36 protein-coding genes (1 of these 36 running past the window's edge) are annotated in these 43,676 nt (G+C 64.9%); 19 read left to right on the top strand and 17 right to left on the bottom strand.

Annotation, left to right across the window (positions count from 1 at the left end):
- Positions 1 to 126: 126 nt before the first annotated feature.
- From BN1119_RS02780 to BN1119_RS02765, 4 genes are read right to left on the bottom strand one after another with little or no spacing between them, the layout of a single operon-like run.
- Positions 127 to 819 carry a response regulator gene (locus BN1119_RS02780; protein ID WP_041993528.1) on the bottom strand — a complete coding sequence of 231 codons (693 nt, stop codon included), beginning with the start codon at positions 817 to 819 and terminating at the stop codon, positions 127 to 129.
- A 3-nt stretch (positions 820 to 822) separates the two neighbouring features.
- A complete protein-coding gene (locus tag BN1119_RS02775) occupies positions 823 to 2,391 on the bottom strand; it encodes an ATP-binding protein (RefSeq protein ID WP_041993525.1) in 1,569 nt (522 codons plus the stop codon).
- Between the two features lie 17 nt (positions 2,392 to 2,408).
- A complete protein-coding gene (locus BN1119_RS02770; protein WP_041993522.1) occupies positions 2,409 to 3,959 on the bottom strand; it encodes an NAD-dependent malic enzyme in 1,551 nt (516 codons plus the stop codon).
- A gap of 10 nt (positions 3,960 to 3,969) precedes the next feature.
- Positions 3,970 to 5,271, bottom strand: a complete 1,302-nt coding sequence (locus BN1119_RS02765) for a 2-hydroxycarboxylate transporter family protein (RefSeq protein WP_041993519.1) — start codon at positions 5,269 to 5,271, stop codon at positions 3,970 to 3,972.
- Positions 5,272 to 5,526: 255 nt separating this feature from the next.
- On the opposite strand from BN1119_RS02765, the gene slyA reads away from it, so the two are divergent.
- The 4 genes from slyA (at position 5,527) to BN1119_RS02745 (ending at position 8,692) form a co-directional block, all read left to right on the top strand.
- Complete coding sequence (slyA, locus tag BN1119_RS02760) at positions 5,527 to 6,000, top strand: transcriptional regulator SlyA (protein ID WP_041993844.1); 474 nt, start codon at positions 5,527 to 5,529, stop codon at positions 5,998 to 6,000.
- 3 nt (positions 6,001 to 6,003) lie between these two features.
- Positions 6,004 to 7,059, top strand: coding sequence for an HlyD family secretion protein (locus BN1119_RS02755; RefSeq protein WP_041993517.1), 1,056 nt, complete (start codon positions 6,004 to 6,006; stop codon positions 7,057 to 7,059).
- 19 nt (positions 7,060 to 7,078) lie between these two features.
- On the top strand, positions 7,079 to 8,128 hold the full coding sequence (locus tag BN1119_RS02750) for a DUF2955 domain-containing protein (protein WP_041993515.1): 1,050 nt from the start codon (positions 7,079 to 7,081) through the stop codon (positions 8,126 to 8,128).
- A gap of 207 nt (positions 8,129 to 8,335) precedes the next feature.
- Entirely contained in the window at positions 8,336 to 8,692 is a 357-nt protein-coding gene (locus BN1119_RS02745; protein WP_041993512.1) for an MliC family protein, read from the top strand.
- Between the two features lie 73 nt (positions 8,693 to 8,765).
- Here the strand turns inward: BN1119_RS02745 and BN1119_RS19755 are convergent, their stop codons facing one another.
- From BN1119_RS19755 to BN1119_RS02715, 6 genes are all read right to left on the bottom strand, one after another.
- The gene (locus BN1119_RS19755) at positions 8,766 to 8,936 is read right to left on the bottom strand and encodes a YqaE/Pmp3 family membrane protein (protein WP_041993510.1); all 171 of its coding nucleotides are present in this window, start codon (positions 8,934 to 8,936) and stop codon (positions 8,766 to 8,768) included.
- A 55-nt stretch (positions 8,937 to 8,991) separates the two neighbouring features.
- Complete coding sequence (gene nrdG / locus BN1119_RS02735; protein ID WP_041993507.1) at positions 8,992 to 9,504, bottom strand: anaerobic ribonucleoside-triphosphate reductase-activating protein; 513 nt, start codon at positions 9,502 to 9,504, stop codon at positions 8,992 to 8,994.
- A gap of 157 nt (positions 9,505 to 9,661) precedes the next feature.
- Positions 9,662 to 11,779: an anaerobic ribonucleoside-triphosphate reductase gene (gene nrdD / locus BN1119_RS02730; protein ID WP_041993504.1), complete on the bottom strand. Its 2,118-nt coding sequence runs from the start codon at positions 11,777 to 11,779 to the stop codon at positions 9,662 to 9,664.
- Between the two features lie 469 nt (positions 11,780 to 12,248).
- Positions 12,249 to 14,255 carry an NAD-dependent DNA ligase LigA gene (gene ligA, locus BN1119_RS02725; RefSeq protein WP_041993500.1) on the bottom strand — a complete coding sequence of 669 codons (2,007 nt, stop codon included), beginning with the start codon at positions 14,253 to 14,255 and terminating at the stop codon, positions 12,249 to 12,251.
- Between the two features lie 99 nt (positions 14,256 to 14,354).
- Positions 14,355 to 15,449 (bottom strand): cell division protein ZipA, encoded by a 1,095-nt coding sequence (gene zipA, locus BN1119_RS02720; protein ID WP_041993498.1) that lies wholly within the window; start codon positions 15,447 to 15,449, stop codon positions 14,355 to 14,357.
- Positions 15,450 to 15,464: 15 nt separating this feature from the next.
- Positions 15,465 to 18,836 (bottom strand): AAA family ATPase, encoded by a 3,372-nt coding sequence (locus BN1119_RS02715; RefSeq protein WP_041993496.1) that lies wholly within the window; start codon positions 18,834 to 18,836, stop codon positions 15,465 to 15,467.
- A gap of 107 nt (positions 18,837 to 18,943) precedes the next feature.
- Between BN1119_RS02715 and cysZ the strand changes: the two genes are divergently transcribed.
- Positions 18,944 to 19,708, top strand: coding sequence for a sulfate transporter CysZ (gene cysZ / locus BN1119_RS02710; protein ID WP_041993494.1), 765 nt, complete (start codon positions 18,944 to 18,946; stop codon positions 19,706 to 19,708).
- A 136-nt stretch (positions 19,709 to 19,844) separates the two neighbouring features.
- Positions 19,845 to 20,459, top strand: a complete 615-nt coding sequence (locus BN1119_RS02705) for a trimeric intracellular cation channel family protein (RefSeq protein WP_041993491.1) — start codon at positions 19,845 to 19,847, stop codon at positions 20,457 to 20,459.
- 52 nt (positions 20,460 to 20,511) lie between these two features.
- Here the strand turns inward: BN1119_RS02705 and BN1119_RS02700 are convergent, their stop codons facing one another.
- The 4 genes from BN1119_RS02700 to BN1119_RS02685 all read right to left on the bottom strand — a co-directional run bounded on the left by BN1119_RS02700 (position 20,512) and on the right by BN1119_RS02685 (position 23,850).
- The gene (locus BN1119_RS02700) at positions 20,512 to 20,763 is read right to left on the bottom strand and encodes a lipoprotein (protein WP_041993488.1); all 252 of its coding nucleotides are present in this window, start codon (positions 20,761 to 20,763) and stop codon (positions 20,512 to 20,514) included.
- A 76-nt stretch (positions 20,764 to 20,839) separates the two neighbouring features.
- Positions 20,840 to 21,385 (bottom strand): peptidoglycan L,D-endopeptidase MepK, encoded by a 546-nt coding sequence (locus BN1119_RS02695; protein WP_041993484.1) that lies wholly within the window; start codon positions 21,383 to 21,385, stop codon positions 20,840 to 20,842.
- Positions 21,386 to 21,517: 132 nt separating this feature from the next.
- On the bottom strand, positions 21,518 to 23,002 hold the full coding sequence (locus BN1119_RS02690; protein WP_041993481.1) for a L,D-transpeptidase family protein: 1,485 nt from the start codon (positions 23,000 to 23,002) through the stop codon (positions 21,518 to 21,520).
- A gap of 83 nt (positions 23,003 to 23,085) precedes the next feature.
- The gene (locus BN1119_RS02685; RefSeq protein ID WP_041993478.1) at positions 23,086 to 23,850 is read right to left on the bottom strand and encodes a substrate-binding periplasmic protein; all 765 of its coding nucleotides are present in this window, start codon (positions 23,848 to 23,850) and stop codon (positions 23,086 to 23,088) included.
- 334 nt (positions 23,851 to 24,184) lie between these two features.
- On the opposite strand from BN1119_RS02685, the gene BN1119_RS02680 reads away from it, so the two are divergent.
- The 5 genes from BN1119_RS02680 to BN1119_RS02660 all read left to right on the top strand — a co-directional run bounded on the left by BN1119_RS02680 (position 24,185) and on the right by BN1119_RS02660 (position 29,683).
- Positions 24,185 to 24,745 carry a hypothetical protein gene (locus BN1119_RS02680; RefSeq protein WP_041993476.1) on the top strand — a complete coding sequence of 187 codons (561 nt, stop codon included), beginning with the start codon at positions 24,185 to 24,187 and terminating at the stop codon, positions 24,743 to 24,745.
- Between the two features lie 29 nt (positions 24,746 to 24,774).
- Positions 24,775 to 25,827 carry a glycosyltransferase family 2 protein gene (locus BN1119_RS02675; protein ID WP_041993474.1) on the top strand — a complete coding sequence of 351 codons (1,053 nt, stop codon included), beginning with the start codon at positions 24,775 to 24,777 and terminating at the stop codon, positions 25,825 to 25,827.
- Positions 25,824 to 26,195, top strand: coding sequence for a GtrA family protein (locus BN1119_RS02670; protein WP_041993472.1), 372 nt, complete (start codon positions 25,824 to 25,826; stop codon positions 26,193 to 26,195). The genes BN1119_RS02675 and BN1119_RS02670 overlap by 4 nt, the downstream gene beginning before the upstream one ends.
- The gene (locus BN1119_RS02665) at positions 26,195 to 27,349 is read left to right on the top strand and encodes a membrane protein (RefSeq protein WP_041993470.1); all 1,155 of its coding nucleotides are present in this window, start codon (positions 26,195 to 26,197) and stop codon (positions 27,347 to 27,349) included. Before BN1119_RS02670 ends, BN1119_RS02665 begins: the two co-directional genes overlap by 1 nt.
- 219 nt (positions 27,350 to 27,568) lie before the next feature.
- On the top strand, positions 27,569 to 29,683 hold the full coding sequence (locus BN1119_RS02660; RefSeq protein WP_041993468.1) for an alpha-amylase: 2,115 nt from the start codon (positions 27,569 to 27,571) through the stop codon (positions 29,681 to 29,683).
- A 69-nt stretch (positions 29,684 to 29,752) separates the two neighbouring features.
- Here BN1119_RS02660 and BN1119_RS02655 read toward each other — a convergent pair whose 3' ends face one another.
- Positions 29,753 to 30,382, bottom strand: coding sequence for a glutathione S-transferase N-terminal domain-containing protein (locus BN1119_RS02655; RefSeq protein ID WP_041993466.1), 630 nt, complete (start codon positions 30,380 to 30,382; stop codon positions 29,753 to 29,755).
- A gap of 160 nt (positions 30,383 to 30,542) precedes the next feature.
- Between BN1119_RS02655 and BN1119_RS02650 the strand changes: the two genes are divergently transcribed.
- The 4 genes from BN1119_RS02650 (at position 30,543) to BN1119_RS02635 (ending at position 34,389) form a co-directional block, all read left to right on the top strand.
- A complete protein-coding gene (locus BN1119_RS02650; RefSeq protein ID WP_041993464.1) occupies positions 30,543 to 31,187 on the top strand; it encodes a response regulator in 645 nt (214 codons plus the stop codon).
- Positions 31,188 to 31,486: 299 nt separating this feature from the next.
- Entirely contained in the window at positions 31,487 to 32,074 is a 588-nt protein-coding gene (locus BN1119_RS02645) for a TetR/AcrR family transcriptional regulator (RefSeq protein WP_041993462.1), read from the top strand.
- Positions 32,075 to 32,245: 171 nt separating this feature from the next.
- Positions 32,246 to 33,097, top strand: a complete 852-nt coding sequence (locus BN1119_RS02640) for an alpha/beta hydrolase (RefSeq protein WP_041993459.1) — start codon at positions 32,246 to 32,248, stop codon at positions 33,095 to 33,097.
- A gap of 122 nt (positions 33,098 to 33,219) precedes the next feature.
- Positions 33,220 to 34,389: a patatin-like phospholipase family protein gene (locus BN1119_RS02635; protein ID WP_041993454.1), complete on the top strand. Its 1,170-nt coding sequence runs from the start codon at positions 33,220 to 33,222 to the stop codon at positions 34,387 to 34,389.
- A gap of 93 nt (positions 34,390 to 34,482) precedes the next feature.
- On the opposite strand, the gene BN1119_RS02630 is transcribed toward BN1119_RS02635, so the two are convergent.
- Positions 34,483 to 36,435: a monovalent cation:proton antiporter family protein gene (locus BN1119_RS02630; RefSeq protein WP_041993451.1), complete on the bottom strand. Its 1,953-nt coding sequence runs from the start codon at positions 36,433 to 36,435 to the stop codon at positions 34,483 to 34,485.
- A gap of 128 nt (positions 36,436 to 36,563) precedes the next feature.
- Here BN1119_RS02630 and BN1119_RS02625 point away from each other — a divergent pair, with 128 nt between their 5' ends.
- On the top strand, positions 36,564 to 37,469 hold the full coding sequence (locus BN1119_RS02625; protein WP_041993448.1) for a GGDEF domain-containing protein: 906 nt from the start codon (positions 36,564 to 36,566) through the stop codon (positions 37,467 to 37,469).
- 168 nt (positions 37,470 to 37,637) lie between these two features.
- Here BN1119_RS02625 and tilS read toward each other — a convergent pair whose 3' ends face one another.
- The gene (tilS, locus tag BN1119_RS02620; RefSeq protein ID WP_041993445.1) at positions 37,638 to 38,993 is read right to left on the bottom strand and encodes a tRNA lysidine(34) synthetase TilS; all 1,356 of its coding nucleotides are present in this window, start codon (positions 38,991 to 38,993) and stop codon (positions 37,638 to 37,640) included.
- 130 nt (positions 38,994 to 39,123) lie between these two features.
- On the opposite strand from tilS, the gene BN1119_RS02615 reads away from it, so the two are divergent.
- The 3 genes from BN1119_RS02615 to BN1119_RS02605 all read left to right on the top strand — a co-directional run.
- Entirely contained in the window at positions 39,124 to 41,154 is a 2,031-nt protein-coding gene (locus tag BN1119_RS02615) for a M13 family metallopeptidase (protein WP_041993443.1), read from the top strand.
- Between the two features lie 80 nt (positions 41,155 to 41,234).
- A complete protein-coding gene (locus BN1119_RS02610; protein WP_041993439.1) occupies positions 41,235 to 41,672 on the top strand; it encodes a PliI family lysozyme inhibitor of I-type lysozyme in 438 nt (145 codons plus the stop codon).
- A 346-nt stretch (positions 41,673 to 42,018) separates the two neighbouring features.
- A protein-coding gene (locus tag BN1119_RS02605) for an ABC-F family ATP-binding cassette domain-containing protein (RefSeq protein WP_041993436.1) crosses the window boundary here: on the top strand, positions 42,019 to 43,676 show its 5' portion. The gene runs 76 nt beyond the window's last position; only the first 1,658 of its 1,734 coding nucleotides appear in the window; its start codon is at positions 42,019 to 42,021; the stop codon falls past the right edge of the window.

Below are 43,676 nucleotides of genomic sequence, written 5' to 3'. Positions count from 1 at the left end.
TCGCCCTGTTCGAGCACTCCCGCGCCGCCCTGCTCCCCTTATCGGGCGACCCCAGCTAGGTCAGGCCGGATAGCAAAAGGGGAGCCTGGGCTCCCCTTTTGCTATCCATGCTGTGCTAACGCCACCTCAATTGCCCCGACGCCAGTGGTAGCGCCGTTCGGGGCGGCCCCGCTGACCGTAGTTGAGATCCACGTCCAGCTTGTCTTCGGACTCCAGAAACTCCAGGTAACGGCGCGCCGTGGTGCGGCTCAAGGAGAGGCGCAGCGCCACCGTATCGGTGGAAAACGCCGTGTCCGGCTCGCCGGCCAGCAGTTCCAGCACCTGGCGCAGGGTGATGGCGTCGATGCCCTTGGGGGTATCGCGCACCTCCTTCGGTTGAATGCGCCCCTTGCCCATCAGCTTGTCCAGATCGCTCTGTGCCAGGGAGCCCCGCTCGCAGATGCGCCTGTGCAGGGTAAGGATCTCCTCCAGGCTCTGTTGAACCCGAAACAGCCGCAGCGGCTTGATGATGTAATCCTGCACCCCCAGGTTCAGGGCCTGCTGTATGGTCTCCACGTCGCAGGAGGCGGTCACCATGATGACGTAGGCCTCCCGATTGTGGCTGCGCAGCCGGTTCACCCACTCGAGGCCCGAGCCGTCCGGCAATGAGATGTCTACCAGCAGCAGCTGGGGTTCGGCCGCTCGCATCATGAGATCGGCCTGGGTCAGGCTCTCGGCCCGACCCAGCAGGGAAAATCCGGGGGTGGAGGAGACCAGCTCGGCCAGGATGGCACCGATCCGTTCGTCGTCCTCGATCACCAGGGTGAAAATGGGCGCCATGACTCACACCAATTGGTTTTTATTCAAGTAGATACCGAACAAGGTGGTCTGTTCGGCGGTGCGGCGCCATTCTATCACACCCCCTCGTCTGGCCACCGTCTCCTTGACCAGGAAGAGGCCCACCCCGTGATCCCCGGTCTGACGGCTCACCCCGTAATCGAACAGGTGATCCGCCAGCGCCTCGTCCACCCCCTCGCCGCTGTCTTCCACCTCGATCACCAGGCGGCGGCCGAAGTCGTTGATGGAGATAAGCACCCGCGGCGGACACTGCTTGCGCCTGGCCCAGGCGGCGCGGATGCCGTTGTCCAGCAGGTTGCCGATGAGGGTAATGAGATCCGCCGACACCGCCGCCGGATACTCCCCGAGCGCCGAATCGGGATCGAGCGCCAGGGTCACCCCCAGCTCCCGCGCCCGGCTGAACTTGCCGAGGATGAGGCCGGCCACCGGCTTGTCCTCGATGGCCCGCAGCAGATCCTGCAGCATGGTCTGGCACGCCTCGCTCTCCTGCTGGATCAGCTCCACCGCCTGATCCACGTGGCCCAGCTGCAGCAATCCGGAGAGGCTGCTCAGCTTGTTGGCGAACTCGTGGGTCTGGATGCGCAGCATCTCGGCGTATTGGCGCAGGTGAGTCACCTGCATGCCGAGGCTGCCGGTCAGCTCGGGGCGGCTGAAGATGAGCAGGCGGCCGGGCACCTTGCCCTCCACCGCCTGCCAGCGCCCCACGAACGCCTCCCCGTGCACGGTAAAACCGAACTCGGTCTCCACCTGGGTCACGGCGGGCGCCAGAGGCGGCGAGACCTGTGCCAGTGGCTGGCCCAGCAGGGCATGGCGCCCTGTACCCGGCAGGCGCAGCTGATAAAACGCGGCGCTGTTGAGCATGCGGATGCAGCCCCTGCTGTCCAGGGCTATCACCCCCTCCGGGATATGCTCCAGCACCAGATCCTGCAGCATGAAGCGATGGACGATGGCCTCGGGCTCGAGATCCAGCAGGGTGCGACGCAGCAGATGCTGCACCCAGAGCGCCAGCAGCAGGCCGCAGCCCAGCACGGCCAGGATGGCGCAGGCCAGCAGGGCGACCCGCTCCAGATAGATGCCCTCTACCGTCTGCATCAGGTAGCCCACCACCACGGCGCCCATGGTGCGACCATCCGGGCCGAGCACGGGGGCAAAGCAGCGAATGGCGGGCCCCAGGGTCCCCTCATCCTTGGAGCAGTAGCTGATCCGCTGGTTGAGGGCGGGCCAGATGTCGTCGCCGCGAAACCGGCCGCCGACTCGTTCCGGGGAGGGGTGGCTCAGACGCACCCCATGCTCGTCGGTCACCACCATGTAGGCGGCGTCGGTGCGGCTGCGGATCCCCTCCACATAGTCCCGCAGGCCCGGATCCCGCCCCTGCCTGAGGGCCTGCACCACCCGGGTGTCCGCCGCCAGCACCCGGGCCAGATCGCCGCCGCTCTCCTGCAGGTTGCTCTCCAGCAGGTGGCGGATAAAGAGGGCGAGCAGGCTGCCCAGGATCAGGATCAGCAGCAGTGACAGCCCGAGGGAGAGGGTGACCACTTGGTGACGCAGTTTCATCGATTAGCCTTGCAACATCAGGACGCGGACCAATAGTGCGGACGCCACCAGGTCTGGTCAATGAGGGGCGCGGGATCACCGTCAAAATCCGCCAATCCCTCCTCGCGGGCGGTGAGAGCCACGGCGCGAGCGACCGCGCGGGCCACCTCCCCCACCTGCTCGATGGGAGGCAGCAGGCGCCCGTCGGCAAGGGGATAGGCCCCCACCGCCCGCACCGCCGCCTGCAACATGCCATCACTGATGCGCCGCGCCTTGACCGCGCAGGCGCCAAGACCAATGCCCGGGAAGACATAGACGTTGTTGCACTGGGAGACCACTCGCGCCTCCCCGTCCACGGTGACGGGGGCAAACGGGCTGCCGGTGGCGAGCAGGGCTCGGCCATCTGTGGCCTGCCACACCTGCTCCGGCGTCGCCTCTGCGCTGCGGGTCGGGTTGGAGAGCGGCAGTATCACGGGGCGCTCGCACACCTCCCCCATGGCGCCAAGCACGGCCTCGGTAAAGAGGCCCCCCTGGCCGCTCACCCCGATCAGCACCCCGGGGCGCAGGCGGGCGATGAGTGCGGGCAAGGTATCGCAGGCTTCCGCCGCCGGACGGGCGAAGGGCTGCTGGGTCTGGGTCAGATTGGCCCTGTCCTGGCAGACCAGGCCATCCTGGTCGAACAGCTGTATCCGCTGTGGGCTGCCCGCCAGCTGCGCCAGCATGGCGGCGATGCCACAACCGGCAGATCCCGCCCCGACAATGAGCACAGGGGTGTCGGCCAGGGCAGTGCCCGCCTGCTGCAACCCCGCCAGCACGCAGGCGGAGGCCACCGCCGCCGTGCCCTGGATGTCGTCGTTGAACATGCACAGCTCGTCCCGATAACGGGCCAGCAGATTGGCGGCATGCTTGCCGGCGAAATCCTCGAACTGCAGCACCACCTGGGGCCAGCGTTTGCGAATGGCCGCCACCACCTTGTCCATGAAGTGGTAATAGGGCTCCCCATCCACCCGGTTGGCCTGCCAGCCGAGGTAGGAATCATCCTCCAGCAGATCCGGGTTGTTGGTGCCCACGTCCACGCACAGGGGCAGGGTGCGGGCCGGGTTGATGCCACCGGCAGCGCTGTAGAGCGCCAGCTTGCCGATGCAGATCCCCATGCCGCCGATGCCGAGATCCCCCAGACCCAGCACCCGCTCCCCGTCGGAGATGACGATGACGTCCACCTCCTGCTCCACCGAGGCGAAGATGGCATCCAGATCCTCCCTGTCGTGCCAGGAGAGATAGAGCCCGTGGCTGCGCAGATAGAGATCGCTGTGGCGCTGGCACGCCTCCCCCACCACAGGGGTGTAGATGATGGGCAAGAGCTCGGGCAGGTGGTGGCGCACCAGATCGTAGAACAGCACAGGGTTGTCCTCCTGCAGCTGGCGCAGCAGCAGATGCTGATCGAACGGGCTCTGCATGGCGCTGACCAATCGGTAGATGCGGCGCCGCTGCTGGGCCAGGGACTCCTCCTTGTGGGGCATGCGCCCCATCAGGCCTTGTCGCTTGCGTTCGGCGTAGGGCAGGCTGGTGCCCATCATGATGTCGTTCATGGTCTGTTCCTTATACCAGCAGCGAGATGAGCAGGGTGGCCAGGATCAACATGACGGCGCCCCCGAGACGAGAAGAGATCTGGGCGAACGGCATCAGCTTCATGCGCTGGGCCGCCGACAGCACGGCCACATCCCCCGTGCCCCCCATGTTGGCCATGCACAGACCGCCGGTGATGGCCGCCTCAATGGGATAGAAACCTATCATGCGCCCCACCAGGGCCGCGCCGAGGGCGCCGCCGACCACGGTCACCAGCACCAGCACGAAGTAGCTGACGGAGAAGGCGCTGATGAGCTCAGGGATGCTGGTATAGGCGACCCCGATCCCCACCAGCAGGGAGGGAGTGAGATTGGTAACCACGAACTGGTACCAGTCGGCGGCCGCCTGCTCGTAGCGGCGCGGCAGCAGGCCGCTCACCTTGACGAAGGCCACCGCCAGTATCATGAGGGCGAAGGGATGCATGGGGATGAAGTTGCCGAGCAATGAGCCCAGCACGAACATGCTGGAGCTGATGAAGAGCCCGAGTCCCAGGCTCTCCAGGGTCGGTGCATGGGCCTGTTCTTCGGCCACACCGACACTGCTCTCTTTCACCATCAGCTGGCCGTTGCCGGTCAGGGACGGGAAGCGGCGACCGAGGCGCACCAGCAGGGTGCCCACCAGAATGGCCAGGGTGTTGGCGATGACCACGGCGGGCACCATGCGCGAGAGCAGATCGGCGCTCGACATCTGCAAGGGGCCGGAGAGGATCTCCACCAGGGGCACGGCGCCCGCCCCCATGCCGCCACCCATGATGGGCAGACCGATGAGCAGCACCGCGTTCTTGAAGCCGTACCCCATCAGGGCGCCCACCAGACCGACGCTGAGCAGCGCCACGGCGACCCCACCCAGGATCACCGGCAGGTAACGCATGGCGGCGTTTTTCAGCAGGGCACTGCTCATCCCCAGCACGGAGCCCGTCACCAGGCTGGCGATGAAGAAGTTCAAAAAGCCCCCCTCCTTCATGAAACGGGTGATCACCTGACCCGCTTCGACCGGCAGCACCTGGTATTCGAACAGGGCGGCGCCGCCGAAGATGGCGAGTATGGTGCCGCCTCCCAGGTATTCACGGATGGGGTGGATGCGCTCGCCGAGCTCGCTTAGCAGGGTGCCGAGCACGAACATCAGCGCCAGGGCGCCGACCATGCCGAGCGGCAGTGAGCCGTTCCAGCCGGAGAAGAGAACGCAGGCGGCCAGCCCGAGGAAGATCATCATGGGCATGCCGGCGATCTGTTGGCTGCCCCAGGGGGCGGCTTTCGCAGTAGAGAGGCTTTTCATTGTTATGCTCCAGGGTGTGAGGTGGCGCTACTCTAGTGCCCCGCCCTCCGCCTGTCGGTTAGCCCGGCTGCAAAGGCATATAAAAACATTAAAACCTTAAACGCCACCCCCTCTGCCCGGCCGAGGCCGGACAGGCTGCCGCCCCCCTTGCCCGCCGTGACCCAGCGCCCCGGTAAACAAGATCTCGATCACACTATTTACTTAGCCTGCTAAATAAATATAATACTTAGCAGGCTAAGTAACAGGAGCGAGATGATGGTCAAGGATCTGGAGATGTTGCGCGAGTTGTCCCTGGCGGAACAGTTGTCCCGGCTCAGCCGGTTGTGGCGTACCGTGGCCGATCATGAGCTGGCCCCCCTGGGTCTGACCCATCCCCGCTGGACCGCGCTGTGGAAGCTCTCCCGCCTCGGGGGATCCCTCAGCCAGAAGAGCCTGGCCGATGCCCTGGAAATCGAGCTGCCCTCCCTGATGCGCACCCTGGGTCAGCTGGAGGAGCAGGATCTGATCGCGCGCCACTGCTGCCATCAGGACAAGCGGGCCCGCATCGTGACCCTGACCCCGGCGGGCAAGGCCCTGCTCGATCAGATCGAGGATCGCATCATAGGGGTGCGCCGGGAGCTGCTCGGCGGCATCAGCCAGCAGGAGCTGACCCGGTTCGAGGAGATCATTGCCCGCATCTCGACCAACGCCATCGACAAGCTGACACAACAGAGTGAAGAGAGAGAATAAAAGATGACGCCGGATCAACAATTTGCCCGCTGGATAAAATTTGCCATGCTCGGCTTCGCGGGGGTATTTGCCTACTTCCTGCTGGCCGACATAGAGATGCCCCTCACCCCCCAGGCCATGGCAACCCGGACCGTCACCCGCATCACCCCTCAGGTCAGCGGCAAGATAGTCGAGGTGGCGGTGAGCAATAACCAGACCGTCAAACGGGGGGATCTGCTGTTCGCCCTGGATAGCGAGCCCTTTCGCCTGGCGGTGGAGCAGGCCCAGCTCGCCCTGGATCAGGCCATACAGGACAACCGTCAGCTCGACGCCAGCCTGGACGCCGCCAAGGCGGATCTCAGCGCCAGCCTGACCGATCTCGCGCAAAAAGAGCGCGATGCCCATCGTCTGGAGACGCTGTTTGGCAAGAAACTGGTCTCCGCCCAGCAGCGGGATCAGGCCAACAGCGCCTGGCAGACCGCCCGCGCCAACCTGATGGCAAGCCAGGCGCGCCTGGACCAGATCAGGGTCAACCGCGGTCTGGCAGGCGCCGACAACCTGCGCCTGCGCCAGGCCCGCAACAAGCTGGCCCAGGCCGAGCTCAACCTCGCCTACAGCCAGGTGACGGCGCCCCAGGACGGCATAGTGACCAATATGCAGCTCAAGCAGGGCAGCTTCGCCGCCGCCGGCTCGCCCCTGCTGGCCCTGGTCTCGGACAAGGTGGATCTCATCGCCGATTTTCGCGAGAAGAGCCTGCGCAACGTCACGGCGGGGGCCAGGGCCCTGATCGCCTTCGACGGCAAGCCAGGCCAGATCTTCCAGGCCAAGGTCAGCAGTCTGGATGCCGGGGTCAGCGCCGGTCAGTTCGATGCCAACGGCCTGCTGGCCAGCCCGGTGGAATCGGATCGCTGGGTGCGTGATGCCCAGCGCCTGCGCCTGCACCTGACCCTGGATCAGATGCCCCAGGGCCTGCCCACCGGAGCCCGTGCCACCGTCCAGCTGCTGCCGGACAATGCCCTGACCGCGCTGTTTGCCCGCGGCCAGATCCGGTTGCTGAGCCTGCTGCACTACATCTACTGATGACGACCGGACGCGCATAATGGCAAGCACCCTGATCAATCCCACCCTCTGGCACAGGCCCCTGGCGGCCAACGAGCTGCGCCAATGCCTGCGCATCGCCTTCGGCAGCACCCTGGGCTTTCTGCTCTGCAAGCTGTTTGGCTGGAACTACGGGGTCTTCTTCACCGTGACCCCCATGCTGCTGCTCGGCATGATACCCGTGATGAACGGCCACGCCGCCCGCCAGCTCATCGCCGCCGCCGTGATGTGCGGACTGGAGGTGGGTTTGCTCGGCGGTCTGTTTGGCGCTCATCCCGCCCTGATGACCCCCGTCGCCTTCCTGCTGTTCGTCTATCGCTTCGCCGCCATGTCCCGGGGCAGCCTGTTTCTGTTTGGCGCCAACGGCGTGCTCAGTCTCAGCATCATGCTGCACTTTGCCAGCTACCCGGACACGGACTTGAACGATCTCATCTTCAGCAACCTCTGGGCCAGCGTGCTCTCCGTGCTCATCGCCTACCTGATGACGGCCCTGCTGCCGGACGTGGAGCCCAGACCCAGCCCAGCGAGCCCGCCCAAGGCGCCGCACCGGATGCGTCACGAGGCGCTGCTGGGGGCCGGGGTCGCCACCCTCTCCTTCCTGATATTCCAGATGTTCGACCTGCGCGACTCCATGTCCGCCCAGGCCACCACCCTGCTGGTGCTCTTCCCCATGCACTGGAACGGCGCCCTCGGTTATGCCAGGCGCCGGGCTATGGGCACCCTGCTCGGGGTCAGCTTCGGCATCCTGTGCCAGCTGGTGCTCTATGACTGGTCCGGGCAGCTGATCCTGGTCGCTCCCCTGCTCTGGCTCGGCGCCATGCTGTTCAGCCATGCCCATGTCAAGGAGGGGAGCGGCTCGGGAGTCGGTTTTGGCGCCCTTACCACCCTCGGCATCCTGTTCGGCCAGTATCTGACCCCGGGCAACGATCTGGTGTTCAGCGCCCTCTATCGGGTCAGCAGCATCCTCTTTGCCATCGTGGCCACCCTGCTGGCCTGCTACCTGCTGCACCACCTGCTTAACCGGTTCGAGGCGACCCGCTTCGGCCACTGACTACTGTGATGAGCCCATGGATGAGCTTGCTTTTTGCCCCGATCATCGGGGCTTTTTTTGGCCACAAGCCAGGCCCGGATCGAGGGGGAAACGTCACGACTCGACCAGGGGTTTGCCCCTGCCCCTTGCCTGAGCCGCCCGCTCTGTTAGGCTTTACCCCAAGTGATGGGTTCAGTCGAACCTATACCGCACCATGGAGTCTTCATCGTGATATTTCTGCGCTTTTCTCTGCCGGGCGCCCTGCTGCTCGGCCTCGCGGGCTGTGCCCCGGCTCCCCACTCCCTCACCGTCACAGGTGGCGCCCCAATAGCCTATCAGTGTGCCAACGACCAGAAGGTGCAGGTGAGCTACTACGCCCTCTCTGACGACAGCCTCAACTTCATCAAGCTCGCGCTGCCCAATGGCAAGGATTACACCCTGCCCCAGGTGGTGTCTGCCTCTGGCGCCCGCTATACCGATGAGCACGAGGCCGTCTGGTGGAACAAGGGGAACGAAGGCTTCGTCGAGGTGAGGGGCGAGCAGGGTGAATGGCAGAGCGCCTACACAGACTGCAAGCAGCAATGAGCCCAAGGGCCCACGGACAGCAAAAAGGCCAACCCCCGGGTTGGCCTTTTCGTTGCTTCTGCCCTGTCGTGGCTCAGGCGCGTTTGTCCGTCACCACCAGCCAGAGCGCATGGACCATGCCGGGCAGGCCGCCGAGCAGGGTCAGCACTATGTTGATGAGGAAGTGGAGGCTGAAGCCCACCTGGATAAAGGCGCAGACAGGGGGCAGAAAGATGGCCAGCAGGATCTTGAGCAGATTGTTCATGGCGTTCCTTATGAAAGAGCGATTCGGGTTGGCCTAACCATAAACATCCCTGGCCTCAACTGCAAACCTGACAGGGGATCCGCTCCCCCTGTTGCGCCCGCCAGAGCGCGAGATCGTGAATGATCTGGTTGCTGCTGCCGCGCCAGAGCAGGCCGGGGTCCGCCAGCCCTTTCTCGAACTTGCCGTCCACCAGCACATCCAGTAAGCAAACCAGCTCGCGCTGGGCCGGGCTGAGATCTGCCAGCAGATAGCCGGTCCAGCACCAGATGTCCTTGCCGGGGCACTCGGCCCGCACCCGCCGCACCAGCGCCAGCACATGCGGCACATTGGCGGGGTGAAGCGGATCGCCGCCCGAGAGCGACAGACCTCGCCGCTTGATGCGCGAATCCTTGAGATCCCTGATGACGCGATCGCTCATGGCCTCATCGAACGGCTTGCCGCCGTCGAGGCGCCAGGTGATCTGGTTGTAGCAGCCCGGGCACTGGTGCTCGCAGCCCGAGACGAACAGGGTGGCCCGGGTGCCCGGGCCGTTCACCACATCGACCGGGTAGTACTGGTGGTAGTGCATCTTCTCTCTCTATTTCAGCCCCCTCATCCCCAGCCCTTCTCCCGCAAGGGGAGAAGGGAGCTGATCGTCGCCAACAGCTCCTCGATCGGCCCCCTCTCCCCTAGGAGAGGGGGCCGACTTGCCCCTTGTTAAGGGGAGGCTGGGATCCGCTCTGGACTCACATATGCTTGACCCGGCGCTTCACCTCTTCCTGCTTGCCCGCATTGAAGGGGCGCGCATCCGGGCTGCCGAGGTAGCCGCACACCCGGCGGGTCACCGACACCTTGGCCGGATCGTGGTTGCCGCAGCGCGGGCAGGTAAAGCCCTTGGAAGTGCACTCGAACTCGCCGGTGAAGCCGCAGTCGTAGCACTCGTCTATGGGGGTGTTGGTGCCGTAGTAGGGCACCTTGTCATAGCTGTAGTCCCAGACGTTCTCGAGCGCTTCCAGGTTGTGTTGGATGTTGGGGTACTCGCCATAGCAGATGAAGCCGCCGCTGGCGATGGGTGGATAGGGCGCCTCGAAGTCCAGCTTGTCGTAAGGGTTCACCTGCTTCTCCACGTCCAGGTGGAAGCTGTTGGTGTAGTAGCCCTTGTCGGTCACCCCGGCCACCACGCCGAACTCCTTGGCATCGATGCGGCAGAAGCGGGTGCAGAGGTTCTCGCTCGGGGTGGAGTAGAGGCTGAAACCGTAGCCGGTTTCCTCCTTCCACTCGTCGGTGGCCGCCTTGAGCCGCGCTATGATGGCGATGGCCTTCTGGCGCAGGGTCTCGCTGTCGAACAGATGAGTCTGCGTGCCGAACAGGGCGTTGATGGTCTCGTGCACCCCGATGTAGCCGAGCGAGATGGAGGCGCGGCCATGTTTGAAGATCTCGCTGACGTTGTCGTCCGCCTTGAGGCGCACGCCGCAGGCCCCCTCCATGTAGAGGATGGGGGCGACCCGCGCCTTGACGCCGTCCAGTCGCTTGATGCGATACATGAGCGCCGTCTTGGCCACCCGCAGTGCCGCATCCAGCTTGTCCCAGAAATCCGCCTCGTCGCGGGATTTGAGGGCGATGCGCGGCAGGTTGAGGCTCACCACCCCTATGTTGTTGCGCCCTTCATGAATGAGCTCGCCATTCTCCTCGTAGGCACCGAGGAAGGAGCGGCAGCCCATGGGGGTCTTGAAGGAGCCGGTCACCTTCACCACCTGGTCATGGTTGAGGATGTCCGGATACATCCGCTTGGAGGCACACTCCAGCGCCAGCTGCTTGATGTCGTAGTTGGGATCCCCCTGCTTGTGGTTGAGGCCATCCTTGATGGCGAACACCAGTTTCGGGAAGACGGCGGTCTTCTTGTTCTTGCCAAGGCCGGCGATGCGGTTGCCGAGGATGGCGCGCTGGATGAGGCGCGACTCCCAGCTGTCGCCGAGGCCGAAGCCGAAGGTGACAAACGGCGTCTGGCCGTTGGCGGTGTGCAGGGTGTTGACCTCGTACTCCAGGGACTGGAAGGCGTCGTAGCACTCCTTCTCGGTGCGAGCCATGGCGTAGGCATCCACGTCGCTGATGCCCCACTCCTCGGCCACTTCCCTGTGCTTCTGCCAGCTGATGGTCACATAGGGAGCCAGCACCTCATCGATGCGGTTGATGGTGGTGCCGCCATAGATGTGGCTCGCCACCTGGGCGATGATCTGGGCGGTCACGGCGGTGGCCGTGCTGATGGATTTGGGGGTGTCTATCTCCGCATTGCCCATCTTGAAGCCGTGGGTCAGCATCCCCTGCAGGTCGATCAGCATGCAGTTGAACATGGGGAAGAAGGGGGAGTAGTCGAGATCGTGGAAGTGCAGATCGCCGCTCTCGTGGGCCTGCACCACCTCCCGGGGCAGCATGTGGCTGATGGCGTAGTGCTTGGCGACGATGCCCGCCAGCAGGTCGCGCTGGGTCGGGATCACCTTGGAATCCTTGTTGGCGTTCTCGTTGAGCAGGGCCGCGTTGGTCTGCTCCACCAGGCCACGGATCTCCTGGGCCAGCCGGCCGCGGGCCTCGCGGGCCTGATCCCGGTCGTGACGGTACTCGATGTAGGCGCGGGCGATGGCCTTGTCGTCGGAGGCCATCAGATGGTTCTCGACCCGGTTCTGGATCTCGTGGATGTCCACTTCTCCCCGCCCTTCCAGCTCCTGGCTGACGGCGGCGGCAATGCGCTCGGCAAGCGCCGGGTTGCCCTGATTGACCGCTTCCGCCGCCCGGCTCACCGCCTCGGCGATCAGCTGGCCATTGAATGGTGCGCGACATCCATCACGTTTGATCACAACCGGTTTCATCTCTTATCCCCGCAAAAATGGTCGTATCGGGTCGACCCGATGAGCGATGCCAGCCCACCCGGCTCACGAGGGCGAGGCGGGGCCAGCCGGGCCTCTGACCCTGGCTGGCATCTGGCAGATGCTGGCGTTATCCACAGCTTACAAACACAATATATAGGTGATTTTTTTCTTTAATTCCCTATATGTTGTGGCTATTAGGCCCCAAAGCCGGTTCCGCTTTCTTGATCCAGAACAGGTTTTCCGCCAGCTGCTCAGTTCGAAATCAGACCCAAAAGGGTTCAGACTACATCCAGGCCAGACCCTGCTTGGCCCAGGCGCCGATCCCCCTATCGCGCTTTTTCCAGGCCTTCCCTTGTGCGTCGTGACGGCGCCATCCTGTCACCCCCTGTCGTCATTCCTGCTCCTGCGGCCAGCAGAAACAACAGACCCGGCCTGGGCCGGGTCTGTTGTCATAGTGAAGAGAGGGAGATCAGGACTGGAGCGCCGCCTGCAGCTCTTCTTCGGTCCAGATGGTGATGCCAAGCTCCTGGGCCTTGGCCAGCTTGGAGCCGGCGGCCTCCCCTGCCACCAGCACGTCCGTCTTGGCCGAGACCGAGCCCGCCACCTTGGCCCCCAGCGCCTGCAACGCCGCCTTGGCGTCATTGCGCGAGAGCTGGGTGAGGGTGCCGGTCAGCACGAAGGTCTTGCCGGCGAAGGGTTGCTCCCCTGCCTCCTTCTTCTCGATGGCGGGCCAGTGGATACCGGCCGCCAGCAGGGCGTCCAGCACCTCCATGTTGTGGGGCTGGCGCAGGAAGAAGTAGACGTGCTTGGCCACCACGTCCCCCACGTCCGGCACGGCCAGCAGCTGCTCCACGCTCGCCTCCCGCAGCGCCTCTAGGGTGAGGAAGTGGTTGGCGAGGTTCAGCGCCGTCGCCTCCCCCACCTCGCGGATCCCCAGGGCAAACAGGAAGCGGGGCAGGGTGGTGCTGCGGGCCTTGTCGATGGCCGCCACCAGATTGAGGGCGGATTTGGGCCCCATCCGCTCGAGGCCGGCCAGCTGGATGGCATTGAGGCTGAACAGGTCCGCGGGGGTCTTGATCATCCCCTTGTCCACCAGCTGATCCACTATCTTGTCCCCCAGGCCATCCACGTCCATGGCGCGCCGCGCCGCGAAATGCTTGATGGCGGCGGCGCGCTGGGCCTCGCAGAACAGGCCGCCGGCGCAGCGGGCCACTGCCTCCCCTTCCAGCCGCTCCACCGCCGAGCCGCACACGGGGCACTCGGTCGGGAAGAGGATAGCGCGGGCATCAACTGGGCGCTTCGCCTCCACCACGGCCACTATCTGCGGGATCACGTCCCCCGCCCGGCGCACTATCACGGTGTCGCCGATCATAACGCCGAGACGCTCGATCTCGTCGGCATTGTGCAGGGTGGCGTTGGAGACGGTGACGCCGCCGACGAACACGGGCTTGAGCTTGGCCACCGGGGTGATGGCACCGGTGCGCCCCACCTGGAACTCTACGTTCTCAAGCTCCGTCATCTCCTCCTCGGCCGGAAACTTGTGGGCGGTGGCCCAGCGCGGCGCCCGGGCCACGAAACCCAGCTCCTGTTGCAGCGCTATGTCGTCCACCTTGTAGACCACGCCGTCAATTTCATAGGCCAGCTCGCCGCGGCGGGCCAGGATGTCGTCGTGAAAGGCCTGACAACCGGCCGCCCCTTCCATCAACTTCACCTCTGGGCTGAGCGGCAGCCCCCAGGCCTTGAGCTGATTGAGACGAGCGAAGTGGGAGTCCCCCAGCTCGTCGCCGCCGACCCCCACGCCGTAGGCATAAAAACTCAGGGGACGGCTCGCCGTGATGCGGGAATCGAGCTGGCGCAGGCTGCCGGCGGCGGCGTTGCGCGGGTTGACGAACACCTTCTCCCCGGCGGTCAGGGCTTTCTCGTTCATGGCCGCGAAGCCGGCCCTGGGCATGAAGACCTCGCCGCGCACCTCCAGCCTCGCTGGCCAGCCGCTACCCCGCAGGGAGAGCGGAATGGCCTTGATGGTACGCACGTTCTCGGTGATCTCCTCCCCCGTGGTGCCATCCCCCCGGGTGGCGGCCTGCACCAGCTGACCGTCCACATAGAGCAGGCTCACCGCCAGGCCATCGAGCTTGGGCTCGCAGCAGAAGGTGAAGGTCAGCTCCCGCTTGAGGCGATCCTTCATGCGCTGCTCGAACGCCTGCAGCTCCTCGCCGCTGAACACATTGTCCAGGCTCAGCATGGGGATCTCGTGGCGCACCTGCCTGAAGGCCGAGAGTGGCGCACCGCCGACCCTGGCACTGGGGGACGAGGGGGTCTTCAGCTCGGGGTGCTCGGCCTCGAGGGCGATCAGCTCGCGCATCAGGCGATCGTATTCGGCGTCCGGCACAGTGGGGTTATCCAGCACGTAATACTGGTGGCCGTAGTCATTAAGCAGTTCACACAGCTGGCTGTGGCGGGAGAGGGGCTCGCTCATGAAAAAGTCTCGAAGTGTGATGAAAAATCCAGGCCGGGGCAGAAACAAAAATGCGGCACCTGGGTACCGCACTCTTGCTCTTGCAGACCCCGGGGAGTCTTAGTCGCGGCCCGCCTCGAAGGCGGCCAGCTCGCGGCGATAACGGGCTATGGTCTCGTCGCTCAAGGGGCTGCGCTCCATGTCGGTCAGCATGGCATCCAGATCGCTGGCCAGCTGATCGGCGGCCTGCAACATGTGTTCGAAGGCAAACGCCACATTGCTGCGCAGGGGCAACTGCATGAAGAGGGACACGCCCGGGGTGCTGAACTGCTCCATCCGGTAGGGATTGAAGGTGCCCGGCTTGACCATGTTGATCATGGAGAAGAGCACCTCGCCACGACCATCCAGCCCCTCGTGGCGGTGGAAGATGTCCATCTCGCCAAACTTGAACGCCAGGGATTGCAGGGAGGCAAGCAGGGCGGCCCCTTGCAGCTCCTGACCGGGACGGGCCATCAGGTTGATGACGTAGACATCCTGCCAGATTTTCTCTACCGGGGCGCGTACCGGCTCGGGCTCGTCATAGACGGGGGCCTGAACGGGGGCGACGCGTTCGCTCCGGGTCTCGATCTGGGGTGCTCGTTCGGCGACGGGCTCGGCAGCCTGACGGGGTTGGGCCCGGGGCGCCTCGCCAAAGCTGAGGCCGCTGGTGTAATCGGGCTCGCTCTGGGGCTCATCGTCGAACGGCTGCATGGCAGGTTCGCGCTGGGGACGGGAGCGGTAGACCGGGGTGCGACGATTGACCTGGGCAGGCTTGCGCTGCGGCTCGGGAGGCACTGTCTCCAGCACAGGCTCCTCCATCTCCTCTTCCTCTTCATAGGCGGGAGGGGGGGCGACCGGGCGAGCGACGGGTTTGCGCGGGGCGGGCGGCGGCAGCTCGTCCTCATCCTCGTCATCGAGATACTGGCTGCGCGGGACGGCTTCGCTCTGCAGCTTGGGTTCGGCGCGGCGGCCAGCACTGACCACGCGCACCTGACCGATGCCATCGCTGTCGAAGGCATCGCTGTCACGATCCCGTGTTTTGCTGTCCATCCGGTTCAAGGGTTTCTCCTTGATCGGGGACTGACGATTCTTCCTGTTGCTCCACAACCCGTGAATGAGCAATGCCGCAATGGCAATCCCGCCCAAGGCGACCAAGATGTAACGCAATTCCTGCATTAGCTGCTTCTCTTTCTAGTTTTGCTCAGCCAAAGCGACGGCTTCACCGATATCGACCGATACGATGCGAGAAACCCCGGGCTCTTGCATCGTTACGCCGACCAGTTGTTCGGCCATCTCCATGGAGACCTTGTTATGACTGATATAAATGAACTGTACTGTGCTCGACATCTCTTTGACAAGAGAACAGAAGCGACCGACGTTCACTTCATCGAGCGGAGCATCCACCTCATCCAGCATGCAAAATGGCGCCGGATTGAGTCTGAAGATGGCAAAAACCAGCGCCAGCGCGGTCAAGGCCTTCTCCCCCCCGGAAAGCAGGGCAATGGTAGCATTCTTCTTGCCCGGAGGTCTTGCCATGATGCTCACCCCTGCCTCCAAAAGATCGTCGGAGGTGAGTTCCAGCCAGGCACTCCCGCCCCCAAACACCTTGGGGAACAGGGATTTTAAATCTTCATTGACCTTATCGAAAGTGTCACGGAAGCGTATTTGTGTCTCTTTATCAATTCTTTTAATGGCTTGGCTCAAGGTTTCCAGCGCCTGTTCGAGATCCTGACACTGATCTTCCAGGTACCCGGCCCGGCTCTTCGCCTCTTCATATTCCCCGAGGGCGGCCAGGTTGATGGCCCCCAGCGCCTCCACCTGCCCCTCCAGGGTCTGGATCTCCTGGCGCAGGGCGGTGCGGTTGGCGGCGATCAGCGCCGCCTGATCGAGATCGATCAGGCGCACCCCCAGCTCCTCGAGCTGCTCGTGCAGCCCCTGCCTGCGGGTGAGATTGCGCTCGCGCTCCAGACGCAGCTGGGCCAGCTGCTCTTGCAGGGTCACCATCTGCGCCCGATCCCGGCTGCGGGCCTGCTCCAGCTCGGCCAGCTCCTGATCCAGGCGGGCGATACGCTGATGACAGGCCAGTTGGGCCTCTTCGAGGGCCCGTTGCTCGCCGAGCAGGGGCGACAATTCCTGACTCTCCTGCGGCTGCGGCGCCTTGAGCTGCGCCAATTCCAGCCCGAGTCGGGCCAGTTCCTGCTCTCCCAGGGCGATGAGCTGGCTCAGGTTCTGTTTTTCCAGCAGCAGGCGCTGGCATTGTCCCTGCTGCTGCTCACGGCGCCCCCGTGCCGCCTCCAGATCCTGCTCGGCCCGCTGTGCCTGTTCCTCGAGCAGGCGCCGCTGTGCCTGCTGTGCCTCCCCCTGGGCCAGATGTTCCTGCCACTGGGCATCGGCCAGCTCGTGGGCCTGGGTGAGGGCTTCGCCGCGGCTGGCCTCGGCGGCCTGCTCGGCGTCGAGGCGACTCAGCTCTTCCCCGAGCTGGCCCAGGCGCAGCAGACGCTCCTGACGCTGGCCCTGCTGCTGGCTCCAGGCTTCCCGCAGCTGCTGCCACTGCTGCTCCTGCTCGCGCAGGGCACGCTGGCTCGCCTCAACGGCGCCGTGCAGCTGGGCGCGATCGCCATCGGCTCCCCCCAACTCGGCATTCAGCCGGGCCAGCGCCTGTTCCCCTGCGGCCAGCTCGGTGTGCAACCGCTCACGTTCTCCCAGCAGCGCCAGGGTGCCGAGGGCGCCGCCCTGACCGAGATCGGCCCAGTTGGGGCCAAACCAGTCTCCCGCCGGGGTCAGTACCGACTCACCGGCCAGGAGCGATGGCTGGCGGGCCAGTGCCGCCTGCCTGTCATCGGCCAGCCAGATGACGTTGAGGAAGGCGGGGATGTGCTCCCCCTCCAGCCGGGCCGCCAGGGTGCCTGGCACCGCTGGGTGGGCAGGGCCTATCCAGAGCCCGTCTTGCGCCAGGTTGCACTCATCCCCTGGCTGGGCGGTGAGCCAGCGCCCGAGCACCTTGTCCAGGGCCTGGGCCCACTCGGGGGCGACCTGCAGCCGGTCCGCCAGGGTGGCCCCCGCCATCTGCTCCCCCAAAATCTGATCAAGGGTGGCGAGGCGGGCACCGAGTTCCCGCAGCAGACCGCCCTGGCGATCCCGCTCTCCCTTGAGGGCCTCGTGGCGGGTCACACCGGCCTGCCACTGCGCCTCCAGCGCCTCATGACGGGCCCGGGAGAGCGCCAGCGCCTCCGACAGGGCATCCAGTCGAGGCTGCAGATCCGGCTGCTGGCCGAGGGCATCCCCCTGCGCCTCCTCGAGCTTGAGGCGGGCGAGCCGGGTCCTGGCCTGCAACTCCTGCAGACCCTGTTGCTGGGTGCGGATCTGGTTGAGCTGGGTTTGCAGCTGCCCCTGACGCTGCTGCCACAGCTGTTGCCGGCCCCTGGCCCCCTCGAGGGCCTCGCTCGCCGCCAGTCGTCGAGCCTGCTGTTCGGTGAGCAACTGCTCACACTGCTCGAGGCGGGCCTCTTCCTGCTCGGCGCTCAGGGCAAGGCTTGCCTGGGCCTCATGCTGCTCGGCCAGCCGCCCCTTGAGCCCCTCGATCCGCTCGCTCAGGGCGCCATGGCGAGCCTGCCAGTCGCGGCCCAGCTCGTCTCGGTGCAGTTGCTGCTGCTCAAGCCGGGCGATGGCCTGGCCGCCGAGGAAGAGTTGCTGCTGACGCGCCGTCTGCTCGGCCTGGGCCTCCTGGCGGGCCACCGACAGACCGATGTGACGGCTGTCATCCTGGCTGCGTCTGGCATCGAGGGCGGCGATGGCAAGCTCCACCTTGCCCAGCTCCTCCTTGGCCTGGGCCAGCCGGGTCTCCAGCGCCCACAGCTCGGAGCCGATGAGCTCGGCGCGGGCGGCGCGCGAGCGGCTCTTGAGCCGGGTGTAGCGTTCGGCGGTCTCGGCCTGGGATTTGAGGTGTTCGAGGCGCGACCCCAGCTCGCCGCGAATGTCGCCGAGGCGCTCCAGGTTCTCCTGGGTGTGGCGGATGCGCAGCTCGGTTTCCCGACGCCGCTCCTTGTAGCGGGAGACCCCGGCGGCCTCCTCCATGAACAGCTTGAGATCGGCGGGGCGCGACTCCACCAGCCGGCTGACGGTGCCCTGCTCTATGATGGCGTAGCTGCGCGGGCCCAGGCCCGTGCCGAGGAAGAGGTCGGTGACATCCTTGCGGCGGCACTTCTGGCCGTTGATCTCGTAGTGGTTGGAGCCGTCCCGCAGCACCTCCCGGCGCACCGAGATCTCGCTGAAGCGGCCAAATTCACCGGGCACCCGGTTGTGGGGATTGTCGAACACCAGTTCGACCGAGGCGCGGCCATGGGCGCTGCGGTTGAGGGAGCCGTTGAAGATGACGTCGGTCATGTTCTCGCCGCGCAGATGGCGGGCCGAACTCTCCCCCAGCACCCAGCGCACCGCGTCGATGACGTTGGACTTTCCGCAGCCATTGGGCCCCACTACGGCGGTCATGTCGGCACTGAGCACTATCTTGGTCGGCTCGACAAACGACTTGAAGCCGGCGAGCTTGATCAATTTCAGACGCATGGAGGCCTATATCCGGGCTAAATAGTGGGGAGGCGGGCTGGCGACTTTACCAAATCAACGGCTTGTTTGTAATATGCAGGCTGTTTCCTGTCACGGATGGAGCTCAGATGAGCCAATCACGCCCCCTAGTCAAAGACTCTATCAGCGGTGCAGACTACTTCCTGCGCGGTTTCTCGCTGATCCGCCAGCCGGGGATCCGCACCTTCGTGCTGATCCCCCTGCTGGTCAACTTCGTGTTGTTTGCCGGTGCCTTCTACGCCCTCTTGCTGCAACTGGACGGCCTGTTTGCCTGGTTGCACCAGCAGATCCCGAGCTGGCTCTCCTGGCTCGATTATCTGCTCTGGCCCATCGCCCTGCTCACCATACTGGTGGTCTTCTCCTTCCTGTTCAGCTCGGTGGCAAACTGGGTGGCCGCCCCCTTCAACGGTCTGCTGGCCGAGAAGGTGGAGCAGCAGCTCACCGGGCAGGCCAGCGCCGAGACGGGCATGCTCGACATCGTCAAGGATGTGCCGCGCACCTTCGGCCGTGAATGGAAGAAGCTCAAATACTATCTGCCCAAGGCGATCGGCTGCCTGATCCTGTTCCTGATCCCCGTGGTCGGCCAGACCCTGGCCCCCCTGCTCTGGTTCCTGTTCAGCGCCTGGATGATGGCGATCCAGTATGTGGATTATCCGTTCGACAACCACAAGATCGACTTCATCACCATGCGCGATGCCTTGAAGCAGCGCCGCGGCAAGTGCCTGAGCTTCGGCGCCCTGGTGACCCTCTTCTCCGCCATTCCGGTGGTGAACCTGTTCGTCATGCCGGTGGCCATCTGTGGCGCCACCGCCATGTGGGTGGATCAGTACCGGGATGAACAGCTCGGACGCTGAGGCGATGACGACATGAGAAAAAGAGGGGGCGACAGCCCCCTTTTCATTACTTAATCTAATGTGAATATGGTGTCGCTTGTAGGGAATACGCAGGATTGTTAGGATGCGGGCCTTTCTTTAATCCCGGGTATTTCTCATGTTACATGCACTCTTCCTGCTCGGCCTGGTGGCCGAGGGAATGACGGGGGCCCTGGCGGCGGGTCGCAGGCGGATGGACTTGTTTGGCGTTGTCATCATCGCCTCGGCCACGGCCATCGGTGGCGGCACCATACGGGATGTGCTGCTCGGTCACTACCCCCTGCTCTGGGTCGAGCATCCCCACTATGTGGTGCTGGTGGCGGGGGCCGCCCTGCTCAGCGTCATCTGCGCGCCCCTGATGCGCTACCTCGGCAAGCTGTTCATGGCTCTCGATGCCCTGGGACTGGTGGTCTTCTCCATCTTCGGGGCGGCCCGGGCCCTGGAGATGGGCCACGGCGCCGGTATCGCCTGCATCATGGCGGTGGTGACCGGGGTGTTTGGCGGTGTGTTGCGGGACCTGCTCTGCCAGCGCATTCCCCTGGTGTTCAGACGCGAGCTCTATGCCGGCGTCTCCCTCATCACCGCCGGGCTCTATTGCCTGGCCCTCGAGCAGGGTCTGCCCAAAGACTGGGCGGCGTTCGGTGCCATCGGCATCGGCTTCGTGCTGCGGCTGCTGGCGGTGCGCTTCAAGTGGGGACTGCCCACCTTCAACTACCAGTACGCCTCCCACTGAGGGATGGCGAGCAACAAAAAAGCGCCTGACGGCGCTTTTTTGTTGCTCGGGGCTACTTGATCCCTTCCGAGCTGAAGAAGGTCGCCTTGTCGGCGATGAACCGGATCTTGATGTTCTGCTCGGCGTCGCCCCAGACACAGCTGGTGGTGCCGAGCACGTCGTCACAACTGTCCGCCTTGCCGAGGATGGCACTGGCCTGGCTGTAGCTGATCCCCATCTCCAGCTTCTCATAGTTGTCACGGTTGACCTTGCTGCAACCCGTCAACGCCAGGGCCATCAAGGCACCTATCAGGATCTGCTTCATCTCGTTCTCCTCTTCTGGTGAGCGCAAAGCCTAGCAGGCCGGTCCCGCCCCTGTCAGCAAATAAGGCCGAATGAGTCTACCAACTGCGGGCCGGGCCGGTATCGAGGTGAACGAAATTGTCGCTGGGGTAGTAACCCACCCCGCCCACCTTGAGCTGCAGCGCCGCCTTGTGCAAGTGGGCGAGCTGCACCCCTTGCAGCCGCACATCGACCGCCTGGCCCAGGGTGTGATAGCTGCGCTTGGCAACCCCCTTGCTCCGTCTGTGCTTGGCGGCATTGGTGGCGGGGGAACGGTAACCCGAGATGAGCTGGATCTCGCCCCTGTGGCCGAGGCGTTGCTGCAACAGGAAGAGCTGATCGAACAGCTTGCGATCCATGTTGAACACCTCGTCCCGCCTGTAGTCACGCAGCAGGTGATTGAGTTCGGCCAGACCATCGGGCAGGTAACGCCCCTGCTCCCAGTAGCTTGCCTTGACCCGCTCGCCGGTATTGAGGTTGAAGAAGCTCAGCTCGCGGCTGTGGGTGCTGCGGCTCGCCAGGGCCGGAAAGGAGAACAGGCTGGCGCCCATCGCACAACCGGCCCCCAACAGCAGGCGGCGTCGGCTTATCTCTGTGTCGAGCATGTCGGCTCCGTCCGTATGTGAATGAATTTGATACAACCGCTCGAACTTACCCGCCGCCTCGCCCCCCTGTCAAACCCAAACCCGCCGACAAAAAGCCCGGCCGGGGCCGGGCTGTCGACTCTGTGTTCGGGATCACAGGAGTTGGGGCTGGAAGCTGACTCGATCAAATCCATAGATGTCGCTGCGCAGCTGCTGGCGCCCGTCACTGTCGATCCAGCTGCTCCAGTAGACGGTAAACACAGGGGTCGGCGTGCTGAGGGGCAACCACTTGGTCTTCTCCTCTTTCAACAGGCTGGCCACCTTGTCCGGCTGGTAACGGGAGTCGGCCAGCAGCAGTTCGGCCAGATCATCGGCATGTTCGACCCGGATGCAGCCCGAGCTGAAGGCCCGAGCCCCCTGCTCGAACAAGCGCTTGCCCGGAGTGGAGTGGAGATAGATGGCGTCATTGTTGGGCAGGTAGAACTTGTAACGACCCAGGGCATTGTGGTCCCCCGGTTTTTGCCGCAGCCGGTAGGGGAAGCCCTCGGCCAGGGCCTGGTGCCACTGCTCCTCGGTGAAGTAGAGGGGATTGCCTGCACTGTCCGTCACCTCGAACCGCTCCCGGGCGAGATAACCCGGATCCCGGCTCAGCTTGGGCAGTATGTCCTTGCTCAGGATGGATCTGGGCACATGCCAGGCGGGGTTGAGCACCACTGAGCGGATCTCGCTGGCGAGGATGGGGGTCTCCCGCTGCTCCTTGCCGACGATGACCCGGCTGGTGAACACTTCGCTCCCCCCCTGCACCACGCTCAGCCGATAGTCGGGAATATTGACCAGCACGTAACGGCTGCCCACCAGGTGATCCACCAGATCCCGCCGCCAGAGATTGCGCAGCAGCAGGCTGGCGCGCACCACTGGGCCCGTGTTGAGCCAGGCCAGGGTGCGGCGACCTATGATGCCGTCTGCGGTCAAGCCGTGACGGCCCTGAAACAGCCTGATCGCCTGCTCGGTCTCGGGATCATAGCGCTCGTCCTCGTGGGCGGGGGCGATATCGCCGAGTTCGTTGAGCATGGCGCGGATCTGCCCAAGTGCGGGGGAGGGCTCGCCCAGCCTCAGGGTCGGCATGGCGAGGGTCGGCCAGTCGCTGGCCATGGGCAGGGCAAGCAGGCGCGCCACCTGGGCCCGCACCGCATCGTATTCCGCCACCTGGGGACGCAGGCTCATGACTTGTTCGAGCAGATCGCCTCCCTCCGGCGGCAGGATCGGAGGCAGGGAGAGATCCAGCTTGCGGGTCTTGAGCTGCTCGCGCGCGACGAGATCCATGGCACGCCACCCTTGCTGGAAGCGGGCCAGCTTGCCAAATGCCTCGTCATAGAGGGGGCCACGCTCCTGCTCTGGGGTAGCCTTGAGCCGCTGCCAAAGGGGCTTGAACTCGGGGTGCAGCTGGGCCAGCACCGCCTCCTGCAGCTGCTGCTCCAGCTCGTGCCTGGCCTGCTCGGCCCTGGCATCCTGGTACCACTCATGGGTTCCGCTTGCCGCACTCACCACCACGGCGGTTTCGGTGGCCTGCGCCAGCCCCAGCGGCCAGCACCCCAGCCACATCAGGTTTGCCAATGCCAACCAATACTTCTTTGCCATGTGAACCTCAATTCATCCGAACATTGCTTGCAATCGATACGGCCTGACTGTCTGCCCATGATGCGACAATCGGCGCAAGCTGGCTAGCGCACCCGGGTATAGCGCCGCCAGATCCGCTCATAGTCACTGGTTGCCTTGAAGGCAGCCAGAGCCTGGTTGAACTGCGCCAGGAAGTGGGCAGAGACAGTTTGCCGACTCAACATGAAGTAGCTCGGCGACTCATACACCACCATGGGATGATATGAGAACTGGCCTTCCATCCCCTCCTTGCCTAGCCCGCTGGGGGTCGCCAGCATATCCCCAAGGAATCCGTCGATGCGGCCCCGAGCCAGCTTGACGTAATTCTGCTTGTCGCTCACCGCGCTCACCTGCCCGGGATAGCGGGCGAGCAAGGCCATCACTTCATCACCGTAAAAGTAATCCTTGGTGATCCCCAGCCGGTACCCCTTGGCCAGCCAGGTCGCCAGATCCTGCTCCTGATACACCTTGCCCTGCCGCACCCACAGCAGGGTACGCCCCGGGTTGTAGGGATCGGAAAAATAGGCATAACGGGCACGTTCATCGTTCATGTTGGCTTCCATCGCCACATCGATCTCGCCGTACTCCAGCCCATGGAGCACCCGCTTCCACGGCAGCTCCAGATAGGTGACCTCGCAGCCCATTCTGGCCAGCACGGCAGACAGCACCTCGGCCGCGTAGCCGTGTACCCGGGACGGCGGCGCCACCTCACGGTAGTGATAAGGGGGCCAATCGTCGAACCCGACCCGCAGCGGGGACGCGCATTCGGTTGCCGCCAGCAAGGCTGGTGACAACAACAAGGCGATCAGGGGGAGAAACAAGCGGTTCATGGGCCATCCTTGCGCAAGAGTGAGTCCATCATAAAGGGAGAAAGATGACATGGCGACTGCCACCGCCGAAAAACAGGTGTCAGGCCATGACGCACCCTTGCCCTTAGGCCAGGAGGCATCCCACGGCCCGGGGGCCCGTCATATGGCGCCTCCGGAGAGATAAACCCATATGAAGCCTGGTCTGCCCGCCCCACGAGAGGTGGCGAGCCTGGTTGGCCTGGGGCTAGGCTGGGGTTAATATGTGACCAAATATTTTTTTGTGATCCACTATGCTTTTTTTGCAATTGGATTAGCATATGCGCGGTTAGCCCCGCCACAGGCCGTAGAGAGCAATATGACTTACAAAAAGTTCGGATTCATCACAGCCATCCTCGCCTTGAGCGGCTTTTATCTCTACACCCTCTATCTGGCTGCCCACCCCGACGTGAGCCTGGCCTACCGCCTCTATTACCTGGAAGGCAAGACCCGCTTCTGGGAACACAATTCCAGCATGACCTATCGGGTGGGCAACGAGCTCAACCTGACCAAGCCGAGCCGTTTTCTCTCAAGCGAAGGCTGGGCCAAGAAGCCGAGCGAACAAGGCACCCAGCTCAGCGGCCAGGGCGGCCTCTATTTCCTGCTGCCCCAGCGCGGCGCGGCCCACACCCTGACGGTCCAGGCGCGCATCAACAGCCCCGAGGCGGGCGCCCTGCTCAAGGTCGCCATGGGCAATGACTTCGTCACCACGGTCAAGCTGGCCAAGGCGGGGCTGAACGAGATCAACTTCCGCCTGCCCGGTGAGGCCCTGAACCAGGATCCCCAGCAGCTCAACTTCCTGGCCCTGTCGACCGCCACCCCGCTCAATGTCGAATCACTGCGCCTGACCACAGAGCCCAGTCGCCCCCTTCTCCACTGAAGTCCCCGTTCTCCTATAAGGACAACCCCATGTCGCAAGCCGATTTCCGACTCTCTCTGGTCGTGCCCGTTTATAACGAGGAAGAGAGCATAGATGCCTTCATTGCCGCGATAGACACAGAACTTGCCTCCATCAGGGAGCACCTGGAGATCGTCTTCGTCAATGACGGCAGCCGTGACAGCACCCGCGAGGTGATCGAGCGGGCCATCGCCCGGGATCCACGCGTCACCTTGGTCAACCTGGCCCGCAACTTCGGCAAGGAGGCGGCCATGACCGCCGGTCTGCACCAGGCCCGCGGCGATGCCATGGTGCCCATGGATGTGGACTTGCAGGATCCCCCCGCCCTCATCCTGGAGTTCGTCAAGCTGTGGCAGAGCGGTGACTACGACACCGTCTACGGCATCCGGGTCGATCGCAGCGCCGACACCCCGATGAAGCGGATCACCGCCGGCGGCTTCTATCGCTTCTTCAACATGCTCTCCAGCACCACCAAGCTGCCGGAGAATGCCGGTGATTTTCGCCTGATCGATCGCCGGGTGGTGGAGGCGCTCAAGCAGCTGCCCGAGCGCAACCGCTTCATGAAAGGCCTGTTCGCCTGGGCCGGTTTTCGCGCCGTCGGTGTCCCCTACGAGCGCCCCGCCCGTCACGCCGGCGAGACCAAGTTCAACTACTGGAAGCTGTGGAACTTCGCCCTCGACGGTTTGATGAGCTTCTCCAGCTGGCCGCTGCGGGTGTGGAGCTATGTGGGGATCGGGGTCTCCTTCATCGCCTTCCTCTACATCCTCAAGATAGTGACCCAGGTGCTCTTCTTCGGCATCGACGTGCCCGGCTACGCCTCCCTGATGTCGGTGGTGCTCTTCCTCGGTGGCATCCAGCTGTTGTCGCTGGGCATCATAGGCGAGTACATAGGCCGCATGTTTGTGGAAGTGAAGCAGCGCCCCGTCTATCTGGTCGAAGGGGTCTATGGCCAATATGCCGCCGATGAGGCGGGCAAGCCCGCTGTGCGCAAGAGCCGGGCCAAGGCGGCCAAGCCGGTGCAATCCGCCCAGGGCAGCGACGACAAGGAGCAGCAGACCCCATGATCTCCCGGGATGAATGCTGGCGTCTGGTGCGATTCGGTTTCGTTGGGGGAGGCGCCACCCTGGTGGATCTGGGCACCTCCTTCGCCCTGTTTCATGGCTGGCCGGGCATCAATGAACACCTGGTCACCACCCTCGCCTTCCTGATCGCCTTCTGGTTCTCCTTCTTCGGGCACAGGTACATCACCTTCCAGAAACAGGGGGCTGCCGGCAAGTTTCTGCTGGTGGCGCTCTTCTCCCTGGCGGTGCGCAACCTGATCCTGAGCGGCCTGCTGTTTGCCGGGCTCTCCGGCCTGCTGCCCGTGGTCATCGCCACCCTGACGGTGACCGTACTGACCTATGTTCTCTCCCGTATCTGGGTATTTGCCTGATGAGTGACCTGACCCTGTCCCAGGGGGCAAACGCCCCCTATCGCCCCTCCCTGCGCCTCGCTGGCCGGGACTGGCTGCTGATCCTTGCCGCCTTCTTCCTGAGCCGGCTCGCCCTATACGGCATGGGCTACTTCGGTACCCAGCTCTACGGCCCCGATGTGGGCCCCTTCCAGGCCTATTGCCAGTTCGACTGCGTCTGGTTCCAGCGCATCATCGAAAATGGCTATGACCTCTACCCCCGCTGGCTCAGCAAGGGCAATGCGGCCAACTGGGCATTCATGCCTCTCTACCCCATACTGGCCGGCAGCATCTCCAACCTGCTCGAGGTCGAGAGCCTGTTCGGGCTGATGCTGGTGGCCAACCTCGCCTTCTTCATCAGCCTGCCGCTGATGCTGCTGGTGTTGCGCCAGCTCAGGCTGGGGGACGATACCGCCCGCTTCGGGGTCTGGCTGCTCGCCTTCTCCCCCTTCTCCGCCTACTTCGTCTCGGGCTATACCGAGCCCATGTTCATGGCGCTCATGCTTGCCATGTTCCTGTTCGCCTATCGGGAGCAGTGGCTCATGGTCGCCTTCCTCGGCATCTTCATCTCGGGGACCCGCAACCTGGGGGTGATGATGGTGTTCCCCGTGCTGATCCTGGCGCTGCAGGCCTACGGCTGGCGGGAGTTCTTCCGCTTCACCGAGCGCACCCTCAAGGTGGTGTTCACCCTCTGGCTGATCCCGTTTGGCCTGTTCGCCTACATGGTCTATCTGCACAACCTGGTGGGGGATGCCTTCGCCTTCAAGCACATCCAGGTCGCCTGGGGCCGTGAAATGGACAGCCCCCTGGACTGGTGGCTGAGCGGTTTCGAGCTGGGGGGACGCAAGGCCTATCTCTCCATCATGGTGATGTTTGGCTGGGCCCTGAACCTCTATCTGTTCAGCCAGAAGCGCTGGGCCGAGGCGACCCTGATGTTCATCTGCTGCACCATACCTCTGATGACGGGGCTCAACGCCATGCCGCGCTACATGTTCGGCCTCTACCCGACCCTGCTGGCCATCATACTGCTGACCCACCGCTGGCCCGCCCTGCGCCCGGCCGTGCTCTGCCTCTCCGGCATGGTGGCCTCCTTCATCGCGGTCGCCTTCGTCAACCACCTCTTCTTCACCGTCTGACCCAGAGGTAACGAAGAGAGCCATGGCTGAATGCCGGTCAAGGGACCGGCATTGTTCTGGCAGGCCTGCTCCCCCGCTTTGCCCCCGTCACACTTTCCCATCCTTGAAAACGTAACCAGGGTCACAGAGCTCACAGATCGGCATTTTGCCGATCCAAGGAGGCGAGTCCCCCTCCTAGAATGGGTGCTCATTCGAACTGCCCTGCTCAAGGAATGGCATATGCGTCCCTCGCTTCGCTTCTCTCCCCTGTGGCTCGCCCTGTTGGCCGGCCCGCTGCTTCCCCATCAGGTACTGGCCGCCCCCGAGGTTCGTCTCTATGTGGATGGCGAGCCGGTCGGCGACGCCGTGACGCTGGACAAGGGCATGATCACCCTGACCCACCCCCTGACCAAGGGCAGCCACCAGATCCGCATCGGCGATGCCGGCAACCGCTGCGGCACCAGCTTCGGGCCCACCGAGGCGAGGCCCCTCCCCTTTGGCACCACCCAGCCCATGGACAAGTGCGCCAAGGGGACAAGTTTCACCCTGAGAGTCGTTCTGGCGGGGGACTACGAGTTCAGCTTCAACCCCGATACCCCCAGCCTCAAGGTGCTGCGGGCGACCAAGAAGAGCGAGTTCAAACGCCAGCCGCCAGCGGAGCCCTGCATCAGCTGGGATGGCGGCCCGGTCACGACATCACTCAAGGGCATCTGGCCCGACGGCACCCGGCTGCGGGACGCTTACTCGGGGCAGGAAGCCGTGGTCAAGGGGGGCAAGCTGACCCTGACGCCAAGCAAGGAGAGCGGCGGCCTGCTGCTGCTCGAACCGGTCAAGGCCGCCAAACCGGTCCCCTTCAGCTGGGATCAGGCGAGCGTCTATTTCCTCCTGACCGACCGCTTCCACAACGGCGACCCCAGCAACGATCACAGCTTCGGCCGCCAGAAGGATGGCCAGGACGAAGTGGCCACCTGGCACGGCGGCGACTTCAAGGGACTGACCGAGAAGCTCGACTACATCAAGTCCCTCGGCATCAACGCCATCTGGATCACCCCCATGGTGGAGCAGGTGCACGGCTTCATCGGCGGTGGCGAACAGGGCAACTTCCCCTTCTACGCCTACCACGGCTACTGGGCGCTGGACTTCACCAGGATCGATCCCAACTATGGCGACGAGGAGAGCCTGAAAACCCTGGTGGACGAGGCCCACAGGCGCGGCATGCGCATCATCCTGGACGTGGTGATGAATCATGCAGGTTACGCCACCCTGGCCGACTTGCAGGATCTGGGGCTCACCGATCTGACCCAGAACACCGGCAAGCTGCCGAGCCGCTGGAACGAATGGCGCCCGAGCGGCGGCCTCAACTGGCATGGCTACAACCAGTTCATCGACTATCAATCGAGTGATTGGAGCAGCAAATGGTGGGGCCCTGACTGGGTGCGCGCCGGTCTGCCCGGCTACCCCCAACCCGGCACAGACGACGTCACCGGCTCGGTGGCGGGGCTGCCGGATTTTCTCACCGAATCAGCCAAACCGGTGGGCCTGCCGCCCCTGCTGGCGGCAAAAAAAGACACCCGGGCCAGGGCGCTGCCCAATGCAAGCGTGAGCGACTACCTCATCGCCTGGCACACCGACTGGGTGCGCCGTTTCGGCATCGACGGCTTTCGGGCCGACACCGTCAAGCACCTGGAACCGGAAGTCTGGGCCAGGCTCAAGCTGGCGGGCACCGCCGCACTCAAGGAGTGGAAGGCCGCCAACCCGGACAAGGCCCTCGATGATCTGCCCTTTTACATGGTGGGCGAGGTGTGGGATCACGGGGTGAGCAAGGATTTCTGGTATCAGCACGGCTTCGATTCCCTGATCAACTTCGACTATCAGCGCGAGTTTGCCCTGCCCCAGGCCCAGTGCCTGGCGGGCGCCGAGCCCACCTATGCCAGCTACGCCAGCCGCATCAACCAGGATCCCGAGTTCAACGTGCTGAGCTACATCAGCTCCCACGACACCAAGCTCTTCTTCGGCGACTACCAGGACGTGGCGCTGCAACGGCGGGTGGCCAACAGCTTCATGCTGCTGCCGGGGGGCATCCAGATCTACTACGGGGACGAGTCCGGCCGGGGGCTGGCCAAGGATGGCGGCGTGTTCGATCAGAGCGTGCGCTCCGACATGAACTGGCAGGAGCTGGGGAGCGGCGACAAGGCCGAGCTGGTCAAGCACTGGCAACGGCTCGGCCAGTTCCGTGCCGCCCATCCGGCCATCGCCGCGGGCAGCCACAAGAAGATTTCCGATGCCCCCTACGGCTTCGTGCGGGAGAAGGGGGAGGACAAGGTGGTGGTGGTGTTTGCCGGCCGCCAGCAGTAGCTGGCCAAGCCAGAAATAAAGAGGGGAGCCCATGGCTCCCCTCTTTCCGTTTCCCAGCCCCCGGGCAGATCAGCCCTGGGACTGGGCGGCCAGCGCGGGCCACTGGTCGGTGGCCCGGGCCAGGGTTTCCTGCCACAGGGGCCAGGCCAGCAGGCGATGCTGATAGGCGCCCGCCGCCCCCGGCAACCAGATGCCGTAGTTGAACAGCCGCTGCGCCATGACGGCATAGCAAGCATCCACTATGCCGGGGGCGCCGAAGTAGAACTCGGCCCCTGCCTGGGACCAGAGCACCTGCAACCTGGCCAGCTCGGGCAGCGCCGCCAGGGGCGGCTCCTGCACCCTGGGGGCGCCGAGGAAGAAGGGCAGCAGGGTGCGCGTCTGGCCAAACCCGGCGTGCAGCTCGGCGCACAGGCTGCGGGCCAGGGCGCGCTCGGCCCGATCCGACGGATACAGGTGGCGCTCGGGGCAGATCTCATGCAGGTATTCGGCGATGGCCAGGGAGTCATGTACCCGCACGGCCCCATGATCCAGCCAGGGCACCAGGCCGGCCGGAGCCTGCTGCTTGAGGCGATGCATGTCGGCGGCATCCGCCAGATCGAAGGCCCGCTCGCGCCACGCCAGTCCGCTGAGCCCCAGCACCAGGGCGGCTCGCATCGCCCAGGTCGAGCCGGTGCCCACCGTCAATACCATCTCGTCCATCTGCTTCTCCTCTATCCCTGTGCCATCGGCGGCCGGCAGCGGCTATTGACAAGGTTGCAACCTATCCCGGCCAGCCATCACAATTGTCGCGCCACGGGTTTGACCCTCATGGGCGGCGGTGCTAGTTTGGTGTTCCAAAACAAATAGTTAACATCGAGCTATGGACAGCCAATTTACCATCGTCATCGCAGATGACCACCCCCTGTTTCGGGGCGCCCTCTATCAGGCCGTGCACATGGCTATCAGCGATGCCCAGCTGCTGGAAGCGGACTCCATCGACAGCCTGGCCCAGCTGCTGGCGGCCCATGCAGAGGTCGATCTGCTGCTGCTGGATCTCAAGATGCCGGGCGCCAACGGCTTCGAGGGGCTGGTACACCTGCGCGGCCAGTATCCGGACCTGCCCATCGTCGTGGTCTCGGCCTCGGAGGATCCCGCCATCATTACCCAGGTGCTGCGGCTCGGTGCCCTCGGCTTCATCCCCAAATCCTCCCCTCTCCAGCAGCTGGTGACGGCCCTCAACGCCGTCATCGCCGGGGATACCTGGCTGCCCGAGGGGATCTCGCTCCAGTCCGAGTACGAGGACGGCCCCGACTTGGCCAGCAAGCTCGCCAGCCTCACTCCCCAGCAGTACAAGGTGCTGGTGATGCTGCGGGACGGCAGCCTCAACAAGCAGATCGCCTGGGAGCTCAATGTCTCCGAGGCCACCATCAAGGCCCATATCACGGCCATCTTTCGCAAACTCGGAGTCAAGAACCGTACCCAGGCGGTCATTGCGCTCCAGCAGATGGACATCAAGGACGACTAAGCCCTCACAGCCTCGGCGCAAAGCACCGTACCCAGGCGGTCATTGCGCTCCAGCAAATGGACATCAAGGACGACTGAGCCCTCACAGCCTCGGCGCAAAGCACCGTACCCAGGCGGTCATTGTGCTCCAGCAGATGGACATCAGGGACGACTGAGGCTGCCCCGCCTCACACCAGGATCCAAACAACCATCTAAATGCCCCCACCTGGCCTGACATTGACGCCTTTTCGCAATATTTGTGGCTCGACAATTAGCACGATCGTCCTCTATGCTGGCGAGCCGGACGAGAGAGGGCATGGGATGAGCAAGGGCCGGTTGACCCGGGAGTACATTCTGGACCAGGGCTTCGAGCAGGCGAGCATCCAGGGGTTGGAAAGCCTGACCATAGGCTCCCTGGCCAGTGCCTGCGACATGTCCAAGAGCGGCCTGTTCGCCCACTTCCAATCCCGCGACAACCTGCAGATCGCCGTGCTCGAGCATGCCGCCGAGGTGTTTCGGAGCAGGGTGATCCAGCCGGTACGCCGGCAGCAGCACCCGAGCCAGGGCGAGAAGCTGACGGCCCTGCTGCACGCCTGGCTGGCCTGGAACCAGAGTTTCGCCGGACGCTGCATGTTCCTCGATGCCTGGACCTCGGCCCAGGAGGGGGCGGTACAGCAGGCGGCCCGCCAGCTGGTGCGCTTCTGGCTCGACTACCTGGCTCGCCAGGTGGTGCAGGGTCAGAAGCAGGGGGAGTGGCGCAGGGATCTGGATCCCTGGCGCGCCGTCTACCGCCTCTACGGCCTCTATCTGGGGGATCAGGTGTTCGGTGCCCTGGGACTGTGCCAGGATGCCGGGCAACATTTCTGGCCCGAGGTGGAGGCGCTGCTGGCCAGCTGGCGCGCGCACTGACCCCGCCCTGAGGCCGAAAGAGGCGCCAGGAGGGCCTGCGATCCACGCTAGCAGGCAAGGCTGGCCGGGCCGCTTTTCACCGCCGACCAGAATTTTTTTAAAACCGACAAAAAAGCACGACCGTTCGCAACTCGATGATGCGCTCGCCCCGTGTCGCCACAGGATTGACCCATGAGCAGCAAGATCTACTTCAACACCCGCCGATTCAGCCCGAGCAAGTGGTTGCTGGGCATAGGCACCCGACTGCACCACGGCCTGGCCCCGCGCCACGCCAGGCGTACCGCCAGCCGCCTGCTGCTGACTCCCCAGCGCAATCAGCGGGACCAGGCCGCGCCCGAGGGGCTCGTCCGGCAGGCCGTCCACACCGGCGAGGGTCAGCTGATGAGTTACCGGCTCGGCCAGGGTCCGGTCTGGCTGCTGATGCACGGCTGGTCTGGCAGCGCCAGTCAGTTGTTCCCGCTGATGGAGCAGGTTGCGGCCCAGGGCTTCACCGCCATCGCCTACGATCATCCCGCCCATGGCAACAGCGAGGGCAGCACGGGCCACCTGCCCCGCTTCGTACGGGCGCTGGATGAGCTGATCGAGCGGGTCGGCCCCATCCATGGGGTCATGGCCCACAGCATGGGGGGCGCTGTCGCCCTCTCCAGCCGCCATCCCGGCCTGGAGCACTGCCCCCTGCTGCTGGTCGCCCCCGTCATCGACTATGTGCCCCAGCTCTACGCCATGGTGGCGCGATCCGGTTATTCGATGCGGCTGTTCGATGCCGTGGTCAAGGAGATAGAGCAGGAGTACCAACACCCTTTGAGCGAGGTGGATCCCCTGGCCGCCCTGGCCAGACGCAGCGGCCCGACCCTCATCGTCCACGACGAGGCGGACAGGTTCGCCCCCCACAAAGACTCATTGCGCGCCAGCCAGGACGGCCGTACCCGCCTCATTTCCACTCAGGGGCTGGGTCATGGCCGCATCCTGGCGAGCCCGGCCCTGTTTGCCGCCTTCGCCCAGCTTAGCCAGTCAGCCTCCTAGGCCCCGGCTGCCAACGGGCCGTGAAAAATGAGATCGCGGCCCATTTTTATCCCGGATACAAGCTCTTATAGTTAAGTGGCGCGGTGGCAACCGCCCTTGCACTCACCATAAGGCGCATCCCTATGGCCAGACCCAATACAGCACTGCTGTTAACCGGCGGTGGCGCACGCGCCGCCTACCAGGTTGGCGCCCTCAAGGCCATTGCCGAACTCTATCCCCGCAATCAGGGGATCCCCTTCCCCATACTGTGCGGCACCTCGGCCGGCGCCCTCAACGCCACCTCTCTCGCCTGCCACGCCTCCTGCTTTCAGCTCGGGGTGCGCAAACTGGAGTGGGTCTGGCGCCGCTTCGAGACGCATCACATCTTCGATTTTCACCCGGGTCGCCTGCTCTGGCGCCTGCTCTACGAGGGCTCGGCCGGCCTGATCCACCCGGACCCGAACCGCGCCTTCAACCTGTTCGACAACGGCCCCCTGCGCAAGCTGCTCGAACAGCTCATCGACTATCACCGCATCGATGACAACATCCTCTACGGCAGCCTGGAGGCCCTGGCCATCACGGCATCGGACTACGGGGACGGGCTCAGCACCACCTTCTTCCAGGGGCGATCCCAGCACCAGCCCTGGCAGCGGGAGCGCAGGCGCGGCGTCCGCACCCTGATCACCTCGGATCATCTGCTCGCCTCCAGCGCCCTCCCCTTCGTGTTTCCCGCCACCCGCATCGGCGACAAATTCTATGGGGATGGCTCCATCCACCAGCTCAGCCCCCTGAGCCCGGCCATCCACCTGGGAGCGGAGCGGATCCTCGCCATCGCCCTGGCCTCGCCGCCCGAGCCAGGCCAGGGCCAGTTCCGGGAGCGGCTGACCAGCTCCCACATCGCCAGCCACCTGCTGGAGACAGTGTTCACCGATACCCTCAACTCGGATCTGGAGCGGCTCGGGCGCATCAACCTCACCCTGTCGCTCATCCCGGAGCGGGACAGGGCCAGGCTCAAACTCAAGGAGGTGGAAGCCTGCCTGTTGCAGCCGAGCCAGGATCTCGATCTGCTGGCACTCCCCTTCCTGCCGCAGTTGCCGACCAAGATGCGGCGCCTGCTGCGGATCCTCGGGGTCAAGGGGGATGAGGCCAGCAGTCTGGCCAGCTTCCTGATGTTCGTGCCCGGTTACTGCCAGCAGCTGATTGCCCTCGGCTATCAGGACACTCTGGACGACAGGGAGAGGGTGGCCCGCTTCCTCGACATCCGGAGTCCGCTGACCCAGCCCCAACCGCGCCAGGCCAACCCCAGCCGCTAGCCTGGGCGCCCCGGCAAGAGGCCCATCAGCCGCCGCGGCTCGGGGCCGACCATGGGGTTGCCAAGAGGCGCTCCGGCTCGATACGAAAGGCCGTCAGCCCCCCTCCAGCAGGCGCTGCTCGGCCTGCTCTATGGCGGCATTGGTGCCAAAGAGCACTAGCGTATCCTCCGCCTCCAGCCGCAGCTCCCCCCTGGCCTCCAGCACCTCCCCCGCCCGGTGCAGCTCCTTGATGTGCACCGATCCCAGGGCCAGCTCGTGGACCCGGCGACCGATGGCCCAGGCCTGGTCGCTGAGCCGCACCGGATGCAGCCGCTCCAGACCATGGTCCCGCTCCAGCCCCTGGGCGCTCTGCTCGCCCCAGTAGAAACCGTGCAGGAAGGAATACTGGCTGGATCGCTCCTGCTCCATACGCCGGATCACCCGGCCTATGGGCACCTCGCAGTGGCGCAGCAGGTGGGAGACCAGCATCAGGGTTCCCTCCTGGGATTCGGGCACCACCTCATGGGCCCCCGCCTGCTTGTACTGCTCGAGCAGGCGATCGTCCCGGGTGCGCACCAGCACCTTGACCCCCTCGGCCAGCTGGGGGATGAGGGCAAGCATGGCGTCGATCCGCTTGGCATCGTCGAAGGTGATGATCACCAGCCTGGCCCGGGTCAGACCGGCCGCCAGCAGTATGTCCCGCCGGCTGGCATCGCCAAAGGCGACCTGCTCCCCCGCCAGCTTGGCCTCGCCGACCCGTTCGGGATCCAGGTCCAGGGCCAGGAAGGGGATCCCCTCCAGCTTGAGGAAGCGGGCGCAGGTCTGACCGGCCCGGCCGAAACCGGCGATGATGACATGACCACTCTTGCCAAGGCCGGATTGGGCCAGCTCGGATTCACCGAGCAGGGGGGAGCGGCTCAGCCAGCGCGCCAGCTCCCGGGATCGCCCCACCAGCCAGGGGGTGAGGGCGATGGAGATGACCCCGACCCCGATCAGCAGAGAGACGAGACGCTGACCCAGCATGCCGTATTGATGAGCCAGGGCCAGCAGCACGAAACCAAACTCCCCGACCTGGCTGAGCATGATGCCCGCCGCGAGGGCATCGCGCTTGCGCTCCCCCATCAGGCGCCCCGCCAGCAGTACCAGCAAGGATTTGAGCAGCATCAGCAGCAGGACGAAGCCCATCAGCTGCCAGCCATGGCGCACCACCAGTAGCCAGTCCATGGTCATGCCGATGGTGACGAAGAAGAGTCCCATCAGCACGTCGCGAAACGGCTTGATGTCTACCTCCAGCTGGTGGCGATAGTGGGACTCCCCCAGCATCATGCCCGCCAGGAAGGCCCCCAGGGCCATGGAGAGCCCCATCCACTGGGTCAAGGAGGCCGCGAGCAGAGCCACCAGCAGGGCGCTCAGGACGAACAGCTCATCGGAGCGAGCCCGGGCCACCTCGTGAAACAGGGAGGGCAGCAGCCACTTGCCTACCGCCAGCAGGCCGAGCAGGGCCAGGATCCCCTTGAGGGAGGCCCAGGAGATGGCCGCCAGCAGGGCCTCTCCCTGGGCCTCGGGTTCGGCCAGTATGGGGATCATCACCAGCAGGGGCACCACGGCAAGATCCTGGAACAGCAGGACGCTGACCCCCAGCTGGGCTCGCCGGGTATGGAGCTGCTTCTGCTCCCCCAGCTGCTTGATCACCACGGCGGTCGAGGAGAGGCTGAGGGTGCCGGCCACCACCAGGGCCTGGGGCAGGGTCAGCCCCCACAGCCAGCCCAGCCAGCAGAACAACGCCGTGGTCAGCACCACCTGCAGCCCCCCCACCCCAACCACCAGGCTGCGCATGGCGATGAGCTTGGAGAGGGAGAACTCGAGGCCGAGGGAGAACATCAGGAAGACCACCCCCAGCTCCCCCAGGGTGTGCATCATGGCCTGCTCCTTCACCAGCGCCAGGCCATGGGGGCCCAGCAGCACGCCGGCGATCAGGTAGGCGAGGATCACCGGCAGTCCCAGGCGCCGGAAAACCGCCACCAGCAGGACGGCGGCAGAGAGCAGGATCAAGAATTCCGTATACAATTTTTCCTCCATTTTTATCGACTTAAGTCTAGCCAGCCTGGGTTGGTCCCATAGAACATATTTTGGGCACAGCTTTTGCATTTCGACTGCCAGGGGCGGGCCAGAGGGCCGCTAGGTGAGGAAAGAGAATGGACAATTCAATATCTTGGAGAGAGGCAAACGCCTCGGTCGGCTTCGATGCAACCCAGTGGATCCGCCAGCTGGATCATCAGACGCCCGCCCTCAAACAGGCGGACAAGGGTCTGCTCGAGCGCCTGCTCGGCCAGCAGACCCTGAGCGAGCTGCTGGCAATCTTTGCCCGCACGGCGGCAAGGGTTGTCCGCATTCACAGCCTCTGCCTCGAAGGGCCGGCTCACCACAGCCTGATCCAGTGTCTGCCCCAGGAGCAGATCAGCCTGCACAGCCACCAGTTTCCCCTCAAGGACAGTCACGGCCTCAGCCTTGGCCAGCTCCACTACCAGCTGACCCAGATCCCGAGCGAGGGGCAGATCGCCGAGTTGCAGAGCTGCCATCGTCAGTTGCAGCTGGCCCTGCCCCTCTACCTGCGCCTGGCCAATCTGGAGCAGCAGGTACGCCTCGATCACCTGACCGGCCTCGGCAATCGCGCCTACTTCGACGAGGCCCTCGGCCGCGCCGTGGAGCAGCACAGCCGCGACCCCCATGGCCTGGTGCTGGTGCTGCTGGATCTCGACAGATTCAAGCAGATCAACGACACCTGGGGTCACCCGGTGGGCGATCTGGTGCTCAGCCGCTTCGCCCAGCTGCTGGGCCAGAGCATTCGCGCCACGGATCAGGCGTTTCGCCTCGGCGGCGACGAATTTGCCCTGCTGCTGCAACCCGCCGAACCCGAGGCCTGGCGCCCGGTCTGGTTACGGCTGCAACAGATGCTGCGCAGCCACCAGGAGCTGGCGAGCTTCTCGGTCGGCTGCACCCTGGGGGCCGCCTGCTGGCAACCCGGCATGGATGTCTACACCCTGTACGAGACGGCCGACAGCCACCTCTATGCCCGCAAGAAGGCGGATGGAACGGCCTGAAACAGCAGCAGCCCTGGTGCCCGCAAGAAGGCGGATGGAACGGCCTGAAACAGCCGCAGCCCTGGCGCCCGCAAGAAACCGGATGGCACGGCCTGACCCTCACAGTCACTCGCATGGCGGCATGAACACAGCAAAACATCGAGGCGGCCAATGGCCGCCTCGATGTTTTCATGGCAAGGGGTCGTCCCCCTCTTGCGGGCTGACGGGCGGGCCCTGCCGCAGCCAGGCCAGTCCCTGCGGACCCGTGCGGGCGAACCCCTCGCAGATGAAAATGCCCGGCACCGCGGCCGGCTGCTCCCCATAGAAGAGAATGGGCACGCGGCCTCGCTGCCAGGAGGGGATGCCGTACTCCTGCCACAGCTTCTTGAGGCGGCGGCTCCCGCCCCGCCCCTGGGGCCTCAAGGTCTGGCCCGGCGCCACCGCGAAGCGCAGGGAAAGAGGTTCATCGGCCCGGGGCAACCGCAGGGGCCCCTCCTCGCTTTGGATAACGCCCAGGGTGCCCAACTCCTCCGGCAGGGTCGCCCTCACCCCGAGGGTGAGGGGGATCTGATCGCTCAGGGGGGCGAGATCCGGGCGCACCAGATAGAGTCGCCCCTGATGGCGGCGGCAACTCACCCGCCCCCAGTTGAGCTGGGGGTTGGCATCGGGGCGGGCCAGTGCCAGCTCGTCCCAGAGCCGGGCCAGCTGATCCCGGGCCGGCATCTCCCCCCCCTGGCGCCGGATCCAGTGGCGCAGCAGGTTGTTGCGCCTGGCGGGGCTCAACTCATGGAGGGGGGCGATGCGCAGCGCCTCTCCGTCCCCCGCCCGTTGCCAATCTCCCTCGGCCAGCTCGGCGAGGAGCGTCTCCTGCTCGGCGCACAGGGCCATGCTGCGGGCCGCCGTCTCGGCGATGGCGGGCCAGCGCGCCTTGAGCACAGGGATCACCTGCTGGCGCAGGAAGTTGCGATCGTAACTCACATCCTGATTGCTCTCATCCTCGACCCAGCTCACCCCGGCCTCCCCCACCGCCTCGGCCAGCACCTGACGGGGCTCCGCCAGCAGGGGGCGCAGCAGCAGGCCGTCGGCGAAGGGCTGGCTCGGCAGTATCCCGGCCAGCCCCCGGGGGCCGGCGCCACGCTTGAGGGCCAGCAACAGGGTCTCCAGCTGATCGTCCTGATGGTGGGCGGTGAGCAGCCAGCCGCCGGGGGGCAGGGCCGCCCCAAGCCTGGCGTAGCGCGCGCTGCGGGCCTGGGCCTCGAGACTCTCGCCATTGCCTCGCGCCAGCTGAACCCGCTCCACCTGCAGCGCCACCCCCAGCTGCCGACAGAGGGCGGCGCAGCGCTCGGCCCACTCGTCGGCATGAGGGCTCAGACCATGATGCACATGCAGGGCGCCCAGGGGCAGTCGATGCTCGCGGGCGTAACGCTCGGCCAGCAGCAGCAGCAGGGTGGAATCCAGACCACCGCTGTACGCCACCAGCAGGGCGCTGGAACTTGTTGGCGTCGGCAGGGTCTGACAGAAACGTGAATAGAGTCGAGAAATCATAGGCTTCCCCAGGATGGACGGACCATCTTAGCAGATGCGGGCTTATCAAGCTGTACCCCGGCTGTTAGAGTGAAATCGCCTGCTCACCCCTTGAGCAAGGAAGCAAATGACCCGAATTGGAACCATAAGAATGCACAACAAGAAAAGCATACTGGCCGGGCTCATCGCCCTGGCACTGCTGGCTGGTTGCAGCCAGGGAGACCATCAGAGCCAGGCCCGTTCAGGACTGAACCTGGCCAACATGGATACCGGCGTCAAACCGGGCGACGATTTTTTCCGTTATGCCAACGGCCGCTGGCTCGCCAGCGCCCAGATCCCCGATGACAGGCCCGCCGACGGCGCCTTCTACACCCTGCGCGACAAGTCCCTGGCGGACGTGCGTACCCTGATAGAAGCCCTGCCCAAGGACGCGCCCCTGGGCTCGGAAGATCAGCAGATCCGCGATTTTTACGCCAGCTACCTGGATCAGCAGACCCGGGATGTCAGGGGCATGAGCCCGCTGCGCCCCCTGCTCGCCGAGCTGGACAAGGTGAGCGACAGCCAGAGCCTGGCCCGTGCCCTGGCCCGCGCCGGCAAGGTCGGCGGCAATGCCCCCTTCGGCTTCTGGATAGGGCCGGATGCCAAGGCGCCGAGCCAGTACATCGTCAATCTCGACCAGTCCGGTCTCGGCCTGCCGGACAGGGACTACTACCTCAAGACAGATGCGGCCAGCGTGAACCTGCGCCGGCAGTACCAGCAGCACATCGCCACCATGCTGGGCCGGGCCGGCGAGGACGATGCCAACACCCAGGCCGCGCAGATAGTGGCGCTGGAAACCGCCATTGCCCGCATCCAGTGGGACAAGGTGGCGCTGCGGGACAGGGAGAAGAGCTACAACAAGCTGGCCACGGGTGAACTCGGCCGCCTCGCCCCCCATATCGACTGGCAGAGCTATCTCGCCGAGGCGGGGATCGCCCATCAGCGCCAGCTGATCCTGGGGCAGCCCGGCTACCTCCAGGCCCTGGACGCGCTGATGGCCCAGACACCGACCACCCAGTGGCGCAGCTACCTCAAGTGGCAGCTCATCAGCGACTATGCTCCCTACCTCGACCGCGAGACCGACAGGGCCAACTTCGCCTTCTTCGGCACCACACTGAGCGGTACCCCCAAGCAGCGCGCCCCCTGGGAGCGGGCCCTGGCGGTGCTCGATGCCCACCTGGGGGAGGCGGTTGGCAAACGCTATGTGGCGCAATACTTCCCCCCCGAGGCCAAGGCCCGCATGGAACAGCTGGTGGAGAACCTGCGCACCGCCTATGGCAAGAGCATCGAGGAGCTGGACTGGATGTCCCCGGACACCAAGCGCCAGGCCAGGGAGAAGCTCGCCAAGTTCAGGCCCAAGATAGGCTACCCGGACAAGTGGCGGGATTACAGCGGCATCCGGGTCGAGTCCGATGATCTGGTGGGCAACCTGATGCGGGCCCGCGCCTTCGAGTACCAGGAGAGCCTGGATCGCCTCGGCACCCCGGTCGACAAGGATCTCTGGTACATGTCGCCCCAGACGGTGAACGCCTACTACAACCCGAGCAACAACGAGATCGTCTTCCCGGCCGCCATACTCCAGCCCCCCTTCTTCGACATGGCGGCGGACGACGCGGTCAACTACGGCGCCATCGGCGGGGTGATCGGCCACGAGATGGGGCACGGTTTCGATGATCAGGGGGCCAAATCCGACGACGACGGCGTGCTGCGCGACTGGTGGACGGCGCAGGATCTCAAGGAGTTTCGCTTTCGCACCAGCCGGTTGGTGGCCCAGTACAACCGCTTCGAGCCCATCGACGGCCAGTTCGTCAACGGCCAGTTCACCCTGGGGGAGAACATAGGCGATCTCGGCGGCCTCACCATAGCCCACAAGGCCTACGAGATCTCCCTGGCCGGCAAGGAGGCGCCTGTGCTGGACGGCTTCACCGGCGAGCAGCGCTTCTTCCTCGGCTGGGCCCAGGTGTGGAAGGGCAAGTATCGCCCCGAGCTGATGCAGATGCTGCTCGCCTCGGATCCCCACTCCCCGCCCGAATACAGGGTCAACGGCGTGGTGCCGAACATCCCCGCCTTCTACGAGGCGTTCAACATAGATCCCCAGGACAAGCTCTATCTGGCCCCGGCCAAGCGGGTCAAGATCTGGTGATGACAACCCGGGCAGGGGGCGGCCGACCAGCGGCCCCCTGCCCGTCACAGACACAACAAGCAGCAACAAGGGTCACATCCATGAAAGCCTTATTCCTTGCTCTCGGCCTGCTCACCCTGCCCCTGACCACCCAGGCGGCGGACGGGTTCTTCCAACAGCTGACGCTCCCCTCAGGCCAGGTGGTCACCGTCGGCGAAGGGCGCGGCGAGCCCGCCTCCACCGGCAGCTACAACGTGCGCCTCTACACGGGTGCCAACCCCCAGTTTCCGCTGGATCAGTTCATCGACGGCAAGGTGCTGCCGCGAGACGGCAGCATCAAGGCACTCAAGCTGCAGGATCTCGACGGCGACAAGCAGCCCGAGCTCATCGTCATCGTCGAGAGCGCCGGCAGCGGCAGCTACCTGAGCGCCGACGCCTTCACCATCTTGCCCCAGAAGGGGCTGGACACCTTCAACCACGTGGAGGGACTGTCCCCCAGTGACGATGTGATTGAGGCCCTCAAGACCCCCCGCGACTGACAAGCCCTCACGCCCCGTATCACGGGGCGTTTTTTTACCCCGAGCCTCCCGATGCGGCGCCCCCCCCACAGGACGGATGGACGCCTGTTTTTTCTGCACTTATACTCGCCGCACCCTGCCATAACGAAATACAAGGAGGTAAAAATGGTTATCCAAGCGTGTCCGATGTTCTCGGCTCGCCTGTTCGGCACCTTCGCCTGCTCTTGCCTGCATACCATCGCGCTGCGATAGCGGGTTCGAGCAAAGCCGACTCCCTTCCATACCGAGACCTTTCTCGACTCTGCCGTTGTCGCCAGCGCTCCTGATGACAGGGATTTCCCATCCCGCGATTTAAGAGAGCAAGAGCATGACAACCCTGATGAGTACCCATTCCCTGCAGATGAGTGCGGGGCACCTTCCGTTATTTGACCACCTCGAACTCGGCATTCGCGCAGGCGACCGACTCTGCCTGATTGGCGCCAACGGCTGCGGCAAGAGCACATTGCTCGCGCTGCTGGCGGGCGAGCGCACGCCCCAGGCCGGCCGGGTCGTGCAGGCCGCCGCCTGCCGCTGCGAGTTCGTGGCCCAGCAACTGCCAGCCGGGCTCTCGTTCCTCAGCACCCGCGCCGTGCTGCTGGATGCCCTGGGCAACGACCCGAGCGCCGAATGGCAGGTGGACAAGCTGCTGGCCGAGCTGCAGCTGGAGGCCCAGGCCGCGCTGCCGGTCACTGCACTGAGCGGCGGCCAGCACAGCCGGCTGCAGATAGGGCGCGCCCTGCTGCGTCAACCCAATCTGCTGCTGCTCGATGAGCCCAGCAACCACCTGGACTTGCCCGCCCTGCTCTGGCTCGAGCAGTTTCTGCTGGGCTGGCGCGGCGCCTTGGTGCTGGTCTCCCACGACGCTCGCCTGCTGGACAGGGTCACGGATCAGACCCTGATCCTGCAGGGCGGCCAGCTGCACCGCTTCGCCCTGCCCTGCAGCCAGGCCAGGGCGGCGCTGGCTGCCGAGGATGAGCAGGCCCGCCTGCGCCGGGCGGACGAGCAAAAGGAGATAGACCGCCTGAGCGCCAGCAGCAAACGTCTCGCCATCTGGGGGCGCGAGCATGACAACGAGAAGCTGGTGCGCCAGGCCAAGTCCATGGAAAAACGCGTCGCCCGCCTGCAGGAGGAGCAGAGCCAGGTCGCGGCGCCGGCCCCCTGGCGACTCGAGCTGCGCGGAGTGAGCCTGCCTGCCGACACATTGCTGCGACTGGAGGCCCTCGACGTATCGCCGGCACCGGCACTGCCGCCCCTGCTGCGTGCCGAGGGGCTCTGGCTGCGGGCGGGAGACAGGGTCGCCCTGCTCGGTGCCAACGGCACCGGCAAGTCCTCCCTGCTGCGCCAGTGCTGGCGCGAGCTGGCCACCCAAAGTCCGCAGGCAGGCTGGTACTGCCACCCAGGCGCGAGCATCGCCTATTACGATCAGTCCCTGCAGCAGCTGGCGGACGACGCCACCCTGAGCGACGCCCTCTACCCGCTGGCCCCTCTGCCTGAGGGGGCTCGGCGACAGGCGCTGATCCGGGCGGGCTTCCCCTATGTCCGTCACGGCCAGCAGGTGCGCACCCTGAGCGGGGGCGAGCGGGCACGGCTGCTGTTTCTCGCCCTGTCGCTCGGCAGCCACCACATGCTCTGGCTTGACGAGCCCAGCAACCACCTGGATCTGGCGGGCAAGGAGGAGCTGGCCGAGGCTATTGCCGCCTTCCCGGGGGGCGTGCTGCTGGTCTCCCATGACCGGGAGCTGATCGAGCGCAGTTGCAACCGCTTCTGGCTGATAAAGGACGGGCGCATCCAGGAGGCTCACAGCGCCGAGCGGGCCTATGCCGAGCTGCTGGGGGACGCCCCCTTGCCCCAGGCGGGCAGCCCGGCTCAATCAGGTGAAGCGCAGGCCGCGGCCGCCACGGGGGATGACGAAGAGGCGCTGCTGGCGCGCTGGTATGAGCTCGATGCCCTGCTCGCCGCCGATCTGGCCCGCAAGCCCAGGCACCA

The organism is Aeromonas bivalvium (assembly GCF_000819765.1).
Taxonomy (GTDB): Bacteria; Pseudomonadota; Gammaproteobacteria; order Enterobacterales; family Aeromonadaceae; genus Aeromonas; species Aeromonas bivalvium.
Note: the sequence above shows the minus strand (reverse complement) of the source record. Positions and strands in the feature narration are given on the sequence as shown.

Bases quoted from the DNA above. Each gene is read 5' to 3' on its own strand.
- zipA (WP_041993498.1), bottom strand. From the start codon at position 15,449: ATGCAGGAATTGCGTTACATCTTGGTCGCCTTGGGCGGGATTGCCATT.
- BN1119_RS02775 (WP_041993525.1), bottom strand. From the start codon at position 2,391: ATGAAACTGCGTCACCAAGTGGTCACCCTCTCCCTCGGGCTGTCACTG.
- BN1119_RS02650 (WP_041993464.1), top strand. From the start codon at position 30,543: ATGGACAGCCAATTTACCATCGTCATCGCAGATGACCACCCCCTGTTT.
- BN1119_RS02770 (WP_041993522.1), bottom strand. From the start codon at position 3,959: ATGAACGACATCATGATGGGCACCAGCCTGCCCTACGCCGAACGCAAG.
- BN1119_RS02660 (WP_041993468.1), top strand. From the start codon at position 27,569: ATGCGTCCCTCGCTTCGCTTCTCTCCCCTGTGGCTCGCCCTGTTGGCC.
- BN1119_RS02685 (WP_041993478.1), bottom strand. From the start codon at position 23,850: ATGAACCGCTTGTTTCTCCCCCTGATCGCCTTGTTGTTGTCACCAGCC.
- nrdD (WP_041993504.1), bottom strand. From the start codon at position 11,779: ATGAAACCGGTTGTGATCAAACGTGATGGATGTCGCGCACCATTCAAT.
- BN1119_RS02715 (WP_041993496.1), bottom strand. From the start codon at position 18,836: ATGCGTCTGAAATTGATCAAGCTCGCCGGCTTCAAGTCGTTTGTCGAG.
- BN1119_RS19755 (WP_041993510.1), bottom strand. From the start codon at position 8,936: ATGAACAATCTGCTCAAGATCCTGCTGGCCATCTTTCTGCCCCCTGTC.
- BN1119_RS02705 (WP_041993491.1), top strand. From the start codon at position 19,845: ATGTTACATGCACTCTTCCTGCTCGGCCTGGTGGCCGAGGGAATGACG.
- BN1119_RS02640 (WP_041993459.1), top strand. From the start codon at position 32,246: ATGAGCAGCAAGATCTACTTCAACACCCGCCGATTCAGCCCGAGCAAG.
- BN1119_RS02755 (WP_041993517.1), top strand. From the start codon at position 6,004: ATGACGCCGGATCAACAATTTGCCCGCTGGATAAAATTTGCCATGCTC.
- BN1119_RS02750 (WP_041993515.1), top strand. From the start codon at position 7,079: ATGGCAAGCACCCTGATCAATCCCACCCTCTGGCACAGGCCCCTGGCG.
- BN1119_RS02625 (WP_041993448.1), top strand. From the start codon at position 36,564: ATGGACAATTCAATATCTTGGAGAGAGGCAAACGCCTCGGTCGGCTTC.
- BN1119_RS02695 (WP_041993484.1), bottom strand. From the start codon at position 21,385: ATGCTCGACACAGAGATAAGCCGACGCCGCCTGCTGTTGGGGGCCGGT.
- BN1119_RS02645 (WP_041993462.1), top strand. From the start codon at position 31,487: ATGAGCAAGGGCCGGTTGACCCGGGAGTACATTCTGGACCAGGGCTTC.
- BN1119_RS02690 (WP_041993481.1), bottom strand. From the start codon at position 23,002: ATGGCAAAGAAGTATTGGTTGGCATTGGCAAACCTGATGTGGCTGGGG.
- BN1119_RS02680 (WP_041993476.1), top strand. From the start codon at position 24,185: ATGACTTACAAAAAGTTCGGATTCATCACAGCCATCCTCGCCTTGAGC.
- BN1119_RS02700 (WP_041993488.1), bottom strand. From the start codon at position 20,763: ATGAAGCAGATCCTGATAGGTGCCTTGATGGCCCTGGCGTTGACGGGT.
- slyA (WP_041993844.1), top strand. From the start codon at position 5,527: ATGGTCAAGGATCTGGAGATGTTGCGCGAGTTGTCCCTGGCGGAACAG.
- BN1119_RS02670 (WP_041993472.1), top strand. From the start codon at position 25,824: ATGATCTCCCGGGATGAATGCTGGCGTCTGGTGCGATTCGGTTTCGTT.
- tilS (WP_041993445.1), bottom strand. From the start codon at position 38,993: ATGATTTCTCGACTCTATTCACGTTTCTGTCAGACCCTGCCGACGCCA.
- BN1119_RS02780 (WP_041993528.1), bottom strand. From the start codon at position 819: ATGGCGCCCATTTTCACCCTGGTGATCGAGGACGACGAACGGATCGGT.
- BN1119_RS02665 (WP_041993470.1), top strand. From the start codon at position 26,195: ATGAGTGACCTGACCCTGTCCCAGGGGGCAAACGCCCCCTATCGCCCC.
- cysZ (WP_041993494.1), top strand. From the start codon at position 18,944: ATGAGCCAATCACGCCCCCTAGTCAAAGACTCTATCAGCGGTGCAGAC.
- nrdG (WP_041993507.1), bottom strand. From the start codon at position 9,504: ATGCACTACCACCAGTACTACCCGGTCGATGTGGTGAACGGCCCGGGC.
- BN1119_RS02615 (WP_041993443.1), top strand. From the start codon at position 39,124: ATGCACAACAAGAAAAGCATACTGGCCGGGCTCATCGCCCTGGCACTG.
- BN1119_RS02655 (WP_041993466.1), bottom strand. From the start codon at position 30,382: ATGGACGAGATGGTATTGACGGTGGGCACCGGCTCGACCTGGGCGATG.
- BN1119_RS02675 (WP_041993474.1), top strand. From the start codon at position 24,775: ATGTCGCAAGCCGATTTCCGACTCTCTCTGGTCGTGCCCGTTTATAAC.
- BN1119_RS02635 (WP_041993454.1), top strand. From the start codon at position 33,220: ATGGCCAGACCCAATACAGCACTGCTGTTAACCGGCGGTGGCGCACGC.
- ligA (WP_041993500.1), bottom strand. From the start codon at position 14,255: ATGAGCGAGCCCCTCTCCCGCCACAGCCAGCTGTGTGAACTGCTTAAT.
- BN1119_RS02610 (WP_041993439.1), top strand. From the start codon at position 41,235: ATGAAAGCCTTATTCCTTGCTCTCGGCCTGCTCACCCTGCCCCTGACC.
- BN1119_RS02765 (WP_041993519.1), bottom strand. From the start codon at position 5,271: ATGAAAAGCCTCTCTACTGCGAAAGCCGCCCCCTGGGGCAGCCAACAG.